This window comes from Micromonospora sp. NPDC048907 (assembly GCF_055586885.1).
Genome location: NZ_JBVJHI010000009.1, coordinates 113564 through 169675, shown reverse-complemented (window position 1 = coordinate 169675; position 56112 = coordinate 113564). Strand labels below are relative to the sequence as shown.

The window sequence follows — 56112 nt, the reverse complement described above, 5'->3', positions numbered from 1 at the left end:
CGCTTGTCCTGCGGACCGGCCTTCTCACCGGGCGCGCCGGAGGCCGAGGGCGCCGGGGCGGCGACCGGGTCGAGGTCCAGCTCACCGGCGTCGACACCGAGCGCGGCCAGCGCCTGGCCGTCCGCGCCCAGGGCGGCGGCCACCTCGACGGCGGTCTCCCTGGCCGAGTCCTGCGCGACCTGCGCCGGGCCGCATCCGGCGAGCCCGAGCGCGGCCGCGGCGAGCAGCGCGGTGACGCCGGTGACGATTCCCTGACGTGCCATCAGTGTTCCTCTCGTCCGTGGTGCCGCCAGCCTCCCCCGTGAGCGCGAGCGGATCGTCAGGCCGATGTTCGGGTCAGGTAAGGATCGCCGGGCAGCCGGACGGCGAAGGCCGCGCCGCCCTCCGGGGCGTGCCCGGCCGTGATGTCGCCGCCGAGCCGCCGGACCAGGCCGGCGGCGAGGGCCAACCCCAGGCCGCTGCCGACCTTGCGCACCCCCCGGTACCGCTGGTGCAGTGCCCCGCGCTCGAACGCGACCGCGAGGTCGTCGTCGGTGAACCCGGGTCCGCCGTCCCGGACCTCGACGAGGCCGCCCGCCGCGGGGTCCGCGCCGGCCGCCCGGACCGCGAGCACCACGGGCGCCCCCGGGGGTACGACCCGCAGCGCGTTCTCCAACAACCCGTCCACCACCTGCCGGATCCGCCCCGGATCGGTGTACGCGGGCACCGGCCCGTCCGGCGCCTCCACCCGGAACGGCACACCGACGGCCGCGCACCGGTCGGACCAGGTGCGCGCCGCGTCGGCGGCGAGCCGGGTCAGGTCGACCGGCCCGGGTTCCAGCGGGAAGTCGGCGGCCTCCAGCCGGGCCAGCGCCAGCAGGTCACTGACCAGCCGGTCCAGGTGCTCGGCCTCGGCGAGGACGGTCCGGCCGGTGGCCGGCACCCCGTCGGCGTCGATCACCCCGTCGGCCAGCGCCTCGGCGTAGCCGCGGATGGCGGTGAGCGGGGTGCGCAGCTCGTGCGAGACCGAGAGCAGGAACTCGCGCTGCCGCCCCTCGCTGGTGGCCAGCGCGGCAGCCAGCCCGTTCAGCGCGTACGCCAGGTCGGCCACCTCGTCGGGCGGTTCGACAGGCACCCGGACCGCCCGGTCCCCGGCGCGCAGCCGCGCGGCGGCGGTGGCCGCGGTCCGGATCGGCCGGGCCAGCCGGCGGGCCAGCAGCAGGCCGGCGGCCACCCCGGCGCCGAGGCCGGCGAGCATCGGCAACCAGAGGCTGAGCAGCACCTGCCGCCACGGCCCGTTCCGGGTCGGCCGGGCCAGCACGACGCCGTCCCCGCCGGGCAGCGCCCGCCCCTCGACCAGGGCCCGTTCGCCGGCGACGATCCGCCGGCCGGAGACGTCCCGGCCGGCGGCCAGCCGGTTCACCACGGGCGGGGGCAGGCCGGCGTGGTCGGCCTGGCCGGCCCGGATCAGGTAGACCTCGATCTGCTGCTGGCGGAGCTGGCGGATGAGCCGGTCCCCGGCGTTGTCCCGCTGGCGCGCCGCGCGGACCCGGAGCACCTCGGCGGCGAGCCGGGCCTGGGCGGCCAGCGCCTCCTGGTCGCGCCGCTCCGCCCCGCGCACCGCCAGGGGCACCGCGACCAGCGCGGTGACCAGCACCGACACCAGCGCCACCGCGCAGGTGACCAGCACGGCGCGGGCGGTCAGGGTGTGCGCGAACCGCCGCCGGGGCGGGGCCGGCGGGCCGGACCCGATGACCGGCAGCGCGACGGTGGGCTGTTCAGGCATCGGCCGCGTACCCGACGCCGCGGTGGGTGCGGATCACGCTGGCCGGGCCGAGCTTGGCCCGCACCTGCGCCACGTGCACGTCGACGGTCCGGGTGCCGGCGTGTGCCGCGTACCCCCAGACGCCGGCCAGCAGTTCCTCCCGGGTGAAGACCCGGCCCGGCCGGGCCATCAGGTGCGCGAGGAGGTCGAACTCGGTGGAGGTGAGCTGCACCGGGGCGCCGGCGGCGGTGACCGTGCGGCGGGCGGGGTCGAGGGTGACCGCGCCGACCACCCGGGGCTGCTCGGCCGTGGCGGGCGCGCCGGCGGTGCGGCGCAGCACGGCCCGGACCCGGGCGACCAGCTCGCGCGGGCTGAACGGCTTGGTCACGTAGTCGTCGGCGCCCAGCTCCAGGCCGACGATCCGGTCCACCTCGTCGTCGCGGGCGGTGAGGAAGATGACAGGCGTCCAGTCGCCGGCCTCGCGCAGCCGCCGGCACACCTCGGTGCCGGCCAGGCCGGGCAGCGCGATGTCGAGCACGCAGGCCACCGGGCGCAGCCGCCGCGCGGCGGCCAGCCCGGCCGCCCCGTCGCGTTCCAGGTGTACGCCGAACCCGTCCCGGCTCAGGTAGAGCCGGACCAGGTCGGCGATGGCCGGCTCGTCCTCCACCACGAGGACGAGCCCGCGCGGCGCGGCGTCGGCGGTCACCGGCCCATGATTACCGACCGGGGGCCGCCCGGAAGGTCAGGAGAGTGTTCGGATTCGGTAAGGAGCCGGTCAGCGGACCGGCGCGGGGCGGAACACGGCCGGGCGGGCGGCCGCCGGCGGTTCGCCGATGGTGGCGACCAGCCGCTCCGCGGGCGTCCGGAGCCGGGTCCGGAAGGCGTGGTTGAGCAGGGCGTCGAGCTGCCACACCTGCTTCGGGTGGTGGGTCCGGATGAGGAACCGCTCCCGGACCCCGTCGATCGCGGTGGCCGCCAGCTCCAGGCTGTGCGACCGGGGGTCGGGGCTCCAGGTGACGTTGCTCAGTTCGCGCAGCTCGGTGTTGAGGTGCAGGCGCAGCCGGTGCAGCACCCGGGTCTGCCGGGTGACCACCAGGCGGCGGTGGGTGAGCAGCATGAGGTAGTCGCCGCCGATCGGGTGGTCCGGGCGGCTGCACCGGGTGACCAGGATGGTGGCGTCGCCGGAGCCGACGCACCGGCGGAAGACCGGCATGTGTCGGCTGACGGTCTGGGTCGCCAGACCGGTCTCGGCGGCGGCCGGAAGGAACGTTCGCGAGAACACGTCCATGCAAGATGCAACGAGCATGTGAGCAGGGGTGATATGGGTCACTCCCGATTTCTGGAAGTTCCACCCGTGCAAATCGCACCCGATGTGCGACGGTCGGCGGGCCGCCGGCCGGCAGCGTGCCCGCCGCATTGGGATCGCCTGGTCAGACCGGGCTGCGGCCGAAGAGCTCGCCGAGCCAGCCGGGCACGGCGGCGGCGTACTCGGCCCGGGCCGGGTCGGGGGTGGCCAGGGCGCGCCGCCAGGACAGCGAGCGGCTCACCGTGGCGACCGTCATGGCCAGGCCGGCGGCCTCCCGCAGGGCGGCCCGGTCGTACCGGTCGGTCCACGCCTCCAGGTAGGCGTCCCGCAACCGGCCCAGCACCGGATCGCCAGGCGTCAGACCGGTGCCGTGCGCCACCGAGTTGAGCGTCACGAGCAGGGTGCCGAAGGGGTGGGCCACCGAGGCGTCCCCCCAGTCGAAGAAGCGGTAGCCGTCGTCGGTGGCGAAGACGTTGCCGTCGTGCAGGTCGTCGTGCTGCACGCTGGCCGGGACGCCGAACTCCGCCAGGCGGCGGCAGGTCGCGGCGAACTCCGGCCGGTACGCGCGCAGCCGCGCGTGCAGCTCCAGGGTCAGCCCGTCCGGCTGGCCGAGCAGCAGGGCGTCGGAGTCGTCGAGGAGCCCGTCGAGGAGTTCCGGCATCAGCTCCGGCCGGTGGTCGGGCACGCCCGCGGCCAGCAGCCGGTCGACCCGCGGCGCGACCGCGATCTGCAACGCCGCGTACGCGGGCAGCACCCGTTCCCAGCGGCTCAGGTCCCCGGCGAGCACGTCGCGCAGGCTCGGACCGCCGTCGGGCAGCAGCGACCAGCCGCGCGCGGTGTCCACGGCGAGCGGGTCGAGCACGGTGCCCGGGGCGAGCCGGGCCAGCTCGGCCAGGAGCGCCGCCTCGTAGCGGGTGCCCGGGTTGTTGGCCTTGAACCAGACCGGGCCGGCACCGGTGGGCACCCGCCAGACCAGCGACCAGGGGCGGACCCGGGGCTCGACGGGCCCGGTCACCCGCCGGCCGTGCCGGCCCAGCGCGTCACCGACCCAGGCCAGCGCGGCGTCCTGCCAGGACGGACCGGACCAGTCGGGTGTCGTCACGGTCGGGACGCTAGGCGCTGCCCGCGGCGGCGGCCAGCGAATTCAAAGCAGCTCGACGATCGTGGCGTTGGCCATGCCGCCGCCCTCGCACATGGTCTGCAGGCCGTAGCGGATCCCGTTGTCCCGCATGTGCTGGAGCATGGTGGTCATGATCCGGGCGCCGGACCCGCCGAGCGGGTGACCGAGCGCGATCGCCCCGCCGCGCGGGTTCAGCCCCTCCGGGTCCGCCTCGGTCTCCGCCAGCCAGGCCAGCGGAACCGGGGCGAACGCCTCGTTCACCTCGTACACCCCGATCTCCTCGATGCCCAGCCCCGCGCGGCGCAGCGCCTTCGCGGTGGCCGGGATCGGTGCGGTGAGCATGGTGACCGGGTCGTCGGCGGCGACCACGGCGGTGTGCACCCGGGCCAGCGGGCGCAGGCCGTGCCGGCTGGCCCACTCGCTCGTGGTGACCGCGAGCGCCGCCGCCCCGTCGGAGATCTGCGACGCGGACCCGGCGGTGACCACGCCGTCGGCCTTGAACGGGGTGGGCAGCTCGCCCAGCTTGGCGAGCGACGTGTCCCGCCGGATGCCCTCGTCGGCGGTGAACTTGCCGCCGTCGGCCAGCGCCACCGGGGCCAGCTCCGGGTCGAACGCGCCGGCGTCCTGCGCGGCGGCCGCCTTCTCGTGGCTGGCGAGGGCGAACTCGTCGAGCTGGGTGCGGGAGAAGCGCCACCGCTGGGCGATCAGCTCGGCCCCGACGCCCTGGTTGAACGGGAGCGGGCTGTCCTGGGCGACGCCCTCGACGCCGCGGTAGCGCTCCAGGATCGCGGCGCTGAACGGCATCCCGCCGGCCACGCTGGAACCCATGGGCACCCGGGTCATCGACTCGACGCCGCCGGCGACCACCAGATCGGCCTGGCCGGAGAGGACGGTGGCGGCGGCGAAGTGCAGCGCCTGCTGGCTCGACCCGCACTGCCGGTCGACGGTGGTGCCGGGGACCGACTCGGGCCAGCCGGCGGCGAGGACGGCGTTGCGGGCGACGTTCCACGACTGCTCGCCGACCTGCGACACGCAGCCCCAGACCACGTCGTCGACCTGCTCCGGGTCGATGCCGGTCCGCTCGGCGAGGGCGCGCAGCACGTGCGCCGAGAGGTCGACCGGGTGGACGCCGGCAAGGCTGCCCTTGCGCCGCCCGACCGGGGTCCGGACCGCTCCGACGATGACCGCGTCACTCATGTCTACTCCCCGGTAACCTGGCTTGCCCCGATCCTACGTGCTGAGCCGGGCGGTCGCCCTCCCCCGTTCCCGGGGCCACCCGGCTGGCATGCTGGGGCGGTGACTCCACAGTCGTCCCCGGCGCCGCAGTGGCGGGTGTCGCCGGTGCTGCCGGCGGTCAAGGCGCTCGGCGCGCTCGTCCTGGTCGCGCTGGGCCTGCTCTTCGCCGCCGAGGACCGGGTCCAGCTGGTGCTCGCCGGGCTGGCCGCCGCCGCGCTGCTCGGCTGGGCGCTGCGCGACCTGGTCGCCCCGGTCCGGCTGGCCGCCGACCCGGAGGGGATCACGGTGATCCACGGCTACGCCGGCCGCCGGCGGCTGCCGTGGGCGGCCGTGGAGGCGATCCGGGTGGAACGGCGCACCCGGCGCGGGCTCACCGCCGAGACACTGGAAATCGACGCGGGCGAGTCGCTGCACCTGTTCGGCCGCTACGACCTGGACGCGCCGCCCGAGGAGGTCGCCGCCGCCCTGGAGGCCGCCCGCGCGGCCGGCCGCTGAGACCGGTCAGCCGGTCAGCGCGGCGGTGCGGACGAGGACCAGCCCGAGCAGCGCCACCAGCAGGATCGCCCCGCCGGCCGCCTGGAAGGCGGTCCGCCGCATCCGCGGGGCGTACGCCAGGACGAGCGCCATCAGCGCCCCGACCACCAGCCCGCCGAGGTGTCCGGCCACCGAGATGCCCGGCACGGTGAACGTGAAGATCAGGTTGATCACCAGGATCGGCACGATGGCGGAGGTGTCCCGGCCCAGCCGGCGCAGGATCACGAAGATCGCGGCGAACAGGCCGAAGATGGCCGTCGACGCACCGACGGCGGGTTGGTTGGGAGCGCTGAACAGGTAGACGGCGACGTTTCCGCCGAGCCCGGCGATCAGGTAGAGCGCCAGGAAGCGCACCGGCCCGAGCACCGCCTCCAGAGTCCGGCCCAGCACCCAGAGCGCCCACATGTTGAGCAGCAGGTGCGGCAGGCCGTAGTGCAGGAACATCGCGGTGACCAGCCGGTACCACTCGCCGGCGGCGACGCCGTGGGGCTCGCCGAAGGCGGTGTACGGGGCGTAGCCCAGCACCGCGCCCCAGTCGGTCAGCGGCGTCGAGCTGCCGAACAGACCGCCGAGGCCGGAGCCACCGAGAGCGCCGAGCCCGCCCCGGGCGGAGGCGATGGACAGCACCATCACCAGCACGTTCAGCGCGATCAGGGTCTTCGTGACGTAGCCCTGGCGGCCGGCGGCACCGCCCCCGAAGGCGGTACGCGCCGGCCGCACGGTGCGGCGTCCCTCGCTGACGCACTCCGGGCACTGGTGGCCGACGGAGGCGTCCCGCATGCACTCCGGGCAGATCGGCCGGTCACAGCGGGTGCACCGGACGTACGTCTCCCGATCCGGGTGCCGGTAGCAGACCGGAGTGATCGGCGCCGGCCCGCCTGTGGCGTCACCTGCCTGCCCGGAGCGCTCAGTCATGCGAGCAAAGGTACCCGCGTCACGCTCACGCCGGCTTGCGCTCGATCTCCACGCGCTCGATGACCACGTCCTGGAGCGGCCGGTCGCTCGGGCCGGTCGGGGTGTTGGCGATCGAGTCCACGACCTTCGCCGACTGCTCGTCCGCGACCTGACCGAAGATGGTGTGCCGGTTGTTCAGGTGCGGGGTCGGGCCCACGGTGATGAAGAACTGCGAGCCGTTGGTGCCCGGCCCGGCGTTCGCCATCGCCAGCAGGTACGGCCGGTCGAAGCGCAGCTCCGGGTGGAACTCGTCGGCGAACTTGTAGCCCGGGCCACCGCGACCGGTGCCGGTCGGGTCACCCATCTGGATCATGAAGCCGCTGATCACCCGGTGCGAGATGGTGCCGTCGTAGTACGGCCCGCTGCCCGGCTGGCCGGTGCGCGGGTCGATGTACTCCCGGGTGCCCTCGGCCAGCTCGACGAAGTTGCGGACGGTCTTCGGCGCGTGGTTCGGGAAGAGCTCCAACCGGATCGGGCCAGCGTTGGTGTGCAAGGTGGCGTAGACAGCCTCGGCCACGGGTACTCCTCACTCGTTGGTCAGTTCCATGCGGATCCTCCCATGTGCCCGATCTGGCCATGCGGAGGCATCCGAAGGTGGAGGATGACGAAGGAACAACTCCCAGGAGGTGGGACCGTGTTTGGAATCGGGCGGCGCAAGACCCGGGGGCAGCTCGCGAAGGCCGAGCTGAACCAGGGCATCGGTCACCTGAGGCAGGCCGCCGCGCACGCGGCGAAGGGTGCCGGCGCCACGGTCGGCCCGCGCGTCCAGGCGGCCCGGGGCGCGGTCGCGCCCACCGCGATCGTCGTCCGGGACCGGGCGTCGAGCGGCGTGGCGTCGACTGCCGCCGCGCTCGCGCCGCTGCTCATGGCGATGCGGAACGCGCAGGCCGAGGCCGCCGGCAAGGCCCTGACCGGCCGGAAGGCCGCCGCCGCCAAGCAGGCCGCGATGAGCAAGAAGGTGAAGGCGAAGAACATGAAGGCCGCGAAGAAGAAGCAGAAGAGGTCGCGCGGCATGACGACCGGCCTGCTGGTCGCCGGCACGGTCGCCGGCCTGGCCGGCGCGATGGCCATGCGCCGCCGCCGCGAGCAGCAGGAATGGGCCGAGTACGACCCGACGGGCAAGCTGGAGCCGATGCGGGAGGACGTGGACACGATCGTGGTGGAGACCCCCGACGCGACCGCGAAGGTCACCCAGGCCGGGCCGACGGGCGCCGGCAGCTCGGCCGTTGCCGGCAGCGGCAGCGCCTCGACCGCCACGTCGAGCAGCCAGCCGGTGATCCAGCCGAACGACAAGGTCCCCTCGGTCGCCGAGGGCGCCAGGGACGTGTCCGGCCGCCCGGCGGACGACGTCACCAAGGCCACCCAGAACGGCCGGAGCACCGCCAAGTCCAGCGGTCGTCGCTGACCCGACGGTCACGGAAAGCGCCGGCGTGCGGGGATGACCCCGCGCGGCCGGCGCTTCCGTCGGCCGGTCACAACCAGCCGTTGCGGCGGAACAGCCGGTAGAGCGTGAACGACGAGATCAGCATCAGCGCCCACACCCCCGGGTAGCCGTAGGTCCAGCCCAGCTCCGGCATGTTCTGGAAGTTCATGCCGTAGATGCCGGCGATGGCGGTCCACACCGCGCCGATGGCGGCCCACGCAGCGATCTTGCGCATGTCGTTGTTCTGGTCGACGGTGACCTGGGCCAGCCGCGCCTGGAGGATCGAGTTGAGCAGGTCGTCGTAGGAGTTCACCTGCTCGACGGTGCGGCTCAGGTGGTCCTGCACGTCCCGGAAGTAGCGCCGCACCTCCTGCGGCACCTCCCGGTTGACCTGCGAGGTGAGGGTGAGCAGCGGCCGCTGCAACGGCACCACGGCCCGCTTGAACTCCACCAGCTCCCGCTTCATCTGGTAGATCCGCTGGATCCGCCCGCTGCCCTGGCGGTCGAAGACGTCCGCCTCCAGCACGTCGAGGTCGTCCTCCAGCCGGTCGGCCACCTCCAGGTAGAGGTCCACCACCCGGTCGGTGACCGCGTACGCGACGGCCCACGGGCCGTGCAGCAGCAGGTCCCGCTTCGCCTCCAGGTCGGCCCGGACCGGCGACAGCCGGCAGGCGTCCCCGTGCCGGACGCTGATCAGGAAGTTCGGCCCGATGAAGAGCATCACCTGGCCGGTCTCCACCACCTCGGAGTTCTCGGTCAGCTCGGTGTGCTCGCAGTAGCGGGCGGTGCGCAGCACCAGGAAGGCCACGTCGCCGAAGCGCTCCAGCTTCGGGCGCTGCTGGGCCTTGACCGCGTCCTCGACGGCCAGCTCGTGCAGGCCGAAGGTGGCCGCGATCGCGCTCATCTCCTCCAGCTCCGGCTCGTGCAGGCCGAGCCAGACGAAGCCGTTCCGTTCCCGGCGGGCGGCGGTCAGGGCGTCGGCGTAGGTCCACTCGCCGGGCCGGCGCTCGCCGTCGACGTACAGGCCGCAGTCGACGATCCCGCTCCGGCCGGAGCCGGCCGGCTCGGTCGTACGCGGAGAGCCGTCGGCGTTGAGGATGCGGGACATGGCGCGTACCGGCGCCGCCCAGGCCCGTGGTCGGGGTGCCCGGTCGCCGTTCTGCGCGGCGCCGCGGTCGCGTGCCACCCGGTCCGTCATCTCGCCCCCTCTCCACGAAGCTGCGGCTTGCAGGTTACGCCGGTCGGGACGGGGCGCAGCGCGGGCGAGCACGGGGCGGCCGGCCGGACTGCGACCCGCGTCACCCCGGGCGGGAGCGGTGACGGCGCCGGGCGGGCCGGCCGCGTCAGGGGGGTGAGGGGCGACACGGCCCACCCGGCACCCATTTGGGGGCGGGGGTAGTGCTGTGCGCGCCGGCGGCCCGGACGGGGCGGCCCGTGGCCGCCCGGTCGGCGGACCGGTCACCGAGAAGGTGAGCGGCGCTCGCAGCATTGTGGGTCCCCGACCGGCCCAGCGGGAGAGCCGGACCGGTCGGTATCGCCTTTCTGTCGGGAACCCGACAGAAAGCTAGCCTCGGACGGACGCCATCGCCTCCGCCAGCCGCCGGACACCCTCGTCGATCCGGTCGGCCGTCACCGCCGAGAACGCCAGCCGCAGCGCGTGCCGGCCGCCGTCGATCATGAAGTCGCTGCCCTTGACCACCGCGACCCCGCGCTCCGCCGCCGCCGGGGCGAGCCGGTCGACCTCCACGTCCTCGGGCAGCTCGATCCAGAGGAAGTAGCCACCGTCCGGCTCCACGAACCGGGCCTCCGGGATGTGCCGGCGCAGCGAGTCGGCCAGCACCTCGGCGCGCTCACCCAGCGCCGTCCGCACCGTGTGGATCGACCGGTCGATCTCGCCGGAGACGCAGAACTGGTGCACGATCGCCTCGGACACCATGCCCGGCGAGATGTAGAGGTTGGTGGCCCGCTTGGCGATCTTCGCGATCACGTCGGGCGGGCCGACCAGGTAGCCGACCCGAACGCCCGGGCAGACCGTCTTCGTGAAGCTGGACGCGTGCACCACCACGCCCCGGGTGTCCATCGACAACATCGAGGGCAGCGGCTCCCCCCGGAACCGGATGTCCGCGTACGGGTCGTCCTCGAAGATCGTGAAGTCGTACTCGGCGGCGAGGTCCAGCAGCTCGCGGCGCTTCTCCAGGGAAAGCGTCACGCCGGCCGGGTTCTGGTAGTTCGGGATGACGTGGGCCAGCCGCGGCCGGACCCCCGACTCCAGCAGCTTGCGCAGCTCGGCGGTGTCCAGGCCGTCCGGCTGGATCGTCACGCCGTGGATCTCGCTGCCCATCTGCTGGAGGTTGAGCAGCGTCCGGTCGTACGTCGGGCGCTCGACCACCACCGCGTCACCCCGGCGGACCAGGTGGTCGAAGAGGAACGCGTCGGCCTGGAGCGACCCGTTGGTGATCAGCACCTGGTCGGCCTCGACGCCGTGCTTCTCCGCGATCCACTTCCGCAGGGGCGGGTAGCCGACGGAGGTGCCGTACGCCGTGATCCCGGCGGGGTCGGCGTCGAAGGCGCGGACGGCGGCGGCCTTGAGCCCCTCGACATCGACGATGTCCAGCGAGGGAGCCCCACGGGCGAAGGAGATCAGCTGCTCGGCGGTCATGCGCACGAGCCTAGGGCCTGGCCCGGCGGGTCCGACCGTCATACACGCGAAGTTCAACATGCGGGCGGCCGCTCCGTCCACCAGGGGCGACGCGGATTCGAAACGAGTTCACGGCTGTCTACCATCCGACCGGAAGCTGGCGCCGGGACCACCGGCCGCCGAAGGATTGCGGGTCGCGGCAGGCCCGGGGAGACAGGTGGTGAGGCTCGTGACCGAGGACGACGCCGGACGGCTCGACGACCAGCAGTTCGCGCAGTGGCTCGCCGGGCGGGCGGGCGAGGCGCTCACCGGGCTGCGGGACCGGCAGGGCTTCGCAGACCCGAAGGCGCTCAAGGACGCCGGCGACCGCGCGTCGCACGAGCTGATGACCGCCGCGCTGGCCCGCTGGCGGCCCGCCGACGCGGTGCTCTCCGAGGAGGAGGCCGACTCGCGCCGGGCCTGGGCGGACGGCGAGCGGGCCCCCCGGCACGACGCCGACCGGGTCTGGATCATCGACCCGCTGGACGGCACCCGGGAGTTCTCCGAGGCCGGGCGGGACGACTGGGCGGTGCACGTGGCGCTCTGGCAGCGCTCGGCCGCGCCGGACGGCGCCCTGGTCGCCGGTGCCGTGGGCATGCCGGCCCGCACCACCGTGGACGGTGACCAGCTCATCCTCGGCACGACCTGCCCGACCCCGAAGCCGGCCGACGGCCCGATCCGGATCGCGGTGAGCCGCAGCCGACCGCCGGCCTTTGTCGGCGAGCTGGTCGAGATGCTCGGCGCGCAGGCCGTTCCCATGGGCTCCGCCGGGGTCAAGGTGTGCGCCGTCGTGACCGGCGAGGTCGACGCGTACGTCCACGCGGGCGGCCAGTACGAATGGGACAGCGCCGCCCCGGTGGCGGTGGCCCTGGGCGCCGGGATGCACGCGTCCCGGATCGACGGGTCGCCGCTGCGCTACAACCGGGCCGACCCCCGCCTGCCCGACCTGCTGGTCTGCCGCCCCGAGCTGGCCGACCGGCTGCTCGCCGCGATCGCCCGCACCGGGGTCGAGATGCCCGCTTCGACCGTCACCGACACCCCGGGTGGGGCGTTCGGCTGAGTGTTGCGGTACGCACGGCCCAGGTGACCGGAGGATATCGTTCGGTCGGAATGCACGTCCGACCTGAGCCCCGAGAGACGGGCCACCGCCAGCCAGGGAGGGTCATGCCGGCCGAGCGAGACCAGCACAACGCCTTCGGACAGCCCACCGGCCTCTGGCCGGGGCAGGACGTCCCGCGCCAGCAGGGCGCGCCCGTCCTGCCCTGGCCCGACGCCGCGCCGCCGGTGCCACCGGCCGAGGCCCGATCCGGCCTCCCCTGGCCGGAGGCCGGGCCCGGTCCCGCCGGCCCCGAGCCCCGGTGGGCCGGCGCCGACCGGGGTTACGCCTGGCCGGCCCGGCAGGCCGGGCAGCCCGACGCCGACCCGGCGGCCCGGGCCGCGGGCGTCGACCTGCCGTCGCACGGCGGGGAGTACGACTGGCCGCCACACGGCAACGGGCAGGACTGGCCGCCGCACGGCGGAGAGCAGGACTGGGCGCCACACGGCGGGCACACCGACCGGGCCGGGCACGGCGGGCCCGGTGACTGGGGGCCGCCCGCCGGGCCGGAGGCCGGCTGGGCCGAGGGCGCGCCGGCCGCCACCGCCACCCTGCCCGGGCCGCCGCCCGAGGTCGTCCCGGCCGAGCCGCGTCCCGCGGCCTGGCCCGGTGGCGCCGACCAGCCGCCGCTCCCGCCGGTCGCGCCGACCCCCACGCCGCCCGGGGGATCCCGGCGCCGGTGGCGGATCGCCGTCGCCGCGGCCCTCGTGCTCGCCGTCGCGGGCGGTGGCGCCGCCATCGCGACCCTCCGGCCCGATCCGACCCGGCAGGCCGGCGAGGCGCCGCGCACCGGCGGGCCGGCGCAGTCGGCCGGCCCGAGCGGCGCGGCCACGCCCGGCGCCGCCACCCCCAGCGCGGAGCAGGGCCTCGGCGGCAAGCCGGCCGCGTCGCCGTCGACCTCCGCCGGCACCACTCCCGGCTTCGCCGGCACCCGGCTGACTCTCCCCGGCGCGTCCATCGGCGTGCAGAACGGAGAGAGCTTCGGCCAGGCGCTCAGCCGCTCCGACCGGACCTTCGGCAAGCTGCGGATGGCCCGCGTCTTCTACCCCGGGCTGCCGCCGGCCTGGAACGGCAGCCGGGCCGACGTGGTGGACCGCACGGTGGTCGTCTCCTTCAAGGCCTCGCCGCAGGACATCAACTCCGGCAAGTACGACTCCCGGCTCGCCTCCTGGTTCGCCTCGATCCCGCGCGAGCACAACGTGTACTGGTCCTACTTCCACGAGCCCGAGGACGACGTCGAGCGCGGCGCGTTCACCACGGCGGCGTACCGGACGGCGTGGAAGCGGGTCGCCGGGCTGGCGAACCGGGCCGGCAACCCCAAGCTGATCAACACGCTGATCCTGATGTGCTGGACGCTCGACCCGAAGTCCGGGCGCAGCTTCGACGCCTTCTACCCGGGCGGCGACGTGATCGAGACGCTCGGTTGGGACTGCTACAACTGGGGCGCCAAGTGGAAGCGGTACGCCCCGCCGCAGGAGATCTACGGCGAGATGATCAGCAAGTCCAAGGCGCTGGGCAAGCCGTGGGGCGTCGCGGAGACCGGCAGTGACCTGGTGCCGGGCGACTCGGGCAGCGGGCGCGCCAACTGGATCCGCTCGATGACCGGCTTCCTCAACGGCCAGCGGCCGGAGTTCGTCGCGTACTACAACCAGGTGGTCAGCCAGGGCGACTTCCGGCTGCTCGACCAGCCGAGCATCCAGGCGTGGAAGTCCTTCTGCGTGGCCTGACCCGGCACACGAAACGGGCGGGCGACCGGCTGGTCGCCCGCCCGTCGCACGTACGGCTCAGATGCCCCGGCCGCGCTTGTGCAGGGTGCGCAGCACCCGGTCGGCCTGCACGGCCCGGCTCGCCACCGCCAGCGCCAGGTAGGCGCGCGGCTCCCGCGGGTTGCGCGCCAGCGTGCGCCGGGCCCAGCGCACGGCGTCCCGCCGGTTGCCCATGGCGGCCTGGGCGAAGGCGATCTGACCGGCCACCCGCGCCTCGCCGTGCGGCACCGTGGCGAACTCCGGATAGCGGCGCAGCAGCCACTGCAACGCGGTGGAGATGGTCTCCCAGCGCTGCGCGAAGTACGACCGCTTGTGCCAGCGGACCAGCACGTACGGGCTCTCCACATTGACCAGCGGGGCGTACCGGGCGGCCCGGAGCAGGAACTCGTAGTCCTCCGCGTAGCTGCCCGGGATCTGCTCGTCGACCAGCCCGATCGCGTCGAGCAGGGCGGCCCGGCGGATCAGGAACGTGGACGGGTGCAGCTCGGTGAGCCGGTCGCGCAGCAGCGCCTCCAGCGACACCCGGGAGCGGTCCAGCGAGCGGTCCACCGTGCGGTCGTCGTAGCTGACCCGGATGCCGCAGCTCACCAGGGCGCCGTCCGGGTGCACGTCGAGCGCGCCGAGCTGGGCGGCGAGCTTGCCGGGCAGCCACTCGTCGTCGTCGTCGCAGAACGCGACGAGGTCGCCGGTGGCCGCCTCGATGCCGGTGTTGCGCGCCCCGGCAAGCCCCGGGCTGCGGGTGTTGGTGATGACCCGGACCCGCCGGTCGCCCCGGTCCAGCTCCAGCGACCGGTCCGGCTCGGACTGGTCGTAGACCACCACGGCCTCGATCAGGCCGGGGTGCGCCTGGCTGAGGATCGCGTCGAGTGCCGCGCGCAGCAGCTCCGGACGGTCCCGCGTCGGTACGACGACCGAGATGCTCGGCCCACTCATGCTTTCTCCACGGACTCGTCGGAACCCCGCTGGCCCAGGTAGCCGTAGCGGACTCGGAAGGGGAGCGTGGCCAGGCTGACCACGGCCCGGCTGCGGCGCGGCAGGCGGCTCCGCCACGCCTCGTCCCGCCGCACGGTCAACGGCCCGCCGCTGAACCGCAGGGGATTGCCGGCGACGCTGTGCGCGCGGAACGGGGCGGCGGGAGGCGACGGCTCCAGGTCGGGGCGCGGCGTCAGACGCGCCGAGCTGGAGCCGTCGGAGGTGAGGATGCGCAGCGCCTCGGGGTCGTCCGGCAGGCCGGCGAACTCGCGCAGCCGCCGGACCGTGCCCGCCGGGTCGGCCGTGAAGTCCTCGTAGCGCAGCCGGAGCACCTGAGCCCGGGCGGCGAGCAGGTGGAACGCGGCGTTCTGCGCGGTCCACAGCTTGCTCACCTCGAACGGCGAGAAGGTCGGCATGAAGTCCTCGCCGTCGACCACCTCCGGCCGGCGCACCTGCTTGCCCCAGGAGTACGCGACCGCCCGGCTGTCCCGGACCAGGTGCAGCACCCGCAGGTCGAGCCCCTCGGCCCACCGCAGCGCGAAGGCGAGCGAGGCGTGCTTGCTGGAGTCGACCACCACCCGGGCGCCGGTCGCCGCGAGGGCGGCCCGGTAGATGCGGGTGTAGAGGTCGGCGTAGCGGCGGACGTCGGCGAGCTGCTCGGCGGAGAGCGAGTTCTTCGCCAGCCGGGGGATGTGCCGGGTCCGGTCGACCCGGTCCTTGAGCGCCAGCACGTCGTCCCGGTCGACGGCGGACCAGCCGCCGAACGCGTGCTCACCCACCCGCTGCCAGAACGGGCAGGCGGTGAAGCGTTCGCCGCAGCCGCACCGCTCGTCGGCGCCGAGCGCGCGTTCCCAGAGGTGCACCACCTCACCGACCGCGCAGACGTCGGCACTCTGCGCCAGCAGCAGTTCCAGCAGGGTCGAGCCGCTGCGGCCGAGGCCGCCGACGAAGAGGACGCGGGGCTCGGCCGGCTCCGGGGCGCTCACCGGCGCCGCCCGCCGGCGCGCTGGCTCACCCGGCCGGCCACCAGGCCGTCGATCACCGCGCCGACCCGGGCCACCGCTTCGGCCCGCGGATCGGGCCGGCCCGGGTCCGCGGCCAGGACGAACCGGGCCGGGTCGGCCAGGCCCTCGTCGAGGGCGGCGACCAGCTCGGCCTCGGACTCGCAGAGACGGACCATGCCCGCCGTGCCGAGCCGCCGCGAGAACAGCTGCTGGTGGTTGTCGACGTGCTCGTCGTGGGTCGGGTCGCGGGGGACCACGATCGGCAGGTGGCCGGTCCGCCGGGCCTCGGTGATGGTGGCCGGACCGCCGTGGCTCACCACCAGCGTGGCCTCGGCCATGGCCCGCTGAAGCTCCTCGTGGCCGAGGAACGGGGTGGCCTCGGGCAGCGCCGGCGGGCGGCTGTGGCCGTACTGGAGGACGAGCCGGACACCCGGCCGCGCGGCGTGCCACCGCTCCAGCCAGCCGACCAGCCGGTCGAACCGGTGCACGTCGGTGCCGACGACGACCAGTACGTACGGCGCGGGGCGCCCGTCACGCTGCCGGGGAACGTGCGCGCTCACAGCGTCACCTTCGTTTCGCGACTGCGGGGCTCGCAAAACCGGCTCACTCCTCGCGCTCACAGGAGGTTCCCCACGACGGTCGCCTCCGGGTACATGCGGCGCTGCTCCTCCCACTGCACGAGCATCGCGGAGAGGAAGGGGCGGCAGAGCCGGGCGGTCAGCGTCGCGCTGTCGATGCGGTCGTAGACCTCGATGTAGACCGTCGGGATCCGGCGCAGCCGGGCCGCGACCACGAACGGCAGGGCCACCCCGGCGCCGGTGGTCACCACGGCGTCGACGCGGCGGCGGCGGATCACCTTCAGCGCGAGGAAGGCGTTGCGGACCAGGTTCCGGACGTTCCGGGTGGTGGGGTGGTGGGCCCAGACCACGTCCTCACCGTCGAGCAGCGAGCGGGCGTCCGGGGTGTCGAACGTGACCCACGCCCGACGCCGCTCCCGGTACCACGGCTCCAGCGCCAGGAGCTGGGCGAGATGTCCGCCACTGGAGCCGACCAGCAGGACCTGCCCCGAGTCGTCGATTGACCCGCTCACCAGAATGTTCCTCCCCGTTACGCCGCGACCACGTCCGGATTTTCGTGAATGACCCACGGACGCGCCATGACAACCTACTGGCGCGGGGTGGACAACTGAAGGGGCCGTTGGACGGATCCCCTCCGGCCGGTCGGGTCACCCGGGGATTCCCGTGCACGGGATCCGGCGGAGCCTGCGAGGACCGAGGTCAGCACGGGTTCCATCGCCATGGCGGGCCGGGCCAACCGCGCCGGCCGATGTGTGTCAGGATTCCGTCACCGCTCCGAACGCGGACCGACGGCGACGCCGGCCCCGGGGGCAGGTCGGGCCCGACACCGGGAAACCCGCCGAATGGCCAGCGCCGATCGGCCATATCTACGCGGGCTGCCTACACGTGGGCAGGCTTACCGGAACGTGAGCAGACTTTCCCTCATCGTTCGGATCGGGGACACTCAAGGCCACGGTCAGGTCCAGTCTGCGCCGTGGACTGCCCGGCTCGGTCGAAAGGGAGCGACAGACTCTGATGCCCTCACCCCATTTGGCCGAGAGCGACTCCGACGGTCTTGCCCTGATGGCCTACCTGGGCTGGCTGCGCCGCCGCTGGTGGATCCTGCTCCTCGCGGCGGTCCTCGGCCTGGCCGGCGGCCTGGCGGTGAGCCAGCTCCAGCACGCGCGCTACACGTCGGGCACGTCGCTGCTCGTCCGCCCGCTCAGCGCCGGCGCGGAGAGCAACCCCAACGCCAAGGTGAACCTCGACACCGAGGCCCAGGTGGTGCGTTCGCTGGTGGTGGCCGAGCGGGCCAAGGGCCTCATGAAGGTCGGCACCGGGGCCGACCAGCTGGTGAAGTCGGTGACGGTCACCGTCCCGCCGAACAGCCAGATCCTCCAGGTGGCCTACGAGGCCGACAGCCCCGCCCAGGCGCAGGCCGGCTCGCACGCCTTCGCGCAGGCCTACCTCGACCTGCGCAAGGCCACCGCGCAGAAGGCGCTGGAGAACGAGACCACCGCGCTCAAGCAGCAGATCGCCGACGTGAACAAGCAGCTCAGCTCGGTCGCCGGCCGGATCGCCGCGGCACCGGCCAACAGCCCCGAGCGGGAGCGCGCCGAGGCCGACCGGAACGTGCTGACCAACCAGCTGACCTCGCTGAACAACCGGCTCAGCCCACTGCTGTCCGCGGACAGCGACCCGGGCGAGATCATCTCGGACGCCCGGCTTCCGGAGAGCCCCAGCTCCCCCAACCGCACCCTGAACCTGGCCAGCGGCATGGGCGCCGGCCTGCTGCTCGGCATCGTGCTGGCGCTGGTGCTGGACCGGCTCGACACGCGGATCCGCCGGGGGCGCGACATCTCCGACCGGGTCGGCCTGCCGCTGCTGCTGGAGCTGCCCACCCGCACCCCGTCGCTGGCGGTGCTGCCGGCCACCCACAAGATCTCCCGCGAGCTGGGCCGGCTGCGCAACGTGCTGCTCTCCGCGGTGCCCGAGCCGGCGCAGGCCGGTCGAGGGCGCCAGCTGCTGCTCTGCGACGGCTCGGCCGGCTCCGCCGCCGGGTTCGTCGCCGCCAACCTGGCCGCCGCGTACGCCCGCACCGGCCAGCAGGTCGCGCTGATCACCACCAAGCCGGACTCGGCGCTGAGCGCCATCACCGGGGTGGCCGAGGGGCGGCACAGCCTGGCCGCGGTGCTCCGCCGGGACGTGCCGGCGCTCAAGGCGCTGGCCCCGCTGCCCGGTCTCGGCCAGCTCCGGGTGCTCGTCCCGGGTGACCTGGACGCCGAGGTCGAGCTGCCGGTCTCCGGCCTGCTGGAGATCCTGCGGGAGCTGTCGGCGCGCTTCGACCACGTGATCATCGAGACCGCCCAGCCGACCCTCGCCGTGGAGGCCCAGGCGCTGGGCCGGCACGTCGACGCGGTGATCGTGGTGGCCGAGAGCGGGCGGACCCGCAGCGGCGAGATCACTGCCGCGCTCCAGCAGTTCGAGCAGGTCAACGCCCCGGTGATCGGCGCCGTGCTGGCCCCGCGCCTGCCCGCCCCGGCACCCGGCGCCGCCCGCCCGGCGACCCCGGTCAACCGGCCCAAGCCCCGGCCGAGCCCCGGCCCGTCCGCCGAGTCGACGATGGTGCTACCCCGGATGCAGCCGTCCGGTTCGGGCTCCGCGGCCGGGCCGGCGAAGCCGTCCGCGCCGGGCAAGGCGTCGGTCAAGCCGCCGATGCCGAACAAGCCGCTGCCGGTCAACGGCAGCGGCGGCACCTACCGCTCCCGGGGTGACGGCGACGGCCGCAGCTACGCGCTCGACTCCGGCGAGGACCTGGGGTGAACCGCCGGCAGTTGCTTCGCGCCGCCCTCGCCCCGGCCCTCGTGGTCGGCTTCGGCACGGCCTGCAGCGAGCCCCAGCCCGAGGCGGGCAGCGTCGACGTGGTCGATCCGGGCAGCGCCGCGGCGACGCCCGGGTCGAGCCCGACCCCGAGCCTGCCCGCCGGCCCGCTGACCGGCGCGCCGGTGAGCGCCGCGCCGCTGGCCGGCCGCCAGGCGGTCGCCGTGCCGCTGCGGGTCAGCCCCTCGACCACCCCGGCCGGGCTGGACGCGGCCGACCTGGTCTACGCCGAGTTCGCCGAGTCCGACTCGCTGCACCTGACCGCGGTGTTCCACTCCCGTGACGCCACCAAGATCGGCCCGGTCGCCGAGATCCGCCCGGTCGACATCCGGTCGGTCGCCGTGCTGCGACCGTTCGTCGGCTACGCCGGCGGCCCCACCGGCTTCCTCACCCAGTTCGAGAAGTCCGGGCTGGCCGGGGTCACGCCGGACGACGGCGACGCCATCGACGACGGCTACACCTCGACGGCCAAGCTGCTCAAGGCCGCGCCGAAGGGCGGCCAGCCGCCCACGCCGCCCCTCGACCACGCCGCCGACGGCGCCGCCCTGGCCGCGCGGGACCTCGTCCCGGCCACCGAACTGTCGGTCGCCGTCTCCGGCGGCCCGCCCATGGTCTGGCGGTACGACCAGCAGAAGTCGCTCTGGGTGAGCAAGGTGGGCACCGCCACGGTGACCGCCGCGTCGGTGCTCGTGCTGACGATGGAATACCGGACGCTCGACGTGCGGAACCCGTCGCCGCGTTCGCTCCCGTCGGCGAACGTCTTCGGTGAGGGCGCGGTGGTCGCGGTCTCCGGGCCGTCCAGCGCCAAGGGCCGGTGGCGCAAGCCGGGCCTGGGGATGGTCTGCACCCTCGCCGACACCGGCGGCGACCTCCTGCACCCGCAGCCGGGCAACGCCTGGGTGATCTACGCGCCGACCACCGCCAAGGTCACCGTGAAATGAGCACCGTCACCCCGCCCCGCCCGGCGCGCGGGTCGGTCCCGGTCGACGCGGCGGTGCCGCCGCCCGCCGGGACCCGGCTCAGGCCGGCCGCGGTGCGGCCGAAGGGCTGGTCGCTGCGGTTGCCCACGGCGTGGCCGCTGATCGCGCTCTTCCTGCTCTACCCGCTGTGGTGGGCGCTCGGGGTGTCCAGCTTCGTCTTCGTCATCTTCGCGGTGCCGATGCTGGTGCAGATGGTCCGCCGGGGCCCGGTGCGGGTGCCGCCCGGCTTCGGGATCTGGCTGCTCCTGCTGCTCTGGCTGGTCCTCTCCGCCGCGATGCTCGGCCTCACCGCGCCGAACACGCTGCCGCCGGGCGGCGGTGGCCGGTACATCGGCTGGGCCATCCGGCTGGCCAACTTCGTCGGCATGACCGTGGTCATGCTCTACGTCTACAACCTGGGCGAGCGGGAGCTGTCCCGGCGCCGGGTCGTCCGGCTCTTCGGGTTCATGGGCGTGGTCGTGGTGATCGGCGGCTGGCTCGGCTCGCTCTTCCCGACCCTCGGCTTCATCGCACCGCTGCGGTTCATCCTGCCGCACTCGATCGCCAGCCAGCCCTTCGTCGCCTCGCTCATGGACGTGAAGTTCGCCCAGGTCCAGCAGGTGATCGAAGGCGAGGCCAGCTCGCCGCGGCCGTCCGCGCCGTTCACCTACACGAACTCGTGGGGCGAGAACACGGCGATCCTGCTCATCTGGCTGATCGTCGGCTGGGTGGTGCTGGGCAAGCCGCTGCGCCGGGTGGCCGGCGTCGCCATCGCGCTGGCCGCGATCTTCCCGATCATCTACTCGCTCAACCGCGGCCTCTGGATCGGCCTCGGCATCTCCGCGGTCTACGTGGCGATCCGGCTCGCCCTGCGCGGCCGGATGGTGGTCCTCGGCGGGCTCGCCCTGGCGGTCGGTCTGATCGGGGTGCTGATCGTCGCCACGCCGCTGGGCCGCACCTTCGACGAGCGACTCCAGAACGGGCACAGCGACGACATCCGCACCACCCTCTCCGAGGGCGCGGTCACCGCGGCGAACCACTCACCGATCCTCGGGTACGGCGGCAACCGGGCGCTGATCGGCAGCAACCGGTCGATCGCGATCGGCAAGTCCGACGACTGCAAGCAGTGCGGCAACCGGGAGCTGGGCAGCAACGGCCAGCTCTGGGCGCTGCTGGTCGGCCAGGGCTACGTGGGCGCGATCGCCTACAACGGCTTCTTCCTCTACTGCCTCTGGCGTTACCGGCGCGACCACAGCGCGATCGGGATCGCCGGCAGTCTCGTGCTCATCCTCATGCTCTTCTTCCAGTTCACCTACGGCGCGCTGGAAGCCACCCTCGCCTACGGCCTGATCTCGGTCGCCCTGCTCGCCCGCAACGACCGGCTCCGCCGGGCACTCGCGCCGGCGCCGCCCGGGGGCACCGTGGCCGGGCTACGGGCCCGACTGGAAGCTGCCGGTGACCACTGATGGTGTTCCGCGTACCCCCGGACGGCGACGGCCGCTCCGCCTACCTCGGTGAGCTGGCCGGGCTGATCTGGCCCGAGCCGGCCGAACCCGCCCTGCGCAGGGGCGGTGCCGGCTGGGTGGTGGTGCCCTCGGCGTCCCGCCCCCGGCTGCTGGTGCCCACCGGCTCCGGCCGCGCCGCGGCGGGCGCCGTCCGGCACTCCACCGAGGCGGTCGGCCGCAAGGCCAAGCTGGTCCGGCAGGGCCTGGCCACCGCGTTCCGGCTCGGGCTGGGGCCGCTGGTGTTCCGCGACCGGCTGGTGGTGACCGGCGGCGGGCTGGACGCCCACCTGGCCGAGGTGCTCGGCGAGCGGGCGCTGGTCAGCCTGCACATCGGGCCGGCCCGGGCGAACCGCAAGCCGGTGCTGCAACTGCTCGCACCGGACGGCCGGGCCCTCGGGTACGCGAAGCTCGGCGTCGACCCGCTGACCCGCGCCCTGGTCGACGCGGAGGCCGCCGCGCTGGCCCGCCTGGCCGGCCTGCCGCTCGGCCCGGTGACCGTGGCCGGGGTACGCCACCACGGCGACTGGCACGGGCACGCGCTGCTGGTGCAGGAGGCGCTGCCGGTGCGGCTGCCCCGGGCCACCCCCGCCGCCGCCGAGGCGGCCGAGCGGGCGGCCATGGTGGCGGTGGCCGGCTGTCTGGGCGTACGCCGGCGGTCCTGGGCCGCGAGCGACCACGCGACCCGGCTGGCCGACGCGGTGGACGCGCTCGGCGCACGCCCGGAGGCCGGCCGGCTGCGCGCGGTGTTGAAGACGGTCGCGGACCTGGACCCGACGGTGGCGTTCGGCGCCTGGCACGGCGACTGGAACGGCGGCAACAGCGCGGTGCTGGCCGACGGCCGGGTGCTGGTGTGGGACTGGGAGCGGTTCGAGGCGGACGTGCCGGTCGGCTACGACGAGTTGCACCGGGCGGTGCAGACCGCGATCGGCAACGACGGGGTGGAGCCGACCGAGGCCGCGCGGGCGCTGATCGCCGGCGCGGGCCGGAGCCTGGCGCCGTTCGACGCCGACGGCCGGGACGCCGACCTGGTCGCCGTGCTCTACCTCGTGGAGCTGGCGGCACGCTATCTGCGGGATCGGCAGGCGGAGGCGGGTGCGCGACTGGGGCACGTCGACACCTGGCTGCTGCCCGCCGTGGAGGAGCACCTGGCCCGCCGGGCCCGGTGAGAGTGAGGAGTGGGGACGTGACGCTGGCCAAGGAACAGGCGCTCCGCGCGGTGAAGTCGATGAGCCGGACGGTCGGTCGGTTGACCGCCGGGTCGCGGATGGTGCCGGGATTCCTGATCGTGGGGGCGCAGCGGTGCGGCACCACCTCGCTGTTCAAGACGCTCTCGCAGCATCCCGGCATGCTGCCGCCCGCCTACCACAAGGGCGTGCACTACTTCGACATGGACTACCACCGGGGGATGAGCTGGTACCTCGGGCACTTCCCCACCACCGGCAAGGCGGAGGCGGTGAAGGCGCAGCTCGGCGTACGCGGGATCACCGGCGAGTCGAGCCCGTACTACATGTTCCACCCGCTGGCCGCGCAGCGGATCGCCCGCGACCTGCCCTCGGTGAAGCTGCTGGTGCTGCTCCGGGACCCGGTGGAGCGGGCATACTCGGCGCACTCGCACGAGCTGGCCCGGGGCTACGAGACCGAGCGGGACTTCGAGCGGGCGCTGGCGCTGGAGGAGGAGCGGACGGCCGGTGAGCGGGAGCGGATGACCGCCGACCCGACGTACTCGAGCCACCACCTCCAGCACAACGCGTACCTGGCCCGGGGGCGCTACATCGAGCAGGTGGAGCGGCTGGAGGCGCTTGTCGGCCGGGAGCGGCTGCACGTGATCGACAGCGACGACTTCTTCGCCGATCCGCGCCCCTCCTTCGACGCGGTCTGCGACTTCCTCGGCCTGCCCCGGTGGGCGGACATCGCCTTCGGCAAGCACAACTCGCGGTCCCGCTCCCCGATGTCGGCCGAGCTGCGGGCCCGGCTGGAGGACCACTTCGCCCCGTACGACGAGCGGCTGGCCTCCTGGTGGGGACGCGTGCCGTCGTGGCGGCGGTGACCCGGGCGGACGCCGGCGGCACCCCGACGCTGACCGCACCGGCCGGCGGCGCCGGTGCGGGCGCGGGCCTGGGCGGCGCGGCGCGGCAGGGCTTCGCCAACCTGGTCGGGGTGGGGCTGGCCGCGGTGGCCGGCTTCGGGCTGAACATTGTCATCGCCCGAGGCTGGTCGGTCCGCGAGGCCGGCATGTTCTTCGCGGCCACCAGCGCCTTCATGATCGCCGCGTCGGCGGCCCGGCTCGGCACCGATGTGGGGACCGTCTACTTCGTCAGCCGGTACCGGACGCTCGACCAGCGGGACCGGATCCGCGGCACGATCCTGGCCGGCCTGCTGCCGGTGCTGGCGGTCGGCGTGCTGCTCGGCCTGGCCGGCTGGCTGGCCGCCCCCGCGCTGGCCGAGGCCACCATGCCGGAGGCCGGCGCTGGCGCGGTGACCGCGCTGCGCATCCTGCTGGCCTTCGTGCCGCTGGCCGCTTTGAACGACTACGCTCTCGCCGCCTGCCGCGGGTTCGGCCAGATGCGGCCGCTGCTCACCGTGGAACGGCTCGGCCGCACCCTGGTGCAGTTCCTGGCCGTGGCGGTGGCCGCCTGGCTCGGGCTCTCCGCCACCGTGGCGCTGCCGCTGGCCTGGGTGGTGCCCTACCTGGTCGCCGCGGCGGTCGCGCTGGCCTGGCTGGGCCGGCTGGTCGGCCGTGCCGGCCGGCACGTGACCCGGCCCGTGCCGGCGCGCGAGCTGGTCGGGCCGTTCTGGCGGTTCACCGGGCCGCGCGCGGTCAGCAGCCTGGCCGCCATCGTGGTGCAGCGGCTGGACATCGTGCTGCTCAGCGCCCTGCGCGGGCCGGCCGACGCGGCGATCTACACGGCGGCGACCCGGTTCCTGGCGCTCGGCCAGCTCTCCAGCGTCGCGCTCTCCAGCTCGGTGCAGCACCGGCTGGCCGCCGCCTTCGCCCGCGACGACCGCGCCGAGGCGCGGCAGCTCTACCAGGCCGCCACCGGGTGGCTGGTGCTGCTGTCCTGGCCCGCCTACCTGGTGTTCGCGGCGTTCGCCACGCCGATGCTGGCGCTGTTCGGCTCCGGCTACGGCGGCGGTCACCGGGTAGTGGTGCTGCTCGCGCTGACCATGCTGGTGGCCACCGGCTGCGGCATGGTCGACATGGTGCTGAACATGGCCGGCCGGACCGCCTGGACGTTCTACAACGCGATGGCCGGCACGGTGCTCAACGTGGTGGCCAACATCCTGCTCATCCCGCGCCACGGCATCCTCGGTGCGGCCCTGGCCTGGACGGTCTCCATCCTGGTGACCAACCTGGTGCCGCTGACCCAGCTCTGGTGGTCGATGCGGCTGCACCCGTTCGGGGCCGGCACCCGGGCCGCCATGGCGCTGGCCGTCGCCGCGTTCGGCCTGCCGCTCGGGCTGGCCAGCCTGCTCGACGCCCCGGCGCCGGTGCTCGCCCTGGTGGCGGCCGGCGGCGCGGCGGCGTACCTGGCCGGCGCCTGGCGCTGGCGAGCCACCCTGCACCTCGACGCGCTGCGCGCGCTGCGGCGGGGCCGCAACCGCGGTGGCGCGAACCCGGCCGCCCAGGCCTGACCCGTTCCTGCGTACCGATGGGACCCCGATGACCAGCAGCACGCCCCTCTCCCCGCACTCCGGCCTGTCGACCGTGAAGGCCGCGAAGCTCGCCGCCGTCGGCCTGTTGGCGGACCGGAAGGAACGCCGGGAGCTGGAGCGGCCGGTGGAGGCCGCCAACCGCAGGCTCAGCCTGAAGGTCGAGCGGCCGATCTTCATCCTCGGCGCGCCCCGGTCCGGCACCACGTTCCTGGGCAGCTGCGTGGGGGCCCTGCCGGACGTGTCCTACCACTTCGAGCCCCGGCTGACGAAGGCGGTGGCGCGCTGCGTGTACGAGGGGAGCTGGACCCCGCAGCGGGCGGCCCGCTACTTCCGCGGCTACTACGGGGCGCTGCTCGCCGCCTCCGGCCACGGCGGGCTGCGGTTCGCCGAGAAGGACCCGGAGAACTGCTTCATCGTGCCGTTCCTGACCGAGGTCTTCCCCGACGCCGTCTTCCTGCACGTCTACCGGGACGGCCGGGACGTGGCGGTGTCGCACGCCGAGCAGCCGTGGCTCAACGCGGCCTCGACGGGCACCGGACAGAGCGGCCGGGGCGGCACGCCGTGGGGCGCCGCGCCCCGGTTCTGGGTGGAGCCGGAGCGGCGCGAGGAGTTCAGCCGGGTCTCCGACCTGGGCCGGTCGGCCTGGATGTGGCGCCGCTTCACCGGCAGCGCGCTGGCCCAGCTCGCCGGCGTGCCGGCGGACCGGGTCCGGCACCTCCGCTACGAGGACATCGTGAGCCGCCCGGCCGAGGCGGCCGAGGTTGTCGCCGATTTCCTGGCGGTCGGCGACCCGGCCGGCCGGCAGGCGCTGCACGCCCGTTTCGCCAAGGCCCGGCCGAACTCGGTCGGTCGGTGGCGGCAGCGGCTGACCGAACAGGACCTGGCCGACGTGCTCGCCGAGGCTGGCCCGCTGCTCAGCGAACTCGGCTACACCGCGTGAGGTCCGCCGCAACGGTAGAGTGCCAGGGGTCGCCCGCCCGACCCGGCGCGCCGCTCCTCTGACGAGGCCGCCGGGACCGACGACCGTGGGGCCGGCGACCATCCTGGGGAGAGGTTGCGGTGGTACGACGGTTACGACGGACGATGGCGGCCGTGTTCGCCCTGGCCTGTCTCGTTCCGGCGGTGGCGGGCTGTGACTTCGGCTCCACCGACGGGCCGGACGACGCGACGACGGCGGCGGCGCCGCCCCCGCCCACGGTGACGCCCCGGACCGCACCGGTCCGGACCACCGGGCGCGGGCCGGAGCTGCCGGAGAAGGGCGCCTGGGTGGGCGCCTGGGTCAAGCCGCAGTTCCACAACGCCACCGGGCGGGCGGCGGCGTTCGACGACTTCAACCGCGCGGCCGGCGGCGAACTGGCCATCGCGCACATGTTCCACGAGTGGAACGAGGCGTTCCCGGGCGCGACCGAGCGGGCCTTCCAGTCCCAGGGCAAGCTCCAGATGATCTCCTGGCAGGGCACCGACACCCGGTCGACGGTCAGCGGCGTCTACGACTCGCTGATCCGGCAGCGGGCCGTCGACGTCAAGGAGTTCGGGGTGCCCGTGCTGCTGCGCTACCGGTGGGAGATGGACCGGCCGAACCTGGCCGCCAGCATGCACTCCCCGGAGGACTACGTGGCCGCCTGGAAGCACGTCCGGGCCATCTTCACCGAGGTCGGCGTCACCAACGCGGCCTGGGTGTGGTGCCCGCACGCGGACGGCTTCGCCGAGGCCGACCGGGACGCCGCCGCCTACTACCCCGGTGACGACCAGGTCGACTGGCTCTGCGCCGACGTCTACCCCGGCCCGGAGTGGAACAGCTTCACCGACCGGATGGACCACTTCATGGCCTTCGCGCAGAAGCATCCACGGCCCGTGGTGATCGGCGAGTTCGGGCTCACCCAGGAGGGCCGGCCCGGCCAGCGGGCCGACTGGATGCGTGAGGTCGCGCCGTACCTGAAGAAGCACCCGCAGATCAAGGCGGCGATCTACTTCGCCGCCCGGCAGACCACGAAACCCCTGTACGACAGCACCTTCGGCAACGACCCGGAGAGCGCGGCGGTGTTCCGCGAGATGGCCACCGACCCGTACTTCAATCCGCCGCCGCCGGACCTCAGTGTCTCCTCGGCGCCACCCTCCGTACCGGGTCGATGATCTTCCCTCGTCTTTTCGTGTGACCTGGGGAGTTTGCTCGGTCAAAAACACCGGTCCCGGGTGGACGGGCGGCGGCCCGATGCGAGAAGGTATTGCTCTCACGTCTGCGGTCGGTCGTGCGGCGCCCCACCTCGCGCCGGCACCGGCCATCACCGCAGCGCCTCCGACGTTTCCCCCGGAGTAGCCTGTGCCTTCCTCGTTCCTGAGACACCGCTCGGTGTCCGCTCTCGGCGCCGCCGTACTCGGCATCGCCACCCTTTTCACCCCCGTACCCGCGCTCGCCGCGCCCGCGCCGGACCACACCACGCTGGTCAGCGAGGTGCCGACGGACAAGACGCCGAACATCAACGACGGCAACGTCGTGGCCATCTACGACGCCGGCAGCAAGGTGATCGTCGGTGGTTCGTTCACGAAGGCGCAGAACCGCGGCTCCTCGACCACCGAGGTCACCCGCAAGGGCTTGCTGGCCTTCGACAAGGCCACCGGCAAGCTGGACGACGCCTTCGCCCCGGTGCTCGACGGCGAGGTGACCGCGGTGATCGCCGGGCCCACGCCCGGCACGGTCTACGTGGCCGGCACCTTCAACAAGGTCGGCGACAGCAACTTCCGGAAGCTCGTCCTGCTCAACGTCGCGGACGGCACCCCGGTCGCCGGCTTCAAGGGCCCCGCCTTCAACGGCACCGTGACCGACATCGCCCTGGTCGACGGGCGGCTCCTGGTGGGCGGCATCTTCTCCACCGTGACGGCGACGACCACCCGCAACGGGCTGGCCTCGCTGAACCCGACCACCGGCGCGGTGACCGACTACCTCACCGTGGCGCTGACCGAGAACCACAACTGGACCAGCACCAACGGCGGCGCCAAGGCCGGCGTCGGCGTGGAGAAGCTGGCCGTCTCGCCGGACGGCAAGCACCTCGTGGTCATCGGCAACTTCAAGAAGGCCAACGGGGTCGTCCACGACCAGATCGTCCGGATCAACCTGGGCGAGAGCGAGGCCACCGTCGCCGACTGGAACACCGACGGCTACTCGGGCGCCTGCAAGTACACCGCGTTCGACTCGTGGGTGCGGGACGTGCAGTTCGCCCCGAGCGGCAAGTACTTCGTCGTGGTGACCACCGGCGCCTCGTACCCGGGGACGCTCTGCGACTCGGCGGCCCGCTGGGAGACCGCCGCCACCGGCGACGGGCAGCAGCCGACCTGGACCAACTTCAGCGGCGGCGACACCTTCCTCTCCACCGGCATCAGCGAGGAGGCCGTCTACGTCGGCGGTCACTTCCGCTGGTCGAACAACCCCCTGGCCCGCGACAAGGCCGGCCCCGGCGCGGTGCCGCGGGCCAGCATCGCGGCGCTCGACCCGGCGAGCGGCCTGCCGTTGTCCTGGAACCCCGGCCGCCACCCCCGTGGCTACGGCGTCACCGAGATGCTGGTGACCCCGCAGGGCCTCTGGCTGGGCAGCGACCAGGAGTACATCGGCAACTTCGACTACCAGCGGAAGCGGCTCGCCTTCTTCCCGCTGGCCGGCGGCAACGCCCCGCACTCGACGAGCACCAAGGGCCTGCCGGGCGACGTCTACCAGGCCGGCCGCGCGGCGCAGACCGAGGTCCTCTACCGGGTCAACGCCGGTGGTCCGGCCATCCCGGCGACCGACGGCGGCCCGGACTGGGCGGGCGACACCGCCACCGCGCCCAGCCCGCACCACAACACCGGCAACAGCGTGTCGACCTACACGACCAACGCGACGTTCGACGCCACGGTGCCGGCGAGCACCCCGGCGACGCTGTTCAACAGCGAGCGCTGGGACGAGGCGACCGCCCCGGACATGCAGTGGGACATCCCGGTCGCGGCCGGCACCCGGATCGACGTGCGCCTCTACCTGGCCAACCGGTGGGCCGGCACGGGCACGGTGGGCAAGCGCAAGTTCGACGTCAGCATCGACGGCGTGCTCAAGCTGAACGACTTCGACCCGGTGGCCTCGGCCGGCGGCACGGACCGCGGCACCATGCGGTCCTTCTCGCTGGTCAGTGACGGCGTGGTCGACGTCGACTTCGGCCGGGTGCTGGAGAACCCGCTCGTCCAGGGCATCGAGATCGTGAAGACCGCGCCGACGCCGGACGCGGCGGACGTCCTCTACCGGGTCAACGCGGGTGGCGACCAGCTGGCCGCGCCGAGCGGCCCGGCCTGGGCCGCCGACAGCCTCACGGCGCCGAGCGCCCTCCACAACACGGGCAACACCGTCACGACCTACTCGACCGACGCGACGCTCGACGCCACCGTGCCGGCCGGCACCCCGGTCGCGCTGTTCAACAGCGAGCGCTGGGACGAGTCCACCACGCCGGACATGCAGTGGGACTTCCCGGTCCCGGCGGGCACCCCGGTCCAGGTCCGGCTCTACCTGGCCAACCGGTACGCCGGCACGGCCACGGCCGGCAAGCGCAAGTTCGACGTCAGCATCGACGGCGTGCTCAAGCTGAACGACTTCGACCCGATCGCCTCCATCGGCGCCACCAACAAGGGCACCATGCGGGCCTTCGCGGTCACCAGCGACGGCAACATCGACATCGACTTCGGTCGGGTCGTGGAGAACCCGCTGGTCCAGGGCATCGAGATCGTCAAGCTCCCGCCGGTGCCGCCGGCGACCACGGTGGACAGCATCACCAAGCGGTCGTACGACGGCGCCAACGCGGTGGGCAACGCGACCACGGTGGGCAACCCGGACAGCACCCGGTGGTCCACGGTCAAGGGCGCCTTCTGGGTCGGCGGTGACCTGTTCTACGGGGTCAACGGCGATCTCTACAAGCGCTCGTTCGACGGCGAGGCGTTCGGCACCCCGAAGAAGCTCGACCCGTACCACGACGCCAAGTGGGACACGGTCGTCACCGGCTCCGCGCCGGAGGGCCAGACCTACGCGGGCATGACCGTCAACTTCTCCGCCGAGCTGCCGAACGTGACCGCCATGTTCTACTCCGGCGGCCGCCTCTACTACACGCTGGCCGGCCAGAGCACCCTGTTCTGGCGCGGGTTCGCGCCCGACACCGGCGTCGTCGGTGCCGAGCGGAGCACGGTCACCGGCACCACGGCGTTCGCCGACGCGAACGGCTTGTTCCTGGACGGCGACACCCTGTACGTCGTCTCCCGCACCACCGGCAACCTCTCCTCGATGGCGTGGTCGGACGGCGCGCCGACCGGCTCCGCCACCGTGCGCAGCGGCCCGGGCGTCGACAACGTGGACTGGCGGGGCACCGCCGTCTTCGTCGGCCCCTGACCCGAGGCGGTACGACACGACGATGGCCCGGCCGGTATCGGCCGGGCCATCGCCCTTTCCACCGTCGGTTCAGACGCGGGGGGCGGTGTGCTCCCGCGCCCAGACCCGCATCAGGTCGCGTACCGAGATCACCCCGGCGACCTCCCGGCCGTCGAGCACCACGAGGTGCCGGAACCCGCCCCGGGCCATGGCGGCGGCCGCCTCCTCCACCGTCCAGTCCGGGCCCGCGTAGACCACGTCCCAGGTCAGGTGCGCCCCGGTGCGTTCGACGTCGGGGTCGAGCCCGGCCCCGATGGCGTTGAGCACGTCACGTTCGGTCATGATCCCGACCCCCTCGGAGTCCGGGTCGATCACGACCGCCGACCCGACCCGGCGGGCCGACATCATCCGGGCCGCCTGGCGGAGCGTGTGCTCCGGGCCGACCACGAGAATCTCGCTGGACATCGCTTCCCGTACCTGCATCACGCATCACCCCTGTGGGACGGCGGCCTCGGTACGGACATGGTGGGCCATCGATGCGGAACGGGACAAGACCGGGCATCGCCACGAACGGCGGGGAATGGCTACTGTCGTGAGGTGCCCACCGAGCCCCTCCGCTGCGCCGGCGCGCTGATCGTGGACGACGACGGCCGCATCTTCATCCAGCGCCGGTCCCCCGAGCGGCGCCTCTTCCCCAACTGCTGGGACATCGTCGGCGGCCACCTCGAACCGGGCGAGGAGGTGCAGGACGCGTTGCGCCGGGAGGTCACCGAGGAGACCGGTTGGACCGTCTCGCACGTGCTCGGCCAGGTCGGCGAATACCGCTACACCGGCGACGACGGGCTGACCCGCGTGGAGACCGACTTCCTGATCCGGGTGGACGGCGACCTGAGCCGGCCCCGGCTGGAGGAGGGCAAGCACACCGAGTTCCGCTGGCTGGCGGAGCAGGACGTCGACCTGCTCGACGAGCACCGCGACGTCAACGACGGGCTGATCCGGCGGATCGCCGAGAACGGCTTCGCGGCCCTGCGTTCGATCGGTCTGTGAGGGAGACCGTCCCCGGTCGCGGCGCGGCACCATCTCCGGCGCGGGGAGCCGGGTCACCCGACGGCGTCGAGCTGCCGCCGCACCGGTTCGCGGGGCTGGTCGCCCCGGCCGTCGACCGGACCTTCGTCGCCGGCATGCTCGCCGGTCGCGACGGCGGCGGCGCCGAGTTGAGTTCCCGGTACGGCGGTCCGGCCGCCACCGGCGCCCTGGTGGAGTTCCGCACCCGCCTGGCCGCGCCGGGCGGCACGGTCGACGCGGCGGGCTTCGCGGCGGTGACCCGCTACCGGGACCCGGCCGCCGTCCGGCGGGCGCTTGACAAGCAGGTGGCGTACGGGATGATCCAGCGCTTCCCGGACGGCGGCTTCTGCGCCACCGAGCGCGGGCTCGCCTTCCTGGCGGAGCTGTTCGGCGTGCACGCCGAGGTGACCGAAGAACTGTGGGCCGGGCACGACGAGCGGGTGGAGCGGCTGGTCCGGGCGCTGGGCCGGGTGCTGGCGCGCGCGGTCGTGTCGGCCGGGCCCGGCGCCTTCGCGACCATGGCCCCGCCGCACGAGCCGGAGGGCACCCCGCCCGGCGTGCTGCTGCTCAACCGGCTGGGCACCCTGCGCTACCACCGCGCGGACGCGCACGCGGCGGCGTGGACCGCCGCGGGGCACACCGCGGCGAGCGTCGCCGCGCTGCCCGCGGGGCCGGAGCGGCTGGCCATCGAGCAGGAGACGGACCGCCGGGCGGCCGGCCCGTGGGCGGTGCTCGCCGCCGAGGAGCGGCTGGAACTGCTGGCCGACCTGGCCGCCCTGCCGGGCTGAACCACGGCCCGCGGGGGCGCGACGATATCCTCCACCGAGTGGAGCGGAGTCGAGATGAGGATGGTGCCGGCATGATCGGGATGGTGCTCGCCGCCGGTGCGGGGCGCCGGCTGCGCCCGTACACCGACACCCTGCCCAAGGCCCTGGTGCCGGTCGACGGGGAGACCACCATCCTCGACATCGCGCTGCGCAACCTCGCCGAGGTTGGGCTGACCGAGGTCGTGATCGTGGTCGGCTACGCGGCGGACGCGGTCCGGCAGCGGCAGGCCGCGCTGGAGGAGAAGTACGGCGTCACGATCACCCTCGTGCACAACGACAAGGCCGAGGAGTGGAACAACGCCTACTCGCTGTGGCTGGCCCGGGAGCACTTCTCGCGGGGGGTGCTGCTGGTGAACGGCGACACCGTGCACCCGGTGAGCGTGGAGAAGACCCTGCTGGCCGAGCGCGGGCCCGGCATCCTGCTGGCCGTCGACAACATCAAGGCGCTGGCCGAGGAGGAGATGAAGACCACCTTCGACGCGGCCGGCCAGCTCACCCGGATCACGAAGCTGATGGACCCGGGTGAGGCGTACGGGGAGTACATCGGCGCGACGCTGATCGAGCCGCAGGTGGCCGGCGCGCTCGCCGACGCCCTGGAGGCGACCTGGCGGCGCGACCCGAACCTCTACTACGAGGACGGCTACCAGGAGTTCGCCGACCGGGGCGGCGAGGTGCGGGCCGCGCCGATCGGCGACGTCTCCTGGGTCGAGGTCGACAACCACGCCGACCTGGCCCGGGCGCGGGAGATCGCGTGCCGCTACTAGCCCGGAGCGTGCTGACCCCGCTGCACATCGACGTCCGGCGGGGAGCGGTGGCCGACCTGGCGGCGATCCTTGCCGACGGCCGCATCTCCTCCGGGGGTGACGTGGCGGTCGTGGTCGGTCCGGGGCAGGGCGAGAAGGTCGCCGACCTGGTCCGCCCGTCGCTGCGGTCGGCCGATGTGTTCACCGTCGCCGGTGGCAGTCTGGACGCCGCCGACGACCTGGGCGGGAAGCTCCGCGCCCGGTCGTACGACGCGGTGGTCGGGATCGGCGGCGGCAAGACCATCGACGTGGCCAAGTACGCGGCGACCCGCCGCGGCCTGCCGATGGTCTCGCTGGCGACCAGCCTCGCCAACGACGGGATCGCCTCCCCGGTGGCGAGCCTCATCACCGATGGGATCAAGGGCTCCTACGGGGTGCACATCCCGATCGCCGTGATCGTGGACCTGGACTTCGTGGAGAGCGGCCCGGAGCGGCACAACCGGGCCGGCATCGGTGACGTGGTCAGCAACATCAGTGCGCTGGCCGACTGGGAGCTGGCCCGGAAGGTACGCGGTGAGTCCTTCGACGGACTGGCCGCGTCGCTCTCCCGGGCGGGCGCGGAGGCGGTGCTCAACCACCCGGGCGACATGAGCGACGACGCCTTCGTCACCGTGCTGGCCGAGGCGCTGATCTCCAGCGGCCTGGCCATGGCCATCGAGGGCACCAGCCGGCCGGCCAGCGGCGGCTGCCACGAGATCATGCACGCCGTGGACGCGCTCTTCCCGGGCACGGCCTCGCACGGCGAGCTGGCCGGGCTGGGCGCCCTGTTCTGCACCTTCCTCCGCGGCGACGCGCGGCGGTTCACCGAGATGTCGGCCTGCCTGGCCCGGCACGGCCTGCCCCGGCTGCCCGCCGACGTGGGCCTGTCCGACGAGCAGTTCGTGGAGGCGGTGCAGTTCGCGCCGGCCACCCGGCCGGACCGCTACACCATCCTCGAACACCTGGCGATGTCGCCTACCGAGACGCGGGAGCGGCTGGCAGACTACGCCGGTGCACTCCGCGACCACCTTGGCTGAGCCGTCCCGCCCCTCCGTCGCCGACTTCCACCGGGTCAACCGTGGCGGCGGCCTGTTCAGCGAGTCGATCAGCCAGTGGATCGGCGCGGTGTTCGCGCTTGTCGCGCAGCGCCTGGGGTTGCGCCCGACCGCGCTGACCCTCACCAACCTGGTGCTCGGCCTGGCCGCCTCGGTGACCGTGGTCGCGCTCGCCGACGACGTGGCGGCGGGGTCCGTCCCGGCCTGGGCCGTCGGGTTGGTCGCCCTGGTCGCCTGGCAGATCGCGTACGCGCTGGACTGCGCGGACGGTCAGCTCGCCCGGGTGACCGGGCAGGGCAGCGCGGCCGGCGCCCGGGTCGACGTGCTCTGCGACGTGGCCGCCCAGATCGCCCTGGTCACCGCGCTCGGGGCGACCGCCGTGGCGCAGCGCCCCTCGACGCCCGTCTGGCTGGTGGCGGTCTTCGCCGGCACCTGGATGGTCAACCTGGTCACCTCGGTGATGCAGGCCGGCCCCAACGCGGCCAGCATGGTGACCTCGACCTCGCTCCCGGTCCGCCTGGCGAAGCTGGTCCGCGACTACGGCGCGGTGATCTTCCTGGCCGGCCTGGTCCTGACCGTGGCCCCCGCCCTGACCCTCTGGGTGATCGTCGCCTTCACGATCGTCAACGGCGGCTTCCTCCTGGCCAGCATCGCCTTCTCAGCCCGAGCCTCCCTCCGCTGACAAACCCCCGGGCCCACCCCGCCCACCTCGCCTCACCCCGCCCCACCTCGTCGATCATGAAGTTAGCGGTTGCGGAAAGCGCGTTCCGCACCGCTAACTTCATGATCGACGCGTAGACGGCGGGGCGGGCGGGCGGCGGGCGGGCAGTGGGCGGGCGGCGGGCCTGGGTGGGTCAGTGGTGGGTGGTGCGGGAGAGGTCGGCGTAGATGTCGATGAGGCGCTTCGTCACCACGTCGGGGTGGAAGGTGCGCTCGTAGCGGGTGCGGGCGGCCGGGGCGAGCGTCGGCGCGCCGGCCCGGGCCAGGGGGAGGGCGGCGGCCAGCGACTCCGGGTCGGGCGCGACCACCCAGCCGGCCTCGCCGCGCTGCACCCCGTCCGGCAGGGAGACGTGCCCGTCGCCGGGCGCCGCGGTGGCCACCTCGGCCGGGCCGGTGCCGGCGGGCTCGCGGGGGGCGTCCGCGCCGACCAGGTACGGGATGCCGCCCAGCGCGGTGCCGAGCACCGGCCGGCCGCTGGCCAGCGCCTCGATGATCACCGTGGGCAGCACGTCGTGCCAGGTGGAGGTGGCCAGGACCACGGCGCTGTCGGTCAGCGCGGCGCGTACCCCGGTCCGGTCGAGCTGGCCCAGGTAGGCCACGTCGGGCCGCTCGGCGGCGGCCGCCTCGGCCAGGGGGCGCAGCTCGCCGTCGCCGGCGATCCGCAGCGGGCCCAGCGACCCCACGGGGTGCCGCCGCCAGGCGTTCAGCAGCAGGTCGAGGCCCTTCTCCGGGCTCAGCCGACCCATGAAGAGGAAACCGTCCCCGGGCGGCGCCGGTGTCCCCGGGTCGGGCACCGCGTTGGGCTTGACCACGATCCGCTCGTCCGGGATGCCGTAGTCGCGCAGGTGGTCGGCGACGGCGGTGGTGAGCGCGATGTACCGGTCCACCGACTTCCAGGTCGGGCGGTGCACGGCGAGCGTGGTGGCCATCAGGGCGCTCTGCGCCCGGGAGCCCCGGTAGCAGCGGTGCACGATCGCCGGCACCCCCAGCGCGCGGCCCCGGCAGTCCTGGCAGATCACGCCGTCCCGGAAGTAGAGCCCGGAGGAGCAGACCTGGCGGTAGTTGTGCACCGTCTGCACCACCGGCACGCCCCGCTTGTGCGCCGTCCGCACCACCCACGGCGAGAGCAGCGGGTACGGGTTGTGCAGGTGCAGCACGTCCGGGCGGTGCTCGGCGAGCAGGCGGTCCAGGTCGTGCTGGGCCTTCGGGGCCCAGATCGGCGAGATCGGCAGCAGCGCCTTGGCCGGCTTCGACATCGCGGGGATCTCGTCGGAGCTGCGCAGGAAGGGCAGCACCTCCACCCCGGCCGCGGTCAGCTGGGCGATCTCCGCGTCGACGATCGTGTTCTCGCCGGAGGGCTGGGCTTCCCGGTACCGGTTGTGCGCCACCACGATTCTCACGGGAAAGAAGGCTACCGTTGTACGGTGCCTGAACTACCGGAGGTGGAAGCGCTCGCCGGCTACCTGCGCGAGCGGGCGGTCGGCCGGCGGGTCGAGCGGTTCGAGGTCGCCGCGATCAGCGCGCTGAAGACGTACGACCCGCCGCCGAGCGCGGTCGCCGGCCGGGCGGTGGTCGGCGCGGGCCGGTACGGCAAGTTCCTGGACGTCCGGTTCGACGAGGGCCTGCACCTGGTGGTCCACCTGGCCCGGGCGGGCTGGCTGCACTACCGGGAGGCGTTCCCGTCGACCGCCCCGCTGCGCCCCGGCAAGGGTCCGATCGCCCTGCGGGTACGGCTCGACGACGGCTCCGGCTTCGACCTGACCGAGGCGGGCACGCAGAAGAAGCTGGCCGCGTACCTGGTGACCGACCCGGCCGTGGTGCCGGGGGTGGGCAAGCTGGGTCCGGACGCCCTGGAGGCCGACCTGGCGACCTTCGGCGCCCGGCTGCGTGGGCGGCGGGGTCAGGTCAAGGGGGTGCTGACGGACCAGTCGGTGCTCGCGGGGATCGGCAACGCGTACTCCGACGAGATCCTGCACGCGGCGAAGCTCTCCCCGTTCGCGATCACCGACCGGCTGACCGACGACCAGCTCGCCACGCTGCACGCGGCGACCCGCGCGGTGCTCGGCGACGCCGTCCGGCGCTCGATGGGGCAGCGCGCCGCGGAGCTGAAGGGCGAGAAGCGGTCCGGGCTCAAGGTCCACGCCCGGAAGGGGCTGCCCTGCCCGGTCTGTGGCGACCTCGTCCGAGAGGTCTCGTTCGCCGATTCGAGCCTGCAATACTGTCCCACCTGTCAGACCGGCGGCAAGCCGCTGGCTGACCGACGGTTGTCCCGGCTCGTACGGTGAGTAACGGCACTCCTCGGTTACGGAGAGGAATCGTCCGCGGATCGCCGAAGGTCCCACTCCGCACCTCTACCGGGGCCGCCATCCATCGGTATAGTGGCTCGGTCCCCGGCTTCACAACCGACTCGGAGCCGGCCAGATCCTCGCGAGCATCATCGGACGGCTTCCCCTCTGGAGGCGGTCCGGGCCGGGCCCGCGTGGGAGACTGGGACGGTGGGCGACCCGGGCCCTCACGGCGAGTGAGGGCGCGAGTCATGCGGGAGGACATGGGTTGAGGTGACGACAAGCCTCCAGCGCCCGGTAACCAACACAGGCCGGAGCGAGAGCGTGCGGCACGTCGACAGCTTCGAGATCCAGCCGCCGACTCCGCCGTCGCACAACGGCGTACCCCGGTTGGCGTGGGCTCGCGCCCGCCGCCGGGTGTCCCGCTGGCACCGGCCCTACATCGCGATCCTCCTGCTGCTCGACTTCGGCGCGGCGGCCCTGGCCAGCTACCTGGCCATCCAGATCTTCGAGCAGGCCGACTCGGGCTTCCGGCACGCGCCCCAGTCGTGGTTCTACACCGTCGCGTTCCTGCTGCTGCCGCTCGGCTGGCTGCTCATCCTGTGGGGCAACCGCGCCTACGACCGGCGCTATCTCGGGCTCGGGCCGGACGAGTTCAAGCGGGTGACCCGGGCCGGTGTGGCGGTGGCCGCCACCGTCTCGTTCATCGCCTTCGCGACGAAGACCTACTCGCTGTCCCGGTGGACCGTCGGTTTCGCCCTGCTCGGCGCCATGCTGCTGATCCTGCTGGGCCGGATGATCGCCCGGATGACGCTGCACGCCGTCCGCCGCCGGATCGGCCACGCCGGGCACCGGATGGTGCTGGTCGGCACCCTGCCGGAGTGCCTGGAGGTCTTCACCGCGGTCACCCGCAACCCGGGGGCCGGCCTGGTCCCGGTGGCCATCCACCTCACCGACGGGTACGCCGCCGCCCGGGGCATCGAGACGCCGGTGCCCGTCTACGCCGGCCGGGACGTGCTCGCGCTGGTGCGGGAGGTCGGCGGGGACACCATCGCGGTGTGCGGCTCGGCCAGCGCCGAGCCGGGCGAGCTGCGCCGGATGGCCTGGCAGCTGGAGGGCTCCGGCGTCGACCTGGTGGTCGCGCCGCAGCTCACCGACATCGCCGGCCCGCGGGTGCACATCCGCCCGATCGAGGGTCTGCCGCTGCTGCACGTCGAGGAGCCGACCCTGTCCGGGCCGGCGCTGCTCGCCAAGAACCTGATGGACCGGGTCGCCGCCGGGCTGGGCCTGCTGCTGCTGGCCCCGCTCTTCGCCGCGATCGCGATCGCCATCCGGATCTCCGACCCCGGGCCGGTCTTCTTCCGGCAGCCCCGGGTCGGGCACGAGGGGCGGACCTTCCGGGTCTGGAAGTTCCGGACGATGTACGTCGACGCCGAGGAGCGGCTGGCCGGCCTGGTCGACCAGAACGAGACCGACGGCATGCTGTTCAAGATGAAGCAGGACCCCCGGGTCTTCCCGGTGGGCCGCTTCCTGCGCGCCTCCTCGCTCGACGAGCTGCCCCAGCTGATCAATGTGCTCTGGGGCGAGATGTCCCTGGTCGGCCCGCGTCCGCTCCCCGCGGACGACGGTGACTTCCTGGGCGACGTCCGACGCCGGCTGCTGGTCCGTCCGGGCATGACCGGCCTCTGGCAGGTCTCCGGCCGCTCGGACCTGTCCTGGGACGAGGCGGTCCGGCTCGACCTCTACTACGTCGACAACTGGTCGCTGGCCTACGACCTGAGCATCCTGTGGCGGACCGTCGGGGTGGTGCTCGCCCGCAAGGGCGCCTACTAGGCGGAGCGGCCGGAGCGACCGACGCGGGAGGTCACGTTGCTCCAGGAGGAGATCCGCAGGCGCAACCTCGGCACCCTGCTCCGCCACGTCCACCTCGACGGGTCGGTCTCCCGGGCGGCGCTGGCCGAGCGGATGGGCTTGAACCGCAGCACCATCATGGCCCTGACCCTGGACCTCACCGCCGCGGGACTGGTCCGCGAGGAGGCCCCGACGGACACCGGCCGCACCGGCCGGCCGTCGCTGGTCGTGCGACCGGAGACCACCCGGGTGTACGTGCTGGCGTTCGACGTGGCCGTGGACTGGCTGACCGCCGCCCGCGTCGGGCTGGGCGGCGTCATTCTCGAGCGCCGGTGGGCGGCCCGCCCCCGCGCCGGCGCCGACCTCGACCGGGTGGTCGAGGTCCTCGCCGGGTTCGGTCGCGACCTGCACGGCGCGGCGCCGCCGGAGGCGGTGTGTGTCGGGGTCGGCGCGTCGTACTGCGGGATGATCCGGCCGGGCGACGGGATGGTCCGGTTCGGGCCGGACCTGGGTTGGGTGGACCAGGCGTTCGGTGCCGAGCTCGGCCACCGGTTGGGCCTGGCCCGGCCGGTGCCGGTGGGCAACGAGGCCCATCTCGGGGCGGTGGCCGAGCAGCGGCGCGGCGCGGGCCTCGGCTTCGAGAACATGATCTACCTACATGGCGACGTCGGTGTGGGTGGCGGGATCATCGTCGGCGGCAAGCTGCTCGACGGTGACGGCGGCTACGCCTGCGAGCTGGGGCACATGGTGGTCAACCCGCACCACGGCCGGCCGTGCGGGTGCGGCTCCCACGGCTGCCTGGAGGCGGAGGTCGGCGAGCGGGCCCTGCTCGACGCCGCCGGACGGCCGGCCGACCTGTCCGGCCGGGACGCCCTGCGGGACGTGGTGACCGACGCCGACCGCGGCGACCCGGCGGCCCGATCGGCGCTGCACCGCATCGGGGACTGGCTCGGGGTCGGCGTGGCCAATCTGATCAACCTGTTCAACCCGGGCATCGTGATCTTCGGCGGGATGCTGCGCGACGTCTACCCCGGCGTGGCCGACCAGGTCCGTACCCGCATCGCCGCCAACGTGCTGCCCGTGGCCAGGGAGCGGGTGCGGCTCCGCACCTCGGCGCTGGGCGACGACGCCACCCTGGTCGGCGCCGCCGAGCTGGGCTTCTCGGCGCTGCTGGCGGATCCGCTGGGCGGTGCCGTCCCGGCGCTGCCACCCCGCACGTAGGCGGCGGGTTGGCGTAGCGGCCGGCACCGGCCAGGATCTGTGTCGTGGGTGGCAACCTCTCGGCCGTGTTCGGCGTCGTCTCGCTGGTCACCGCGCTGGCCGCGGCGCTGTGGGCGGTGCTGCGGCTGCGCGCCCGCCGGGGCATCGCCACGGCCACCCAGCGGGCCACCTACGAGGTGCTGCACACCGCCGGGCTCGCCGCCGAGCCGCTGCGGGCCGGTCTGAGCGCGGCGGGCGCGGCTAAGGCCGTACGCCATCTGCGGGCCCTGGTGGGCGCGGCCGGGCTGGCCCTGACGGACCGGGAGGCCCTGCTGGCCCTCGACGGGCACGGCGCGCACCACGGCGACCAGCTGCTGGCGGCGGCCCGGAGGGCGGTCGGCACCGGGCGCTCGACGGTGCTGCGCGAGTCGGAGCTGCACTGCGACCTGGTGGACTGCCCGGTCCGGGGCGCGGTGGTGGCCCCGCTGAGTGCCGACGGCCGGGTGGTCGGGGCACTGGTGGCGGTGGCCGGCGAGCGGCCCGCCCCGGGCCTGGTGCAGGCGACCCTGGAGACCGCGCACTGGGCCGGCGACCAGCTCGCCCTGGCCGAGCTGGACTCCTCCCGGGAGCGCCTGGCCCGGGCCGAGGTGCGCGCGCTGCGCGCGCAGATCAGCCCGCACTTCATCTACAACGCGCTGACCGCGATCGGCTCGTTCGTCCGCACCGACCCGGAGCGGGCCCGTGAGCTGATCCTGGAGTTCGCCGAGTTCACCCGCTACTCGTTCCGGGCGCACGGGGAGTTCACCACACTCGCCGAGGAGCTGCGCTCGATCGACCGCTACCTGACGATCGAGCGGGCCCGGTTCGGCGAGCGGCTCCAGGTGCGCCTCCAGATCGCCCCGGAGGTGCTGCCGGTGACGTTGCCGTTCCTCTGCCTCCAGCCGTTGGTCGAGAACGCGGTCCGGCACGGGTTGTCCCGCAAGCCGGGCACCGGCATGGTGAGCATCGAGGCCCGGGACGCGGGCGCCGAGTGCCACATCACGGTGGAGGACGACGGGGTAGGGATGGATCCGACGACGCTGACCGCCGGCATCGCCGAGCTCGCGGGCGCCGGCGGCGACCCGGGCGACGACCCGGGCCAGCACGTCGGCCTCTCGAACGTCGACGAGCGGCTCCGGTCGGCCTTCGGGGACCGGTTCGGCCTGGTCGTCGAGACCGGTCTGGGCTCGGGTACGAAGGTCAGCATGCGGGTGCCGAAGTTCCACCCCGGGGTACGGGCGACGTCATGAACACCGCGACCGGGTTTCTCCGCGTGCTGGCGGTCGACGACGAGCCGCCGGCCCTGGACGAGCTGGCGTACCACCTGCGGGCCGACCCGCGGGTGGCCCGGCTGCACACGGCCGGTGACGCGACCGAGGCGCTGCGGGTGCTGCGCGACGGCGACGTGGACGTGGTCTTCCTGGACATCCGGATGCCCGGGCTGGACGGCATGGAGCTGGCCCGGGTGCTGCGCCGGTTCGCCCGGCCGCCGGCGATCGTGTTCGTGACCGCGTACGACGACGGCGCGGTGGACGCCTTCGACCTGGGTGCCACGGACTACGTGCGCAAGCCGGTCCGCGCGGAGCGGCTGGCCGAGTCGCTGCGCCGGGTGATCGGTTCCCGGGTGGTGCCCTCGCACCCGGCGGCGCTGGCCCGGGCCGAGGAGGATCCGACCATCCCGATCGAGCTGGCCGGGACCACCCGCATGTTGCCCCGTTCGGCGGTGCGCTGGGTGGAGGCGCAGGGCGACTACGCCCGGCTGCACACCGCGGACGGCTCGCACCTGGTCCGGGTCTCGCTGGCCACCCTCGCCGAGCGCTGGGCCGACGCGGGGTTCGTCCGGGTGCACCGCTCCTACCTGGTGCAGCTCAAGCTGATCGCCGAGCTGCGGCTGGTGAACTCCGGCTACGTGGTGGTGATCGACGGGGCGGAGCTGCCGGTGAGCCGCCGGCACACGAGGGAGCTGAAGGACAAGCTGGTCCGGGCGGCCAAGCAGGACTGGAACCGCTGAGTCCAGAAATTTCTCCGCCGGTGGGGAATACCCGCCCGTTGTCGTACGCTGTACGGGACGCCGTACGACAGAGTGGAGTGCCCCCATGCCCGACAGCCGCTACGACGCCGCGACCGAGTTCGACAGGCAACTCGACCGACTGGTGCAGCTCGGCTACCCGGCCCTGGCCGGGCTGACCGAGCAGCCCTTCCGCGACCTGCTCACCCCGCTGCGCGCGGCGGCCGTCGCCGGGGCCGCCGACCTGGCCGCGCCCACCGACGGGCGGGTGCCCTTCCTGCTGGTGACCACGCGCGACCTGGTGCCCGTCCCGCAGCGCATCGCGCTGACCACGCTCGACGGGAAGCGGAAGCCCGGCATCCTCGACCGGAACTTCCCCGCCGACGACCTGCCGGCGTTCGACCCGATCAAGGAGCTGGAGGTGCCGGCGGGACCCGCGTACCTGCTCTTCGACGTCGACCGGGGCGAGGAGTACCGGAACCTGCCCCCGTCCACCGCGCTGGCCCAGATGACCGAGCGGGGCCGGCTGCCGATCACCATCGACGAGGGCCTCGCCTTCGTCACCCTGCACCCGCCGGCGCTGGCCAGCAACCGGTGCTTCTCGCTGGTCGGCTCCCGCTGCGGGGACAAGCGGGTGCCGGCGCTCTGGATCAGCCAGGGCGCGCCGAAGCTGGGCTGGTGCTGGTTCGGCAACCCGCACACCTGGCTCGGCTCGGCGACGGCCCACCCGGTGCGCGTCGGGCTGTAGTGAGCGCCGAGCGTCGGCGCGGCACCGTCGAGGAGCCGCGCCGACGCCGGTTCAGTGCGGCAGCGCGAAGCGCTTCCAGGTCGTGCCGTCGGTGGTGACGATCACGTGGTCCGGCCCGACGTCGGAGGGGTCGTCGCGGCCGTACAGCCAGGCCAGACCGGGACCGGTGCCACCCGTGCCCTCCTGCGCCCGATAGTCGCGGGACACGTTGAAGTGGCGACCGCCGTCGCGGCTCACCAGGAGCTTCGCCGACAGCTCCGGCGTGTCGGCCCACCCGAACGGAACCAGTAGGACACCGCCGGCACCGATCGCGAGGAACGGCATCTGCTGGGTCGCCGGGAGGTCGGTGCCGGTGTCCACCCAGGTCCGCGCCCCGTCAGTGGTCCGCAGCAGTCGGGCAGGGCCGGCCGGCACGGTAGAGCCGGACGGTGGCGGCGGCTGGATCAACAGGTAGCCCTCCCGGGCATCCACCCCGACCACCGCCACGACGTTGGTGCCGGCTTGCGGGCGCCAACTTACCCAGCTTGCGCCGCGGTCGGCGCTGCGGGCGACGATCGGCTGGTCAGCCTCGCCCGGCCAGTACGTCACCCAGATCGAGCCGTCGAGGGCGGGGTAGATGCTGAACGGCGGGTACGGCGACGGCGACTTCCCGGTCAGCCGGTAGACCGTTGCGGTGGTGTCGTCCACGGCCAGTGGCTCCCCGACCGCGCCGCAGCCCTGCTGGCAGAAGACCGGTCGAGCCCGGCTCGGAAACCTGGCGACCGGCACGGTGGCCTCTGCCGCGTCCTGCCAGGTGCGACCGTGGTCGACGCTGAGCAGGTGGCGTTCGCCGTCACGCACCAGGTAGATGTCGTTGCTGAGCACGGTGTACTGCAGGTTTGCGTTCCGGTTGCCCTCGCTGTTGGTCGGGCAGCTCTCGGCCTCGTAACGGGCCGCGTCCCAGTCCGACCAGCGTCGCCCCTCGTCCACACTGTGCGAGAAGAGCAGCGAGCACTCCATTTGAATGACCGCCACGCCGGAGTCCCGGCTTGTCAGGACGACCTCGCCAGCCCGCCCAGGACCGGCAGGCGGTTGGTCCGGGCCGGCCCAGCCGGACCCGTTCGAGCCTCCGAGCAGCGGCGTCGCCACCAGACCGGCCATGACCAGGACGGCGACCGCAAACCCGGTGGTCCGCTGCCGGCGGCGGGACCGCGCCGCCGCCCGCAGGTCGGCCAGCGGCGGTTGGCGCACGGCCTCGGCCACGGTGTCGACGTTGAAGCCGGTGAACTCACGATCGGACATCGATCCTCCCGTTGCTGGTGTCGACGGTGTCGGGATCGGCGAGCAGCGCGGCCAGGGCCTGCCGGCCGCGGGAGAGGCGGGACTTGACCGTGCCGGGAGAGACGCCGAGGGTCGCCGCCACCTCGTCCACCGGCAGGTCGACCAGGTAGTGCAGGGCCAGGGCCTGCCGCTGCCCCTCGGGCAGCCCGCGCAGCGCGGTGAGCAGGGCCAGGTGCTCGGGCGACCGGTCGGCCACCACGGGCGGTGGCCCGAGCCGCCGGATCAGGGTGTCGAACAGCCGCCGACGCCGGTGCCGGCTGCGGGCGACGTTCACCGCCACCCGCCGCAGCCACGCCTCCGGGTTGTCCAGGCCGGCCAGCCGTCTGGGCGCGGCCAGCGCGCGGGTGAACGCCTCCTGGACCGCCTCCTGCGCCTCGCTCAGATCACCGGTCACCGCGTACAGCTGGACGACCAGCCGGCGAAAACACCCCGCGTACAGCTCGGAGATCAGCTCGCTCTCGGACACCGTCACCTCCCCTCTCCACCTGTTCCACTCGCCAGGCGGGCGGAAGGTTCCAGGGAATGCTCAGAAGCTGTCGCCGACGGGCAGCACCAGAGGGAACGGTCGGTCGGCCCGGCGGACACCGGTCGCGGCGAGCACGGCTCCTTCCCGGCTACGGTCGAGGGCGTCCTCGCGGGCCACGATCGTCACACCTCCGCTACCGGCTCACCCTGACATCCCCTCCGTCGTCCACAACGAGGCGGCGGTCATCCACCGGGTTGTCCACAGGAGTGAAGCGTTGTCCACACGTTGTCCACAGGGCCGTTCCCGGCGCTCTTGACATTCCCGCTGATCAGGCGAGACTGCCGGGGATGACCGGAGCGGAGGAGCAGGACGTTCCGGGGCGGCCCGCGCAGGCGGCTCCGGTGCCCGTCCCGCGCGCCCCGCGGCAGGCCCGGACCCGCGTCGTGCTGGCCGAGGTCGCCCGCCCACGCAGCCGCGCCGAGCACACCCGCTCCGAACTGACCCAGCAGACCCGGGTCGGCGAGACGCTGGTGCAGGGCCTCATGCGGGCCCAGCTCTCGCTGGCCCTGCGGCTGAGCCTGCTGGTGCTGATCGGGCTGGGCGGGCTGCCCTGGCTCTTCGCCATCGCGCCCTCGGTCGGCCGGGTCACCGTGCTCGGCGTCAACCTGCCCTGGCTGCTGCTCGGGGTGGCCGCCTTCCCGTTCCTGATCGGGGTCGGCTGGGCGTACGTGCGGCTGGCGGAACGCAACGAGCAGGACTTCACCGACCTGGTCCAGCGGCCGGAGCGCTGATGGGCAACGGCTATGTGGTCCCCGCGATCGTGGCGGTCACCCTGGTCACCGTCGGGATCGGCTTCTACGGCCTGCGGCTGGCCCGGACCACCTCCGACTTCCTGGTCGCCTCCCGGGCGGTCAGCCCCACCTGGAACGCCGCCGCGATCGGCGGGGAGTACCTGTCGGCGGCGAGCTTCCTCGGCGTGGCCGGGCTGATCCTCAAGTACGGCGTCGACGTCCTCTGGTACCCGGTCGGCTTCGCGGCCGGCTACCTGGCGCTGCTGCTCTTCGTGGCCGCCCCGCTGCGCCGGTCCGGGGCGTTCACCCTGCCCGACTTCTGCGAGGTACGGCTCGGGTCGCGGCGGCTCCGGAAACTCGCCACCGTCTTCGTGATCTTCATCGGCTGGCTCTACCTGGTGCCGCAGCTCCAGGGTGCCGGGCTGACCCTGGCCACGGTGGCCGGCTCGCCCTACCCGGTGGGCGCGCTGCTGGTCGCCGTCGTGGTGACCGCGAACGTGGCGCTGGGCGGGATGCGGGCGATCACGTTCGTGCAGGCCTTCCAGTACTGGTTGAAGCTCACCGCCCTCGCCGTACCCGCGATCTTCCTGGCGTTGCAGTGGCAGGCCGACGCCCGCCCGGCGGTGACCCCGCCCGACGGGCCGGCGTTCCGGACCGCGACCACCGTCGTGGTGGAGCACCGCGCGACGCTCACCCTGCCCGACGGCGGCCTCCGGGAGGTACGCCCCGGCGACCGTCTCGAATTCGCCGCCGGTGACCCGGTGCCCGAGGTCTCCGGCGCCGCCACCGCCGCCACCGACTGGCTGCTGCCGGACACGGCCGGCGACGACGACCGGGGGCTGTTCGGCACGTACTCGCTGATCCTTGCCACCTTCCTGGGCACCATGGGGTTGCCGCACGTGCTGGTGCGCTTCTACACCAACCCCGACGGCGCCGCCGCCCGGCGCACCACCCTGGTCGTGCTGGCCCTGGTCGGCGTCTTCTACCTGCTGCCCACGATCTACGGCGTGCTGGGCCGGGTCTACACGCCGCAGTTACTGGTCACCGGCCAGACCGACGCCGTGGTGGTGCTGCTGCCCGGTGCCGCGCTGGGCGACGGCACCACCGGCCGGCTGCTCGCCGCGCTGGTCGCCGCGGGGGCGTTCGCGGCGTTCCTCTCCACCTCGTCCGGCCTGCTCACCAGCGTGGCCGGGGTCATCTCCACCGACGTGCTCGGCCGCGGCTCGGTGCGCGGCTTCCGGCTGGCCACGGTGATCGCCGGCGGGGTGCCGGCGGTGCTCGCGCTGAAAGTCTCCGGCCTGGACGTCTCCCAGGTGGTCGGGCTGGCCTTCGCGGTCGCCGCGTCGAGCTTCTGCCCGCTGCTCGTGCTGGGCATCTGGTGGCGCGGCCTGACCGACCTGGGCGCCGCCGCCGGGGTGCTGGTCGGCGGCGGCGCCGCGATCGGCGCGGTGCTGCTCACCGTGCTCGGCCCACCGCTGTCCGGCTGGCCCGCCACCCTCACCACCCAGCCGGCCGCGTGGACGGTGCCGCTGGCGTTCACCGTGATGGTGGCGGTGTCCATGGCCACCCGCCGGCGGCTGCCCCGCGACGTCGGCGTCACGATGCTTCGCCTGCACACCCCGGAGACGCTGCGGCTCTGACCCACGCCGGGACGGGCGCCGACGCGTACGGCTGAAGGGGGACGCGAAGATCCTCCTCTGGCCGGATCTACGGCTGGCCGGGGCGGGCTACGGTCGTGGGCATGACCGATCAGCACCCGGCGCTGTCCCTCCGTGGCCTGGCCAAGCGGTTCGACACCAAGGTCGCGGTCGCCGGCGTCGACCTCGACGTGCCGACCGGCTCGTTCTACGGGCTGCTGGGCCCGAACGGGGCCGGCAAGACCACCACCCTCTCCATGGCCGTCGGCCTGCTGCGGCCCGACGCCGGCCAGGCCCGGGTGCTCGGGCACGACGTCTGGGCCGATCCGGTGCGCGCCAAGGGACTGCTCGGCGTGATGCCCGACGGCGTACGCCTCTTCGACCGGCTCACCGGGGCCGAGCTGCTGGCCTACCACGGGCTGCTGCGCGGCATGGACCCGGCGGTGGTCGACCAGCGGGCGGCGGAACTGCTCGACGTGCTGGCACTCACCGACGCCGGCCGCACCCTGGTGGTCGACTACTCGGCCGGCATGAAGAAGAAGATCGGCCTGGCCTGCGCGCTGCTGCACGGCCCCCGGCTGCTGGTGCTGGACGAGCCGTTCGAGGCGGTCGACCCGGTCTCCGCGGCCCTGATCCGGGACATCCTGCACCGCTACGTGGTGGGCGGCGGCACGGTCATCTTCTCCAGCCACGTCATGGAGGTCGTCGAGCGGCTCTGCTCGCACGTGGCGATCCTGGCCGACGGCCGGATCATGCGGGTCGGCACGCTCACCGAGGTCCGCGGCGAGCGGTCGCTGGAGGAGGTCTTCGTCGAGGTGGTCGGCGGGCGGACCGCGACGGGCGAGGAGTTGACGTGGCTGTCCCGGTGACCGCCGCCGAGCGCCCGGCCCGGGCCGTCTCGCCCCGGCACTTCGTCCGGCTCAAGCTGCGGGTGCTGCGCAACAACTTCCGCGGCCAGGCCTGGCGGATCGCGATGTTCGTGGGGGGTGTGCTGTTCGGGCTCTGGTTCGCCGTCGGCGGCTTCTTCCTGCTCGCGGCACCTGGCCTGGCCGGCGAGTCCCGGTATGCGCTGATGACCGCCGCCTTCGGCGGCGGCCTGCTGACCCTCGGCTGGCTCCTGCTGCCGCTGGTCTTCTTCGGCGTGGACGAGACCCTGGACCCGGCCCGGTTCGCGCTGCTCCCGCTCTCCCGCCGCACCCTGGTCACCGGCCTGTTCGCGGCCGCCCTGGTCAGCGTTCCGGTGCTGGCGACACTTGTCGCGGTCACCGGGCTGGTCGTCACGGCCGGCAGTCTGGGGGGCTGGTCCGCCGCGCTGGTCGAGGTGCTCGGGGTGCTCCTCGGCGTGCTGCTCTGTTTGGCGGCCGCCCGCGCGGTGACCAGCGCCTTCGCCACCATGCTCCGCTCCCGCCGCGTGCGGGACCTGGCCGCCGTGCTCCTCGCGGTGCTCGCCGCCCTGCTCGGCCCGCTGCAACTGCTGGTGATCGGCGCGGTGCAGCAGGCCGACTGGGACCGGCTCACCGGTGTGGCCCGGGTGGTCGGCTGGACGCCGTTCGGGGCGCCCTGGACGGCCGGCGTCGACGTGGCCGAGGGGCACGCCGGGGCGGCCGTGTTGAAGCTGCTGATCGGTGTGGCGGCGATCGGCGTACTCCTGCTGTGGTGGTCGCGGTCGCTGGAGTCGGCGATGGTGGGCGCGGCGAGCGCCGGGTCGTCCCGGGACCGCCGCGGCACGGTGGCCGGCACGGCGGTCGCGCAGCTCTTTCCCCGGGCCGTCGGCTGGGCCCGGCGGGACCGGTTCGGCGCGCTGGTCGCCCGGGAGTGCCGCTACTGGTGGCGCGACGCCCGGCGGCGGGCCAACCTGATCACCGTCGCGGTGGTCGGCATCTTCGTGCCGTTGATGGTCAACCTGGGCGGCTCCCAGCTGGCCACCGAGGGCGGGGCGGCGTTCGGCGAGGCCACCGCGAACTCGTCGCCCGTGCTGGTGAGCCTCTCGATGCTCTTCGTCGGGGTGCTCGCCGCGGTGACCTTGGCCAACCAGTTCGGTTTCGACGGCAGCGCGTACGCGGCCAACGTGGTGGCGGGCGTGCCGGGGCGGGTGGAACTGCGGGCCCGGATGGTCGCGTTCTCGCTCTACGTGGTGCCGATCCTCGGTGTGGTCGCCGTGGTGCTGGCCGCGGTGCTCGGGCGGCCCGGCTGGTTCGGTGTGATGGCCGGCGCGCTGTTCGCCGCGTACGGCTGCGGGCTGGCGATCAACGCGTCCGTCTCGGTGCTCGGCGGCTACTCGCTGCCGGAGACGAGCAACCCGTTCGCCATGAACACCGGCGCCGGGATGGCGAAGAGTTTGTACACCCTGCTGTCCATGGTGGCCACCGCGACGGCGGCCGTGCCGCTGGTGGTGGCCGCCGCGCTGCTCGGCGACGTCTGGCTCTGGCTGGCCCTGCCGGTCGGTCTCGCGTACGGGCTGGGCGCCGCGCTGCTCGGCGCGTACCTGGCCGGGGACGCGCTGGACCGGCGCCAGCCGGAACTGCTGGCCGCCGTCACCCCGAGGCGCTGATGCCGGTCGTCGAGGCGGTGACCACCGTTCCGGTCCCACCGGAGCTGGCCTTCGCCGTGTCGCAGACCGTGGCGCCGGTCCGCTACCGCTGGGACCCCTTCGTCCGGGAGCAGCACTTCGTCGACGGGGCGACCCGCCCCGGCAGGGGTGTGCGCACCTTCACCCGGTCCCGGCACGGCCTCGTCATGGTCAGCGAGTACGTCTCGTGGGCGCCGCCGACGAACGTGGGCATGAAGATGGTGCGCGGGCCGTGGTTCTTCGAGCGGTTCGGCGGCGGGTGGCGGTTCGCGCCCGGCCCCGAGCCGGGCACGACGGTGGCCACCTGGCGGTACAACTTCCGGTGCCGGCCCGCGTTCCTGCGCCCGGTCGCCGACCGGATCGGGGTGTGGCTGCTCGGTCGGGACATCCGCCGCCGGATCGCCGGGTACGCCGCCGGCTGCGCCGACCCCGAGGTGCTGGCCGCCGCCCGCCGCTCCCTCGCCGCGTAGCCGGGGTCAGGCCGTGCGGCGCATGGCCGCGTAGAGGTTGTGGCCGTCGCCGATGCTTGTCACGTTGACCAGCTCCCAGCCGTAGTGGGACAGGTGCTCGACCGCCTCCATGAGCGGCTGGAACCCGCTGCGCCCCCAGGCGTGCCTCGCGGTGACCACGAGGTGCCGGTGCGGGTAGGCGCGCAGGTCGACCTGACCGCCGAGGATGGCGTCGGCGCTGGCGACGCGTTCCTGGGCGAGCTTCTGGGGTGGGACGAGAGACATGCCCGGCAGGGTAGGGCCCTCAGTCGAGCCCGGCCCGCCCGAGGCTCGCGAGCAGGCGGCGCCAGGAGGCCGGGGAGAAGGCGAGGGTCGGCCCGGAGGGATCCTTGCTGTCCCGGACCAGCACCACCCCGGGCAGATTGCCCGCCACCTCGACGCAGTTGCCCTCATTGGCTGACCGGAACGACTTACGCCAGAGCGGCGCGACACTCGTCATGGCGTCACCTTCAGCTTGTTGATCAGGTCGAGGGAAGCACTTTCGCTGAGCGCCTCACCGAGCAGATGCTCCCATTTGCGCTGCACCAAGCCTATCCACTCGGGATAGTCGGCGATCTGGCCACGAGCGGCGTTGTCCAGGCAGAGCAGCCGATCCGGTCCGGGTAGCTCTGCTAGCACGAACCCACCGCCCATCGAGACATGTGCGCCCACGTCGAGCGGCAGGACGTGCAGCCGCACAGGGGGCAGTTCGGCCGCTTCGAGCAACCACCCGAGTTGCCGGTCCATGGCCGCCGGTCCCCCGACGGGTCGTCGCAGAGCGCTCTCGTCGATGACGAAGACACACTCGGGCGGATTCTCCCGGTGGAGCAGACGCTGCCGACTCATGCGGAGGCTGACCAACTCCTCCACCCGATCACTCCGATACAGGCCGCCGGCCGATGCAACGGCCCGGGCATACTCCTCGGTTTGCAGCAGGCCTGGGACCAGGCACGGCTCGAAGTAGCACAGCCGCACCGCCCGCTCCTCGTGCCCGGGCCAGGACTCGAACCAGGTTGGCCCGCTGTTCTCCTCGCCGGCCGTCAGCAGGCTGGTGAGGAGGCCGCCGGTGCCGAGGGCCTCGTCGGCGGCGACGGCGAACTCCATGGTCGGCCGACGTCGCCCGGTCTCGATCGCGGCCACCGTGGAGGGGCTCCACCTGATCAGCGTGGCCAGCCCCTCCTGGGAGACGTCCGCACCGGCCCGGGCGGCCTTGAGCGCCCGGATCCACATCTCGATGTCCATCCTTACGTCCCCGGTAAGTACGTGATCGCGCTGTGTAGTAAGCCCTGGCATCCTCCCGCGCCGACCCCGCCGAGTCCAGGGTGGAGAGGCGCGGCCCGGCTGGTGGAGGCGACGACCCGGCGGCCGGTCCTGCGGCAGGTCGCCCCGGCCATCCCCCGGCCGGGGCGACCCCTATCCGGGGAGGTGCTGATGAGCGACGACCGCCGAGATCTTGGACGGAAACGGCCCCTGTGGGGGCGGAATTCGTCCAAGATCTGGACGAGGCCGGGCGCGGCGCACGTCGCCATGCGGCCTTCGTGGCGGTGCCGGGTGTGCGGGGCGCACTGGCCGTGCCAGCCGGCGCGGCTCGCGCTGCTGACCGAGTACCGGCACGATCGGACCGCGCTGATGCTCTACCTGGGGCGGCTCATGGCGGAGGCCGCCGAGCAACTTCCGCGGGCCCGGGAACTGCACCCGCGCTTCCTGGGCTGGGCGCGGGGCCGGGGCGGCACAATGTTTCACGTGAATCATGATCCGGGCGCCGAGATCCACCACACCGACCCGTTCGCCGTGCCGGCCGGGCAGCGCTCGCCGGTCCGCCGGCTGCGCGGCCGGCTGGCCGCCCCGGTGACGCTCTGGACCGCGCCCGGCCCGGCCGGTCTGACCGTCTCGTCCACCCTGGTGGCCGAGGGGGAGCCGGACCGGCTGCTCGGGCTGGTCGACCCGGAGTCGGACCTGTGGGCGGCGGTCGAGGAGGCGGGCCGGTTCGCGGTCGCGCCGCTCGGCCCCCAGCACCGGCAGCTCGCCGACCGGTTCGCCGGCCTCTTCCCGTCCCCCGGTGGCCTCTTCGCCCTCGACTCCTGGACCGACACCCCCTACGGACCGGTGCCCGCGGACGCCGGCGGGTGGGCCGGGTGCCGGCTCGACACCGCCCGGGAGTACGGCTGGGGCCTGCTGGTCGAGGCCGTCATCGAGGCGGTCGACCTGGCCGAGGAGACCGCGCCGCTGCTGCACTACCGCGGTCGCTACCGGGGGCTGACCGACTGACCACCGACCGCTGAGCGGAGTGATCTGGGTCACTCGGCGCAGCCGGGCCACCGTTCGGCGCAGGCGTCGACCATGGCCGATCCGAGCCTTCCCCGGCGGGGAGCGCGCTCTCTACCGTGCGCGAAAACTCCCCACGCCTGCGAAGGTGGTGATCCACAGATGTCCACGGACACACCCGCGTCCGCGCCCGCCGAGTCGGCGGCGGAACGGTACCTCGCCGTCCAGCGGTCGGACGAGTTCGCCGGGTTGCGGCGCGCGCTGCGCGGCTTCATCTTCCCGATGACCGTCGCGTTCTTCCTGTGGTACGCGCTCTACGTCATCCTCTCCGCGTACGCGCGGGGTTTCATGGGCACGAAACTGGTCGGCAACATCAACGTCGCCCTGGTCTTCGGCCTCCTCCAGTTCGTCTCCACGTTCGTCATCGCCTGGCTCTACTCGCGGTTCGCCGATCGGAAGATCGACCCGGTCGCCGACCGGATCCGCGCCGAGATGGGGGAGGTGACCCATGAACACGGTCCTCGCGGCTGAGGCGGGCAGCACCACCGCCCGGAACCTGACGATCACGCTCTTCCTGATCTTCGTGGCGATCACGCTGGCCATCACGGTGTGGGCCAGCCGGCAGACCAAGACCGCCACCGACTTCTACGCCGGCGGCCGGTCCTTCTCGGGTTTCCAGAACGGCATGGCCATCGGCGGCGACTACATGTCGGCCGCGTCCTTCCTGGGCATCGCCGGCCTCATCGCCCTGTACGGCTACGACGGCTTCCTCTACTCGATCGGCTTCCTGGTCGCGTGGCTGGTGGCGCTGCTGCTCGTCGCCGAACTGCTGCGCAACTCCGGCCGGTACACGATGGCCGACGTGCTGGCGTTCCGGATGCGCCAGCGTCCGGTGCGGACCGCCGCGGCGGTCTCCACCATCACGGTGTCGATCTTCTACCTGCTGGCCCAGATGGTCGGGGCGGGCGCGCTGGTCGCCCTGCTGCTCGGCATCAAGCCGGGCACCACCTTCCTGGGCATGGACGCGGACACCGCCAAGGTGGCCACGATCATCCTGGTCGGCGCCCTGATGATCATCTACGTCACGGTCGGCGGGATGAAGGGCACCACGTACGTCCAGATCGTCAAGGCGTTCCTGCTGATGACCGGCGCGGTCGTCATGACCCTGCTGGTGCTGGCGCACTACAAGTTCAACCTGTCCTCGCTGCTGGGTGACGCCGCCAAGCAGTCCGGCAAGGGCGCGTCCTTCCTCGAACCCGGGTTGCGCTACGGCGTGGAGACACCCGGGGACGCGCTGAAGACCTTCTACAGCAAGATGGACCTGCTCTCGCTGGGCATCGCGCTGGTGCTCGGCACCGCCGGCCTGCCGCACATCCTGATCCGCTTCTACACCGTGCCGACCGCGAGGGCGGCCCGGAAGAGCGTGCTCTGGGCCATCGGCATCATCGGCACCTTCTACCTGCTCACCCTCGCCCTCGGCTTCGGCGCGGCGGCTTTGGTCGGCGGCCAGGCGATCACCGCGCAGGACAAGGCGGGCAACACGGCCGCCCCGCAGCTCGCCGAGGCGCTCGGCAAGGACTTCTTCGGCGGCGACCTGGGCGGGGCGACACTGCTGGCGATCATCGCGGCGGTCGCCTTCGCCACGATCCTGGCGGTGGTCGCCGGGCTCACCCTGGCCTCCTCGTCCAGCCTGGCGCACGACTTCTACGCCAACGTGGTGAAGAACGGTCAGGCGTCCGAACGGCAGGAGGTGAACGTCGCCCGGATCTCCGCCCTGGTGATCGGCGCGATCTCCATCGTGTTGTCGATCTTCGCGCAGAGCCTGAACGTGGCGTTCCTCGTGGCGCTGGCCTTCGCGGTCGCCGCCTCGGGCAACCTGCCCGCGATCCTCTACAGCCTGTTCTGGAAGCGGTTCAACACCTCGGGCGCGGTCTGGGCGATCTACGGTGGCCTGATCGCCGCCGTGGTGCTGGTCTTCTTCTCCCCGGTGGTCTCCGGGGCGCCGACGGCCATGTTCCCCGACCACGACTGGCACTGGTTCCCGCTGTCGAACCCGGGCATCATCTCGATCCCGATCGGCTTCCTCTGCGGCTGGATCGGCACCCTGCTGTCGAAGGAGCACGACGAGGAGAAGTACGCCGAGCTGGAGGTGCGCTCGGTCACCGGCGCCGGCGCGCACTGACCACACCCCCCACCCCCGGTGGGCCGGAGCCGACCACGGCTCCGGCCCACCGGCTTGAGTAGGCTGGCCGGCATGAAGGTCGCTCCCCGCTTCGGCTCCGGACATCGCATCCTCGTCACCGGCGGCGCCGGCTTCGTCCCCTCGCACCTGGTCGACCGGCTCATCGAGCGCGGCTGCACGGTCGTGGTGCTGGACAACTTCGTCACCGGCTCCAAGGACAACATCGCCCACCTCCTCGAGAAGCCGACCTTCACGCTGATCGAGGCGGACATCTCCGAGGGCCTGCCGACCGACCACCCGGCCATGGCCGAGCGGTTCGACGGGATCCTCCACATGGCCTCCCCGGCCAGCCCCACCGACTTCGAGAAGCTGCCGGTGGAGATCCTGCGGGTCGGCTCGGTGGCCACCCTGCACCTGCTGGAGCGGGCCACCGCCGACGGCGCCCGGTTCCTGATGGCCTCCACCTCCGAGGCGTACGGGGACCCGAAGGAGCACCCGCAGCGCGAGACCTACTGGGGCAACGTCAACCCGATCGGCATCCGGAGCGTCTACGACGAGGCCAAGCGCTTCTCGGAGGCGGCCACCATGGCCTACCACCGCAGCCGGGGCACCGACACCGCGATCGTCCGGATCTTCAACACGTACGGCCCGCGGATGCGGCCGGACGACGGCCGGGCCATCCCGACCTTCATCTCCCAGGCGCTGCGCGGCGAGCCGATCACCGTGCACGGCACCGGCAACCAGACCCGGTCGATCTGCTACGTCGACGACCTGGTGCGGGGCATCCTGCTGCTGCTCGACTCGACCGAGACCGGTCCGATCAACTGCGGCACCGAGCACGAGATGTCGATGCGGCAACTGGCCGAGACGATCGTGTCACTGACCGGAAGCAGCTCCGAGGTGAGCTACATCACCCGCGCGGCCGACGATCCGGAGATGCGGCGTCCCGATCTCACGCTCGCCCGTGAGCTGCTGGGATACGAGCCGACCGTGACGCCCGAAGACGGCCTCCGACGCACGATCGAGTACTTCCGCGGCCGGCTAGGGTACTGA

54 protein-coding genes (1 of these 54 running past the window's edge) are annotated in these 56112 nt (G+C 73.6%); 33 read left to right on the top strand and 21 right to left on the bottom strand.

The genetic code is table 11. From position 1 onward, the window contains the following. The 6 genes from ACZ6PY_RS27150 to ACZ6PY_RS27125 all read right to left on the bottom strand — a co-directional run. Positions 1-263 carry the beginning of a hypothetical protein gene (locus tag ACZ6PY_RS27150; RefSeq protein ID WP_466076961.1) on the bottom strand. Its footprint begins 343 nt before the window's first position, so only the first 263 of its 606 coding nucleotides appear in the window; its start codon is at positions 261-263; its stop codon lies off the left edge, out of view. A gap of 56 nt (positions 264-319) precedes the next feature. After that, positions 320-1765, bottom strand: a complete 1446-nt coding sequence (locus ACZ6PY_RS27145; RefSeq protein WP_466076958.1) for a sensor histidine kinase — start codon at positions 1763-1765, stop codon at positions 320-322. Then, positions 1758-2450, bottom strand: coding sequence for a response regulator (locus ACZ6PY_RS27140; RefSeq protein WP_466076954.1), 693 nt, complete (start codon positions 2448-2450; stop codon positions 1758-1760). Before ACZ6PY_RS27140 ends, ACZ6PY_RS27145 begins: the two co-directional genes overlap by 8 nt. A gap of 69 nt (positions 2451-2519) precedes the next feature. Beyond that, a complete protein-coding gene (locus ACZ6PY_RS27135; RefSeq protein ID WP_466076951.1) occupies positions 2520-3032 on the bottom strand; it encodes a hypothetical protein in 513 nt (170 codons plus the stop codon). A gap of 142 nt (positions 3033-3174) precedes the next feature. Then, positions 3175-4152, bottom strand: coding sequence for a phosphotransferase (locus ACZ6PY_RS27130; RefSeq protein WP_466076949.1), 978 nt, complete (start codon positions 4150-4152; stop codon positions 3175-3177). Between the two features lie 42 nt (positions 4153-4194). Beyond that, positions 4195-5367, bottom strand: coding sequence for a thiolase family protein (locus ACZ6PY_RS27125; protein WP_466076946.1), 1173 nt, complete (start codon positions 5365-5367; stop codon positions 4195-4197). 99 nt (positions 5368-5466) lie between these two features. Here ACZ6PY_RS27125 and ACZ6PY_RS27120 point away from each other — a divergent pair, with 99 nt between their 5' ends. Then, positions 5467-5901 carry a PH domain-containing protein gene (locus ACZ6PY_RS27120; protein WP_466076943.1) on the top strand — a complete coding sequence of 145 codons (435 nt, stop codon included), beginning with the start codon at positions 5467-5469 and terminating at the stop codon, positions 5899-5901. A 6-nt stretch (positions 5902-5907) separates the two neighbouring features. On the opposite strand, the gene ACZ6PY_RS27115 is transcribed toward ACZ6PY_RS27120, so the two are convergent. Both ACZ6PY_RS27115 and ACZ6PY_RS27110 read right to left on the bottom strand, forming a co-directional pair. Continuing rightward, on the bottom strand, positions 5908-6855 hold the full coding sequence (locus ACZ6PY_RS27115) for a rhomboid family intramembrane serine protease (RefSeq protein WP_466076941.1): 948 nt from the start codon (positions 6853-6855) through the stop codon (positions 5908-5910). Between the two features lie 25 nt (positions 6856-6880). Next, positions 6881-7411: a peptidylprolyl isomerase gene (locus tag ACZ6PY_RS27110; RefSeq protein ID WP_091316574.1), complete on the bottom strand. Its 531-nt coding sequence runs from the start codon at positions 7409-7411 to the stop codon at positions 6881-6883. 84 nt (positions 7412-7495) lie between these two features. Between ACZ6PY_RS27110 and ACZ6PY_RS27105 the strand changes: the two genes are divergently transcribed. Beyond that, on the top strand, positions 7496-8299 hold the full coding sequence (locus ACZ6PY_RS27105) for a hypothetical protein (RefSeq protein WP_466076938.1): 804 nt from the start codon (positions 7496-7498) through the stop codon (positions 8297-8299). Between the two features lie 67 nt (positions 8300-8366). Here the strand turns inward: ACZ6PY_RS27105 and corA are convergent, their stop codons facing one another. Further along, positions 8367-9515 carry a magnesium/cobalt transporter CorA gene (gene corA, locus ACZ6PY_RS27100; RefSeq protein WP_466076935.1) on the bottom strand — a complete coding sequence of 383 codons (1149 nt, stop codon included), beginning with the start codon at positions 9513-9515 and terminating at the stop codon, positions 8367-8369. A gap of 366 nt (positions 9516-9881) precedes the next feature. After that, on the bottom strand, positions 9882-10976 hold the full coding sequence (locus ACZ6PY_RS27095) for an aminotransferase-like domain-containing protein (RefSeq protein WP_466076933.1): 1095 nt from the start codon (positions 10974-10976) through the stop codon (positions 9882-9884). Between the two features lie 199 nt (positions 10977-11175). On the opposite strand from ACZ6PY_RS27095, the gene ACZ6PY_RS27090 reads away from it, so the two are divergent. Then, complete coding sequence (locus ACZ6PY_RS27090) at positions 11176-12054, top strand: 3'(2'),5'-bisphosphate nucleotidase CysQ (protein ID WP_466076930.1); 879 nt, start codon at positions 11176-11178, stop codon at positions 12052-12054. A 104-nt stretch (positions 12055-12158) separates the two neighbouring features. Continuing rightward, complete coding sequence (locus ACZ6PY_RS27085) at positions 12159-13817, top strand: glycoside hydrolase family 26 protein (protein WP_466076927.1); 1659 nt, start codon at positions 12159-12161, stop codon at positions 13815-13817. A 57-nt stretch (positions 13818-13874) separates the two neighbouring features. Here the strand turns inward: ACZ6PY_RS27085 and ACZ6PY_RS27080 are convergent, their stop codons facing one another. Genes ACZ6PY_RS27080 through ACZ6PY_RS27065 form a run of 4 tightly spaced genes read right to left on the bottom strand, consistent with a single transcriptional unit; the run spans position 13875 to position 16925 of the window. Next, on the bottom strand, positions 13875-14789 hold the full coding sequence (locus tag ACZ6PY_RS27080; RefSeq protein ID WP_355636656.1) for a glycosyltransferase family 2 protein: 915 nt from the start codon (positions 14787-14789) through the stop codon (positions 13875-13877). Continuing rightward, positions 14786-15814: a sulfotransferase family protein gene (locus tag ACZ6PY_RS27075; RefSeq protein WP_466076924.1), complete on the bottom strand. Its 1029-nt coding sequence runs from the start codon at positions 15812-15814 to the stop codon at positions 14786-14788. The genes ACZ6PY_RS27080 and ACZ6PY_RS27075 overlap by 4 nt, the downstream gene beginning before the upstream one ends. Then, a complete protein-coding gene (locus tag ACZ6PY_RS27070) occupies positions 15811-16392 on the bottom strand; it encodes a glycosyltransferase (protein ID WP_466076921.1) in 582 nt (193 codons plus the stop codon). Before ACZ6PY_RS27070 ends, ACZ6PY_RS27075 begins: the two co-directional genes overlap by 4 nt. A 56-nt stretch (positions 16393-16448) precedes the next feature. After that, positions 16449-16925: a glycosyltransferase family protein gene (locus ACZ6PY_RS27065; RefSeq protein ID WP_091265599.1), complete on the bottom strand. Its 477-nt coding sequence runs from the start codon at positions 16923-16925 to the stop codon at positions 16449-16451. 499 nt (positions 16926-17424) lie between these two features. Between ACZ6PY_RS27065 and ACZ6PY_RS27060 the strand changes: the two genes are divergently transcribed. The 9 genes from ACZ6PY_RS27060 to ACZ6PY_RS27020 all read left to right on the top strand — a co-directional run bounded on the left by ACZ6PY_RS27060 (position 17425) and on the right by ACZ6PY_RS27020 (position 30782). Continuing rightward, entirely contained in the window at positions 17425-19212 is a 1788-nt protein-coding gene (locus tag ACZ6PY_RS27060; RefSeq protein ID WP_466076917.1) for a Wzz/FepE/Etk N-terminal domain-containing protein, read from the top strand. Then, entirely contained in the window at positions 19209-20210 is a 1002-nt protein-coding gene (locus ACZ6PY_RS27055; protein WP_466076913.1) for a DUF3048 domain-containing protein, read from the top strand. Before ACZ6PY_RS27060 ends, ACZ6PY_RS27055 begins: the two co-directional genes overlap by 4 nt. Next, the gene (locus ACZ6PY_RS27050; protein ID WP_466076910.1) at positions 20207-21694 is read left to right on the top strand and encodes an O-antigen ligase family protein; all 1488 of its coding nucleotides are present in this window, start codon (positions 20207-20209) and stop codon (positions 21692-21694) included. Before ACZ6PY_RS27055 ends, ACZ6PY_RS27050 begins: the two co-directional genes overlap by 4 nt. Beyond that, complete coding sequence (locus ACZ6PY_RS27045; protein ID WP_466076907.1) at positions 21694-22899, top strand: hypothetical protein; 1206 nt, start codon at positions 21694-21696, stop codon at positions 22897-22899. Before ACZ6PY_RS27050 ends, ACZ6PY_RS27045 begins: the two co-directional genes overlap by 1 nt. Positions 22900-22916: 17 nt before the next feature. Beyond that, positions 22917-23780 (top strand): sulfotransferase domain-containing protein, encoded by an 864-nt coding sequence (locus ACZ6PY_RS27040; RefSeq protein ID WP_466076903.1) that lies wholly within the window; start codon positions 22917-22919, stop codon positions 23778-23780. Next, positions 23750-25366 carry an oligosaccharide flippase family protein gene (locus tag ACZ6PY_RS27035; RefSeq protein ID WP_466076900.1) on the top strand — a complete coding sequence of 539 codons (1617 nt, stop codon included), beginning with the start codon at positions 23750-23752 and terminating at the stop codon, positions 25364-25366. The genes ACZ6PY_RS27040 and ACZ6PY_RS27035 overlap by 31 nt, the downstream gene beginning before the upstream one ends. 28 nt (positions 25367-25394) lie before the next feature. Further along, positions 25395-26327 (top strand): sulfotransferase family protein, encoded by a 933-nt coding sequence (locus ACZ6PY_RS27030; protein WP_466076897.1) that lies wholly within the window; start codon positions 25395-25397, stop codon positions 26325-26327. A gap of 143 nt (positions 26328-26470) precedes the next feature. Continuing rightward, positions 26471-27520, top strand: coding sequence for a glycoside hydrolase family 26 protein (locus tag ACZ6PY_RS27025; RefSeq protein ID WP_466076894.1), 1050 nt, complete (start codon positions 26471-26473; stop codon positions 27518-27520). Between the two features lie 217 nt (positions 27521-27737). Then, positions 27738-30782, top strand: coding sequence for a malectin domain-containing carbohydrate-binding protein (locus tag ACZ6PY_RS27020; protein WP_466076891.1), 3045 nt, complete (start codon positions 27738-27740; stop codon positions 30780-30782). Between the two features lie 69 nt (positions 30783-30851). On the opposite strand, the gene ACZ6PY_RS27015 is transcribed toward ACZ6PY_RS27020, so the two are convergent. Further along, on the bottom strand, positions 30852-31244 hold the full coding sequence (locus tag ACZ6PY_RS27015; protein ID WP_148429006.1) for a CBS domain-containing protein: 393 nt from the start codon (positions 31242-31244) through the stop codon (positions 30852-30854). A 114-nt stretch (positions 31245-31358) separates the two neighbouring features. Here ACZ6PY_RS27015 and ACZ6PY_RS27010 point away from each other — a divergent pair, with 114 nt between their 5' ends. From ACZ6PY_RS27010 to ACZ6PY_RS26990, 5 genes are all read left to right on the top strand, one after another. Beyond that, the gene (locus ACZ6PY_RS27010; RefSeq protein ID WP_313723924.1) at positions 31359-31808 is read left to right on the top strand and encodes an NUDIX domain-containing protein; all 450 of its coding nucleotides are present in this window, start codon (positions 31359-31361) and stop codon (positions 31806-31808) included. Beyond that, positions 31805-32614 (top strand): hypothetical protein, encoded by an 810-nt coding sequence (locus ACZ6PY_RS27005; protein ID WP_466076888.1) that lies wholly within the window; start codon positions 31805-31807, stop codon positions 32612-32614. The genes ACZ6PY_RS27010 and ACZ6PY_RS27005 overlap by 4 nt, the downstream gene beginning before the upstream one ends. Before the next feature lie 71 nt (positions 32615-32685). Next, complete coding sequence (locus tag ACZ6PY_RS27000; protein ID WP_357944405.1) at positions 32686-33417, top strand: phosphocholine cytidylyltransferase family protein; 732 nt, start codon at positions 32686-32688, stop codon at positions 33415-33417. Continuing rightward, on the top strand, positions 33405-34472 hold the full coding sequence (locus ACZ6PY_RS26995; RefSeq protein ID WP_466076884.1) for an iron-containing alcohol dehydrogenase family protein: 1068 nt from the start codon (positions 33405-33407) through the stop codon (positions 34470-34472). The genes ACZ6PY_RS27000 and ACZ6PY_RS26995 overlap by 13 nt, the downstream gene beginning before the upstream one ends. After that, a complete protein-coding gene (locus tag ACZ6PY_RS26990) occupies positions 34447-35172 on the top strand; it encodes a CDP-alcohol phosphatidyltransferase family protein (RefSeq protein WP_466076881.1) in 726 nt (241 codons plus the stop codon). Before ACZ6PY_RS26995 ends, ACZ6PY_RS26990 begins: the two co-directional genes overlap by 26 nt. A 172-nt stretch (positions 35173-35344) precedes the next feature. On the opposite strand, the gene ACZ6PY_RS26985 is transcribed toward ACZ6PY_RS26990, so the two are convergent. After that, positions 35345-36610, bottom strand: coding sequence for a glycosyltransferase family 4 protein (locus ACZ6PY_RS26985; protein WP_466076878.1), 1266 nt, complete (start codon positions 36608-36610; stop codon positions 35345-35347). Positions 36611-36634: 24 nt separating this feature from the next. Here ACZ6PY_RS26985 and ACZ6PY_RS26980 point away from each other — a divergent pair, with 24 nt between their 5' ends. From ACZ6PY_RS26980 to ACZ6PY_RS26955, 6 genes are all read left to right on the top strand, one after another. Further along, positions 36635-37495, top strand: coding sequence for an Fpg/Nei family DNA glycosylase (locus ACZ6PY_RS26980; protein ID WP_466076875.1), 861 nt, complete (start codon positions 36635-36637; stop codon positions 37493-37495). A gap of 324 nt (positions 37496-37819) precedes the next feature. Further along, positions 37820-39328 (top strand): sugar transferase, encoded by a 1509-nt coding sequence (locus tag ACZ6PY_RS26975; RefSeq protein WP_466076872.1) that lies wholly within the window; start codon positions 37820-37822, stop codon positions 39326-39328. A 36-nt stretch (positions 39329-39364) separates the two neighbouring features. Then, positions 39365-40567: an ROK family transcriptional regulator gene (locus tag ACZ6PY_RS26970; RefSeq protein ID WP_466076869.1), complete on the top strand. Its 1203-nt coding sequence runs from the start codon at positions 39365-39367 to the stop codon at positions 40565-40567. 44 nt (positions 40568-40611) lie between these two features. Beyond that, positions 40612-41835 carry a sensor histidine kinase gene (locus ACZ6PY_RS26965; RefSeq protein WP_466076866.1) on the top strand — a complete coding sequence of 408 codons (1224 nt, stop codon included), beginning with the start codon at positions 40612-40614 and terminating at the stop codon, positions 41833-41835. Then, the gene (locus tag ACZ6PY_RS26960; RefSeq protein WP_262285095.1) at positions 41832-42596 is read left to right on the top strand and encodes a LytR/AlgR family response regulator transcription factor; all 765 of its coding nucleotides are present in this window, start codon (positions 41832-41834) and stop codon (positions 42594-42596) included. Before ACZ6PY_RS26965 ends, ACZ6PY_RS26960 begins: the two co-directional genes overlap by 4 nt. An 85-nt stretch (positions 42597-42681) precedes the next feature. Further along, positions 42682-43341: a DUF5701 family protein gene (locus ACZ6PY_RS26955; RefSeq protein ID WP_466076862.1), complete on the top strand. Its 660-nt coding sequence runs from the start codon at positions 42682-42684 to the stop codon at positions 43339-43341. Between the two features lie 51 nt (positions 43342-43392). On the opposite strand, the gene ACZ6PY_RS26950 is transcribed toward ACZ6PY_RS26955, so the two are convergent. Next, positions 43393-44622, bottom strand: coding sequence for a WD40/YVTN/BNR-like repeat-containing protein (locus tag ACZ6PY_RS26950; RefSeq protein ID WP_466076858.1), 1230 nt, complete (start codon positions 44620-44622; stop codon positions 43393-43395). Continuing rightward, positions 44609-45127 carry a sigma-70 family RNA polymerase sigma factor gene (locus tag ACZ6PY_RS26945; protein WP_466076853.1) on the bottom strand — a complete coding sequence of 173 codons (519 nt, stop codon included), beginning with the start codon at positions 45125-45127 and terminating at the stop codon, positions 44609-44611. The genes ACZ6PY_RS26950 and ACZ6PY_RS26945 overlap by 14 nt, the downstream gene beginning before the upstream one ends. 347 nt (positions 45128-45474) lie before the next feature. Here ACZ6PY_RS26945 and ACZ6PY_RS26940 point away from each other — a divergent pair, with 347 nt between their 5' ends. The 5 genes from ACZ6PY_RS26940 (at position 45475) to ACZ6PY_RS26920 (ending at position 50594) form a co-directional block, all read left to right on the top strand. Beyond that, positions 45475-45918 carry a hypothetical protein gene (locus tag ACZ6PY_RS26940; protein WP_466076848.1) on the top strand — a complete coding sequence of 148 codons (444 nt, stop codon included), beginning with the start codon at positions 45475-45477 and terminating at the stop codon, positions 45916-45918. Beyond that, a complete protein-coding gene (locus ACZ6PY_RS26935; RefSeq protein ID WP_466076844.1) occupies positions 45918-47558 on the top strand; it encodes a sodium/solute symporter in 1641 nt (546 codons plus the stop codon). Before ACZ6PY_RS26940 ends, ACZ6PY_RS26935 begins: the two co-directional genes overlap by 1 nt. A 101-nt stretch (positions 47559-47659) precedes the next feature. Next, a complete protein-coding gene (locus ACZ6PY_RS26930) occupies positions 47660-48424 on the top strand; it encodes an ABC transporter ATP-binding protein (protein ID WP_466076838.1) in 765 nt (254 codons plus the stop codon). Continuing rightward, positions 48409-50106, top strand: coding sequence for an ABC transporter permease (locus ACZ6PY_RS26925; RefSeq protein ID WP_466076835.1), 1698 nt, complete (start codon positions 48409-48411; stop codon positions 50104-50106). Before ACZ6PY_RS26930 ends, ACZ6PY_RS26925 begins: the two co-directional genes overlap by 16 nt. Further along, positions 50106-50594 (top strand): SRPBCC family protein, encoded by a 489-nt coding sequence (locus ACZ6PY_RS26920; protein ID WP_466076832.1) that lies wholly within the window; start codon positions 50106-50108, stop codon positions 50592-50594. The genes ACZ6PY_RS26925 and ACZ6PY_RS26920 overlap by 1 nt, the downstream gene beginning before the upstream one ends. 6 nt (positions 50595-50600) lie before the next feature. Here the strand turns inward: ACZ6PY_RS26920 and ACZ6PY_RS26915 are convergent, their stop codons facing one another. From ACZ6PY_RS26915 to ACZ6PY_RS26905, 3 genes are read right to left on the bottom strand one after another with little or no spacing between them, the layout of a single operon-like run. Continuing rightward, positions 50601-50858 (bottom strand): hypothetical protein, encoded by a 258-nt coding sequence (locus tag ACZ6PY_RS26915; RefSeq protein WP_466076829.1) that lies wholly within the window; start codon positions 50856-50858, stop codon positions 50601-50603. Positions 50859-50877: 19 nt separating this feature from the next. After that, positions 50878-51072, bottom strand: a complete 195-nt coding sequence (locus tag ACZ6PY_RS26910) for a DUF397 domain-containing protein (RefSeq protein ID WP_466076826.1) — start codon at positions 51070-51072, stop codon at positions 50878-50880. Then, positions 51069-51854 (bottom strand): helix-turn-helix domain-containing protein, encoded by a 786-nt coding sequence (locus ACZ6PY_RS26905; protein ID WP_466076823.1) that lies wholly within the window; start codon positions 51852-51854, stop codon positions 51069-51071. Before ACZ6PY_RS26905 ends, ACZ6PY_RS26910 begins: the two co-directional genes overlap by 4 nt. Positions 51855-52241: 387 nt before the next feature. On the opposite strand from ACZ6PY_RS26905, the gene ACZ6PY_RS26900 reads away from it, so the two are divergent. The 4 genes from ACZ6PY_RS26900 (at position 52242) to ACZ6PY_RS26885 (ending at position 56112) form a co-directional block, all read left to right on the top strand. Beyond that, a complete protein-coding gene (locus ACZ6PY_RS26900; protein WP_466077096.1) occupies positions 52242-52880 on the top strand; it encodes a flavin reductase family protein in 639 nt (212 codons plus the stop codon). 159 nt (positions 52881-53039) lie between these two features. Then, entirely contained in the window at positions 53040-53408 is a 369-nt protein-coding gene (locus ACZ6PY_RS26895; RefSeq protein ID WP_262285084.1) for a DUF485 domain-containing protein, read from the top strand. Beyond that, positions 53386-55059: a solute symporter family protein gene (locus tag ACZ6PY_RS26890; RefSeq protein ID WP_466076820.1), complete on the top strand. Its 1674-nt coding sequence runs from the start codon at positions 53386-53388 to the stop codon at positions 55057-55059. The genes ACZ6PY_RS26895 and ACZ6PY_RS26890 overlap by 23 nt, the downstream gene beginning before the upstream one ends. Positions 55060-55131: 72 nt before the next feature. Continuing rightward, positions 55132-56112 carry a UDP-glucuronic acid decarboxylase family protein gene (locus tag ACZ6PY_RS26885; RefSeq protein ID WP_466076817.1) on the top strand — a complete coding sequence of 327 codons (981 nt, stop codon included), beginning with the start codon at positions 55132-55134 and terminating at the stop codon, positions 56110-56112.

Coding starts and splice junctions, on each gene's coding strand:
- ACZ6PY_RS26960 (WP_262285095.1), top strand. CDS start 41,832: ATGAACACCGCGACCGGGTTTCTCCGCGTGCTGGCGGTCGACGACGAG.
- ACZ6PY_RS27060 (WP_466076917.1), top strand. CDS start 17,425: ATGCCCTCACCCCATTTGGCCGAGAGCGACTCCGACGGTCTTGCCCTG.
- ACZ6PY_RS27045 (WP_466076907.1), top strand. CDS start 21,694: ATGGTGTTCCGCGTACCCCCGGACGGCGACGGCCGCTCCGCCTACCTC.
- ACZ6PY_RS27080 (WP_355636656.1), bottom strand. CDS start 14,789: ATGAGTGGGCCGAGCATCTCGGTCGTCGTACCGACGCGGGACCGTCCG.
- ACZ6PY_RS26895 (WP_262285084.1), top strand. CDS start 53,040: ATGTCCACGGACACACCCGCGTCCGCGCCCGCCGAGTCGGCGGCGGAA.
- ACZ6PY_RS26935 (WP_466076844.1), top strand. CDS start 45,918: ATGGGCAACGGCTATGTGGTCCCCGCGATCGTGGCGGTCACCCTGGTC.
- ACZ6PY_RS27015 (WP_148429006.1), bottom strand. CDS start 31,244: ATGCAGGTACGGGAAGCGATGTCCAGCGAGATTCTCGTGGTCGGCCCG.
- ACZ6PY_RS26885 (WP_466076817.1), top strand. CDS start 55,132: ATGAAGGTCGCTCCCCGCTTCGGCTCCGGACATCGCATCCTCGTCACC.
- ACZ6PY_RS26950 (WP_466076858.1), bottom strand. CDS start 44,622: ATGTCCGATCGTGAGTTCACCGGCTTCAACGTCGACACCGTGGCCGAG.
- ACZ6PY_RS26905 (WP_466076823.1), bottom strand. CDS start 51,854: ATGGACATCGAGATGTGGATCCGGGCGCTCAAGGCCGCCCGGGCCGGT.
- ACZ6PY_RS27125 (WP_466076946.1), bottom strand. CDS start 5,367: ATGAGTGACGCGGTCATCGTCGGAGCGGTCCGGACCCCGGTCGGGCGG.
- ACZ6PY_RS26900 (WP_466077096.1), top strand. CDS start 52,242: ATGCTCTACCTGGGGCGGCTCATGGCGGAGGCCGCCGAGCAACTTCCG.
- ACZ6PY_RS26890 (WP_466076820.1), top strand. CDS start 53,386: ATGAACACGGTCCTCGCGGCTGAGGCGGGCAGCACCACCGCCCGGAAC.
- ACZ6PY_RS27105 (WP_466076938.1), top strand. CDS start 7,496: ATGACGAAGGAACAACTCCCAGGAGGTGGGACCGTGTTTGGAATCGGG.
- ACZ6PY_RS26910 (WP_466076826.1), bottom strand. CDS start 51,072: ATGACGAGTGTCGCGCCGCTCTGGCGTAAGTCGTTCCGGTCAGCCAAT.
- ACZ6PY_RS27145 (WP_466076958.1), bottom strand. CDS start 1,765: ATGCCTGAACAGCCCACCGTCGCGCTGCCGGTCATCGGGTCCGGCCCG.
- ACZ6PY_RS27025 (WP_466076894.1), top strand. CDS start 26,471: ATGGCGGCCGTGTTCGCCCTGGCCTGTCTCGTTCCGGCGGTGGCGGGC.
- ACZ6PY_RS27050 (WP_466076910.1), top strand. CDS start 20,207: ATGAGCACCGTCACCCCGCCCCGCCCGGCGCGCGGGTCGGTCCCGGTC.
- ACZ6PY_RS26955 (WP_466076862.1), top strand. CDS start 42,682: ATGCCCGACAGCCGCTACGACGCCGCGACCGAGTTCGACAGGCAACTC.
- ACZ6PY_RS27135 (WP_466076951.1), bottom strand. CDS start 3,032: ATGGACGTGTTCTCGCGAACGTTCCTTCCGGCCGCCGCCGAGACCGGT.
- ACZ6PY_RS27030 (WP_466076897.1), top strand. CDS start 25,395: ATGACCAGCAGCACGCCCCTCTCCCCGCACTCCGGCCTGTCGACCGTG.
- ACZ6PY_RS26915 (WP_466076829.1), bottom strand. CDS start 50,858: ATGTCTCTCGTCCCACCCCAGAAGCTCGCCCAGGAACGCGTCGCCAGC.
- ACZ6PY_RS26920 (WP_466076832.1), top strand. CDS start 50,106: ATGCCGGTCGTCGAGGCGGTGACCACCGTTCCGGTCCCACCGGAGCTG.
- ACZ6PY_RS27085 (WP_466076927.1), top strand. CDS start 12,159: ATGCCGGCCGAGCGAGACCAGCACAACGCCTTCGGACAGCCCACCGGC.
- ACZ6PY_RS27115 (WP_466076941.1), bottom strand. CDS start 6,855: ATGACTGAGCGCTCCGGGCAGGCAGGTGACGCCACAGGCGGGCCGGCG.
- ACZ6PY_RS26940 (WP_466076848.1), top strand. CDS start 45,475: ATGACCGGAGCGGAGGAGCAGGACGTTCCGGGGCGGCCCGCGCAGGCG.
- ACZ6PY_RS27000 (WP_357944405.1), top strand. CDS start 32,686: ATGATCGGGATGGTGCTCGCCGCCGGTGCGGGGCGCCGGCTGCGCCCG.
- corA (WP_466076935.1), bottom strand. CDS start 9,515: ATGACGGACCGGGTGGCACGCGACCGCGGCGCCGCGCAGAACGGCGAC.
- ACZ6PY_RS26930 (WP_466076838.1), top strand. CDS start 47,660: ATGACCGATCAGCACCCGGCGCTGTCCCTCCGTGGCCTGGCCAAGCGG.
- ACZ6PY_RS27095 (WP_466076933.1), bottom strand. CDS start 10,976: ATGACCGCCGAGCAGCTGATCTCCTTCGCCCGTGGGGCTCCCTCGCTG.